General features: G+C 53.1%; 45 protein-coding genes. 22 read left to right on the forward strand and 23 right to left on the reverse strand.

What is annotated here, in order from left to right:
* The first annotated feature begins 16 nt into the window (after nt 1-16).
* Nucleotides 17-811, forward strand: coding sequence for a ParA family protein (locus GY33_RS0109070; RefSeq protein ID WP_031387030.1), 795 nt, complete (start codon nt 17-19; stop codon nt 809-811).
* Nucleotides 812-953: 142 nt separating this feature from the next.
* On the opposite strand, the gene GY33_RS0109075 is transcribed toward GY33_RS0109070, so the two are convergent.
* Nucleotides 954-1,352 (reverse strand): hypothetical protein, encoded by a 399-nt coding sequence (locus GY33_RS0109075; RefSeq protein ID WP_031387031.1) that lies wholly within the window; start codon nt 1,350-1,352, stop codon nt 954-956.
* Between the two features lie 121 nt (nt 1,353-1,473).
* Here GY33_RS0109075 and GY33_RS0109080 point away from each other — a divergent pair, with 121 nt between their 5' ends.
* Both GY33_RS0109080 and GY33_RS0109085 read left to right on the forward strand, forming a co-directional pair.
* Nucleotides 1,474-2,364, forward strand: coding sequence for a ParB/RepB/Spo0J family partition protein (locus GY33_RS0109080; protein ID WP_031387032.1), 891 nt, complete (start codon nt 1,474-1,476; stop codon nt 2,362-2,364).
* A gap of 123 nt (nt 2,365-2,487) precedes the next feature.
* Nucleotides 2,488-3,507: a bifunctional heptose 7-phosphate kinase/heptose 1-phosphate adenyltransferase gene (locus GY33_RS0109085; RefSeq protein WP_031387033.1), complete on the forward strand. Its 1,020-nt coding sequence runs from the start codon at nt 2,488-2,490 to the stop codon at nt 3,505-3,507.
* 29 nt (nt 3,508-3,536) lie between these two features.
* Here the strand turns inward: GY33_RS0109085 and GY33_RS0109090 are convergent, their stop codons facing one another.
* Both GY33_RS0109090 and GY33_RS0109095 read right to left on the reverse strand, forming a co-directional pair.
* Nucleotides 3,537-3,965 carry a GtrA family protein gene (locus GY33_RS0109090; protein ID WP_084185000.1) on the reverse strand — a complete coding sequence of 143 codons (429 nt, stop codon included), beginning with the start codon at nt 3,963-3,965 and terminating at the stop codon, nt 3,537-3,539.
* A gap of 113 nt (nt 3,966-4,078) precedes the next feature.
* Entirely contained in the window at nt 4,079-4,879 is an 801-nt protein-coding gene (locus GY33_RS0109095) for an ABC transporter permease (protein ID WP_031387035.1), read from the reverse strand.
* 592 nt (nt 4,880-5,471) lie between these two features.
* On the opposite strand from GY33_RS0109095, the gene GY33_RS0109105 reads away from it, so the two are divergent.
* Nucleotides 5,472-6,632, forward strand: coding sequence for a glycosyltransferase family 4 protein (locus GY33_RS0109105; RefSeq protein WP_031387036.1), 1,161 nt, complete (start codon nt 5,472-5,474; stop codon nt 6,630-6,632).
* Nucleotides 6,622-7,506, forward strand: coding sequence for a polysaccharide deacetylase family protein (locus GY33_RS0109110; RefSeq protein ID WP_031387037.1), 885 nt, complete (start codon nt 6,622-6,624; stop codon nt 7,504-7,506). The genes GY33_RS0109105 and GY33_RS0109110 overlap by 11 nt, the downstream gene beginning before the upstream one ends.
* On the opposite strand, the gene GY33_RS0109115 is transcribed toward GY33_RS0109110, so the two are convergent.
* From GY33_RS0109115 to GY33_RS19775, 5 genes are all read right to left on the reverse strand, one after another.
* Nucleotides 7,507-8,487: a lysylphosphatidylglycerol synthase transmembrane domain-containing protein gene (locus tag GY33_RS0109115; protein WP_031387038.1), complete on the reverse strand. Its 981-nt coding sequence runs from the start codon at nt 8,485-8,487 to the stop codon at nt 7,507-7,509.
* Between the two features lie 45 nt (nt 8,488-8,532).
* Nucleotides 8,533-10,698 carry a LamG domain-containing protein gene (locus GY33_RS0109120; protein ID WP_031387039.1) on the reverse strand — a complete coding sequence of 722 codons (2,166 nt, stop codon included), beginning with the start codon at nt 10,696-10,698 and terminating at the stop codon, nt 8,533-8,535.
* Nucleotides 10,699-10,765: 67 nt separating this feature from the next.
* Entirely contained in the window at nt 10,766-11,785 is a 1,020-nt protein-coding gene (locus GY33_RS0109125; protein ID WP_031387040.1) for an NAD-dependent epimerase/dehydratase family protein, read from the reverse strand.
* 139 nt (nt 11,786-11,924) lie between these two features.
* On the reverse strand, nt 11,925-12,761 hold the full coding sequence (locus tag GY33_RS0109130) for a class I SAM-dependent methyltransferase (RefSeq protein ID WP_031387041.1): 837 nt from the start codon (nt 12,759-12,761) through the stop codon (nt 11,925-11,927).
* A 230-nt stretch (nt 12,762-12,991) separates the two neighbouring features.
* Entirely contained in the window at nt 12,992-13,552 is a 561-nt protein-coding gene (locus tag GY33_RS19775; protein WP_051822462.1) for a metal-dependent hydrolase, read from the reverse strand.
* Between the two features lie 332 nt (nt 13,553-13,884).
* On the opposite strand from GY33_RS19775, the gene GY33_RS0109140 reads away from it, so the two are divergent.
* From GY33_RS0109140 to GY33_RS0109150, 3 genes are read left to right on the forward strand one after another with little or no spacing between them, the layout of a single operon-like run.
* A complete protein-coding gene (locus GY33_RS0109140; RefSeq protein ID WP_051822463.1) occupies nt 13,885-14,682 on the forward strand; it encodes an acyltransferase in 798 nt (265 codons plus the stop codon).
* Nucleotides 14,679-16,349 (forward strand): glycerol-3-phosphate dehydrogenase/oxidase, encoded by a 1,671-nt coding sequence (locus GY33_RS0109145; protein ID WP_035271703.1) that lies wholly within the window; start codon nt 14,679-14,681, stop codon nt 16,347-16,349. Before GY33_RS0109140 ends, GY33_RS0109145 begins: the two co-directional genes overlap by 4 nt.
* A gap of 21 nt (nt 16,350-16,370) precedes the next feature.
* A complete protein-coding gene (locus GY33_RS0109150; protein ID WP_031387045.1) occupies nt 16,371-17,546 on the forward strand; it encodes a glycosyltransferase family 4 protein in 1,176 nt (391 codons plus the stop codon).
* A 38-nt stretch (nt 17,547-17,584) separates the two neighbouring features.
* Here GY33_RS0109150 and GY33_RS0109155 read toward each other — a convergent pair whose 3' ends face one another.
* Nucleotides 17,585-20,146 carry a glycosyltransferase family protein gene (locus GY33_RS0109155; RefSeq protein ID WP_152555152.1) on the reverse strand — a complete coding sequence of 854 codons (2,562 nt, stop codon included), beginning with the start codon at nt 20,144-20,146 and terminating at the stop codon, nt 17,585-17,587.
* A 503-nt stretch (nt 20,147-20,649) separates the two neighbouring features.
* Here GY33_RS0109155 and GY33_RS0109160 point away from each other — a divergent pair.
* A complete protein-coding gene (locus tag GY33_RS0109160) occupies nt 20,650-21,399 on the forward strand; it encodes a TylF/MycF/NovP-related O-methyltransferase (RefSeq protein ID WP_200874854.1) in 750 nt (249 codons plus the stop codon).
* 95 nt (nt 21,400-21,494) lie between these two features.
* On the forward strand, nt 21,495-23,363 hold the full coding sequence (locus tag GY33_RS0109165) for a hypothetical protein (RefSeq protein WP_031387048.1): 1,869 nt from the start codon (nt 21,495-21,497) through the stop codon (nt 23,361-23,363).
* A 38-nt stretch (nt 23,364-23,401) separates the two neighbouring features.
* Here GY33_RS0109165 and GY33_RS0109170 read toward each other — a convergent pair whose 3' ends face one another.
* The 13 genes from GY33_RS0109170 to GY33_RS0109230 form a co-directional block, all read right to left on the reverse strand.
* Complete coding sequence (locus GY33_RS0109170) at nt 23,402-24,355, reverse strand: UbiA prenyltransferase family protein (protein WP_031387049.1); 954 nt, start codon at nt 24,353-24,355, stop codon at nt 23,402-23,404.
* Nucleotides 24,356-24,366: 11 nt separating this feature from the next.
* A complete protein-coding gene (locus GY33_RS0109175) occupies nt 24,367-25,068 on the reverse strand; it encodes an HAD family hydrolase (protein ID WP_051822464.1) in 702 nt (233 codons plus the stop codon).
* A gap of 4 nt (nt 25,069-25,072) precedes the next feature.
* Entirely contained in the window at nt 25,073-27,253 is a 2,181-nt protein-coding gene (locus GY33_RS0109180) for a LamG-like jellyroll fold domain-containing protein (RefSeq protein WP_031387051.1), read from the reverse strand.
* Between the two features lie 119 nt (nt 27,254-27,372).
* Complete coding sequence (locus GY33_RS0109185) at nt 27,373-30,351, reverse strand: CotH kinase family protein (protein WP_031387052.1); 2,979 nt, start codon at nt 30,349-30,351, stop codon at nt 27,373-27,375.
* A 1-nt stretch (nt 30,352) separates the two neighbouring features.
* Nucleotides 30,353-31,048 (reverse strand): DUF4956 domain-containing protein, encoded by a 696-nt coding sequence (locus tag GY33_RS20475; RefSeq protein WP_084185009.1) that lies wholly within the window; start codon nt 31,046-31,048, stop codon nt 30,353-30,355.
* Nucleotides 31,048-31,740, reverse strand: coding sequence for a VTC domain-containing protein (locus tag GY33_RS20480; RefSeq protein ID WP_084185011.1), 693 nt, complete (start codon nt 31,738-31,740; stop codon nt 31,048-31,050). Before GY33_RS20480 ends, GY33_RS20475 begins: the two co-directional genes overlap by 1 nt.
* Before the next feature lie 100 nt (nt 31,741-31,840).
* Nucleotides 31,841-34,843, reverse strand: a complete 3,003-nt coding sequence (locus GY33_RS20485) for a CotH kinase family protein (protein ID WP_084185012.1) — start codon at nt 34,841-34,843, stop codon at nt 31,841-31,843.
* A 209-nt stretch (nt 34,844-35,052) separates the two neighbouring features.
* A complete protein-coding gene (locus tag GY33_RS20490) occupies nt 35,053-35,874 on the reverse strand; it encodes an SGNH/GDSL hydrolase family protein (RefSeq protein ID WP_084185014.1) in 822 nt (273 codons plus the stop codon).
* Nucleotides 35,875-36,385: 511 nt separating this feature from the next.
* On the reverse strand, nt 36,386-38,038 hold the full coding sequence (locus tag GY33_RS21015) for a hypothetical protein (RefSeq protein ID WP_152555153.1): 1,653 nt from the start codon (nt 38,036-38,038) through the stop codon (nt 36,386-36,388).
* A gap of 327 nt (nt 38,039-38,365) precedes the next feature.
* The gene (locus GY33_RS0109215) at nt 38,366-39,481 is read right to left on the reverse strand and encodes a glycosyltransferase (protein WP_031387057.1); all 1,116 of its coding nucleotides are present in this window, start codon (nt 39,479-39,481) and stop codon (nt 38,366-38,368) included.
* A gap of 52 nt (nt 39,482-39,533) precedes the next feature.
* Nucleotides 39,534-40,586, reverse strand: a complete 1,053-nt coding sequence (locus tag GY33_RS0109220) for an alginate O-acetyltransferase AlgX-related protein (RefSeq protein WP_031387058.1) — start codon at nt 40,584-40,586, stop codon at nt 39,534-39,536.
* Between the two features lie 116 nt (nt 40,587-40,702).
* The gene (locus GY33_RS0109225) at nt 40,703-42,427 is read right to left on the reverse strand and encodes an alginate O-acetyltransferase AlgX-related protein (protein WP_031387059.1); all 1,725 of its coding nucleotides are present in this window, start codon (nt 42,425-42,427) and stop codon (nt 40,703-40,705) included.
* Nucleotides 42,428-42,429: 2 nt separating this feature from the next.
* A complete protein-coding gene (locus tag GY33_RS0109230) occupies nt 42,430-43,899 on the reverse strand; it encodes an MBOAT family O-acyltransferase (protein ID WP_031387060.1) in 1,470 nt (489 codons plus the stop codon).
* Between the two features lie 259 nt (nt 43,900-44,158).
* On the opposite strand from GY33_RS0109230, the gene GY33_RS19780 reads away from it, so the two are divergent.
* The 5 genes from GY33_RS19780 (at nt 44,159) to GY33_RS0109255 (ending at nt 48,462) form a co-directional block, all read left to right on the forward strand.
* Nucleotides 44,159-45,262: a GGDEF domain-containing protein gene (locus tag GY33_RS19780; protein ID WP_051822465.1), complete on the forward strand. Its 1,104-nt coding sequence runs from the start codon at nt 44,159-44,161 to the stop codon at nt 45,260-45,262.
* 98 nt (nt 45,263-45,360) lie between these two features.
* Complete coding sequence (locus tag GY33_RS0109240; RefSeq protein WP_031387062.1) at nt 45,361-45,921, forward strand: hypothetical protein; 561 nt, start codon at nt 45,361-45,363, stop codon at nt 45,919-45,921.
* A 278-nt stretch (nt 45,922-46,199) separates the two neighbouring features.
* Nucleotides 46,200-46,637 (forward strand): FlxA-like family protein, encoded by a 438-nt coding sequence (locus tag GY33_RS0109245; protein WP_031387063.1) that lies wholly within the window; start codon nt 46,200-46,202, stop codon nt 46,635-46,637.
* A gap of 184 nt (nt 46,638-46,821) precedes the next feature.
* The gene (locus GY33_RS0109250; RefSeq protein WP_031387064.1) at nt 46,822-47,367 is read left to right on the forward strand and encodes a hypothetical protein; all 546 of its coding nucleotides are present in this window, start codon (nt 46,822-46,824) and stop codon (nt 47,365-47,367) included.
* Nucleotides 47,368-47,442: 75 nt separating this feature from the next.
* A complete protein-coding gene (locus tag GY33_RS0109255; protein WP_051822466.1) occupies nt 47,443-48,462 on the forward strand; it encodes an OmpA family protein in 1,020 nt (339 codons plus the stop codon).
* A gap of 107 nt (nt 48,463-48,569) precedes the next feature.
* Here GY33_RS0109255 and GY33_RS0109260 read toward each other — a convergent pair whose 3' ends face one another.
* Nucleotides 48,570-49,004, reverse strand: a complete 435-nt coding sequence (locus GY33_RS0109260; RefSeq protein ID WP_035271707.1) for a hypothetical protein — start codon at nt 49,002-49,004, stop codon at nt 48,570-48,572.
* 222 nt (nt 49,005-49,226) lie between these two features.
* Between GY33_RS0109260 and GY33_RS0109265 the strand changes: the two genes are divergently transcribed.
* The 7 genes from GY33_RS0109265 (at nt 49,227) to GY33_RS0109295 (ending at nt 57,502) form a co-directional block, all read left to right on the forward strand.
* On the forward strand, nt 49,227-49,616 hold the full coding sequence (locus GY33_RS0109265; protein WP_031387067.1) for a hypothetical protein: 390 nt from the start codon (nt 49,227-49,229) through the stop codon (nt 49,614-49,616).
* A 93-nt stretch (nt 49,617-49,709) separates the two neighbouring features.
* A complete protein-coding gene (locus GY33_RS0109270; protein WP_161788459.1) occupies nt 49,710-50,933 on the forward strand; it encodes an MFS transporter in 1,224 nt (407 codons plus the stop codon).
* Nucleotides 50,934-51,218: 285 nt separating this feature from the next.
* Entirely contained in the window at nt 51,219-53,687 is a 2,469-nt protein-coding gene (locus GY33_RS0109275; RefSeq protein ID WP_035271709.1) for a radical SAM protein, read from the forward strand.
* 298 nt (nt 53,688-53,985) lie between these two features.
* A complete protein-coding gene (locus tag GY33_RS0109280; protein ID WP_031387070.1) occupies nt 53,986-54,237 on the forward strand; it encodes a UPF0175 family protein in 252 nt (83 codons plus the stop codon).
* A complete protein-coding gene (locus GY33_RS0109285) occupies nt 54,230-54,715 on the forward strand; it encodes a DUF3368 domain-containing protein (RefSeq protein ID WP_031387071.1) in 486 nt (161 codons plus the stop codon). Before GY33_RS0109280 ends, GY33_RS0109285 begins: the two co-directional genes overlap by 8 nt.
* A 60-nt stretch (nt 54,716-54,775) precedes the next feature.
* Entirely contained in the window at nt 54,776-56,665 is a 1,890-nt protein-coding gene (gene cooS / locus GY33_RS0109290) for an anaerobic carbon-monoxide dehydrogenase catalytic subunit (RefSeq protein ID WP_031387072.1), read from the forward strand.
* 60 nt (nt 56,666-56,725) lie between these two features.
* Nucleotides 56,726-57,502: an ATP-binding protein gene (locus GY33_RS0109295; protein WP_031387073.1), complete on the forward strand. Its 777-nt coding sequence runs from the start codon at nt 56,726-56,728 to the stop codon at nt 57,500-57,502.
* The last annotated feature ends 169 nt before the right edge of the window (nt 57,503-57,671 follow it).

Consider the following 57,671-nt stretch of genomic DNA (forward strand, 5'->3'; position numbering starts at 1 on the left):
TTTTGGTGGGTATGATGTGGCTGAAGTTATAGTGCTTGCGAATCAGAAAGGTGGAGTGGGGAAAACGACTACCGCCGTGAACTTGGCGGCATGTTTGGCGGTGATGGAGAAAGCGGTCCTGCTGGTTGATTGCGATCCTCAGGGGAACGCCACCAGTGGAGTGGGATGGGACAAACAGTCAGATCGCGACGATCTTTACTCCGTCTATTTCACAGCACAAGATTTTCACAAGGCCGTTCACACGACGAACTTTCCATATCTTTCCCTGCTCCCTGCCACATCAGATCTCGTGGGCGCGGAGTTGGAAATGGTTGAAAAAAGGAATCGAGAATTTTATTTGCGTGATGGGATTAATTCTCTGAAGCAAAATTATGATTTCATCATCATTGACTGTCCCCCGTCGCTGGGGCTGCTGACGGTGAATGCGCTCTGCGCGAGCCGTCACCTGGTCGTGCCGATGCAATGCGAATTCTATGCTCTGGAGGGGATGGCCCAGTTGATGCGGACCTATACGCTGGTCCGCCAGCGACTGAACGCTGAGCTGGAGTTGCTGGGGGTGGTGCTGACCATGCACGATCCTCGCAGCAATCTGACCAAGGATGTGGAAAGCGAGGTGTGCACCCATTTTCCCGGCTTGGTTTTTTCAACGACGATCCCTCGGAACGTCCGACTCTCCGAAGCCCCCAGCCATGGCCTCCCAGTGATCAATTATGATATCAAGTCCAAAGGATCCCAGGCATATCTTAAGTTTGCGGAAGAATGCTTCGGCCGACTTGAAGAGAAAAGAAAGCGGGGCACGGGGCGCGGTTGAGGTATTGCCTCTGTTTTTCAGCTAGGCAAGACTCGCTTTCGAGGAAACGAATAACAAACGGCCCGACACCTTGGTCGCCATCTTGATGGCCAGGGCGTCGGGCCGTTGACATTGTCGTACGGATTGAATTCGTCCAGAAGGGCTATTTCATGCCCGGAGGGGTACAGCTTACGTCGATGGCGTCCTTGAAGTGATTTTTACGTACCCGAGCTTGGCATTGGCAACATTCGAACGAAACCAAGCCGCCGAGGTTGGCCGCCTTGAGCAGAAATTTTCGTGGATCATCCAGTTTCCAATCCTGCGTTTGATTGCCACAGAGTCGGCAATGGACGTCCATATCTACGGGATAGGGGAAGTCCCAGCATGAAACGAGCATTTCCCAGTCGCTAATGGGCTCTTTAATTCCCTGAAATTTTGAGGCGGGGCGATCCAATGTGTTTCGTATTTTCTCGTCCAGTTGCTCCCAAAGGGCAAACGGGATAAAGACTCCTAGCGGCTTGCCTTGAGCGTCAAAGGTGTGGATGATGTTGTTTAAGGGCATGTTCTCTCCTGTTTTAGGTAAAGATTCGTAAATTATTCCAGTCGGTTCGTGGATGCGCGTCGATCCCGCGCATTAGAGATGATACTTGAATGCGCAGTGTCAAGGTGGAAGGAGATAGTTCATGGCTGTACGAGGGTTGGGCAAAGGACTCGGCGCGCTGCTGGGCGACGCGGGGAGGAGTGATAGCCAGAACGGGCGCGACGTCACGTTGATCAACGTGGATAGCCTGAGGGCTAATCGATATCAACCGCGTAAATACTTTTCAACCGAATCTCTGGAAGAACTGGCCGCATCGATCAAGGCCCAGGGCGTCTTGCAACCGATCCTTGTTCGCCCTGGAGTTAACCCGGACGAATATGAGCTGGTGGCCGGGGAGCGACGATGGAGAGCGAGCAAGCTCGCCGGGCAGCGACAGATTCCGGCCATCATCAGGGAGCTTGGGGACAAGGAAAGCCTGGCTCTGGCTCTGATCGAGAACGTCCAGCGAGAAGATCTCAATGCGCTGGAACAAGCCCAAGCCCTCCAGCAGCTTCAAGTCGAATTTCAAGCCACGCAAAACGAACTCGCTGAACGAACCGGACTCAGCCGACCCCATATCGCGAACTTACTCCGCCTGTTGCAACTCCCGGAACATCTCCAGAAAGACATTCAAGAGAAGCTCTACACGGCAGGACACGGCCGAGTACTTGCGGGGATCACGAATCCGGAGAGTCAAATGATGCTGCGAGACAAGATCATCGCCGCAGACCTCAGTGTTCGTGAGTGTGAACGTCACGCCGCCTACTGGAAACAGCATGGGCGCTTCGGTTTCCAGGTTGTGCAGGAAAAAGAAAGAACAGTGAGCGCAAAGAGCGAGCGGATGGCTAGGTTAGAGAAGATGATCGTTCGAGAGGTTGGTCTTCGAGGAGTCAGACTTCGCGGTACGGAAGATAAGGGCAGCATGACCATGCGCTACGCATCAAAGGGCGAACTAGCTGGGTTGCTGGAAAAACTTGGGATCGACGCGACATGAATTTTCATAAAAAACGATGATTGAATTCTCATAAATACGGTAGAGAACATTTAACATGTTGACCATTACTTTCATCTCGCCATGAACGCCTCCTTCGTAAACGCATCCTACAAACCAGAAGACTTGCTCGCGAGCATAGATAGATTGGCCGGGAACACGGTGGTCATCGTCGGCGACGTCATGCTGGACGAGTACATATTCGGAGCCGTGGAGCGGATCTCGCCGGAGGCCCCGGTACCCGTCGTCCGGATTGAAAGCGAGGAATATCGGCTTGGCGGAGCTGGAAACGTCGCGAAGAACATTACCGCCTTGGGGGGGCAAGCCCAGCTGTTTGGTTTTTTGGGAAGCGACGGCTCCGGTGAGCGGATGCGCGAGATGTTTCGGGAACACGGAATCCAAGACAAGTGCATTCAAGAGTGGCAACGTCCCACGACCCGCAAGACCCGGATTATCGCGCAACAGCAGCAGATCGTCCGGGTTGATCGCGAATCCGTTTGCCTGCCCTCGACGGAGAGCTTGGACAACCTCCTGCACGGCGTCGACGAGGCGCTCGGGAAGAGCAGGGTGCTGATCGTTTCCGATTATGGAAAAGGCTTGGTTTCCGGGCCGGTCATGGACAGGTTGCGAACGTTTCGTGAGTCGATGGCCCACGAGCCCCTGATTATCGTCGATCCGAAACCGAAGAATTATCCGGTGTACCGCGGTGTCGACCTGCTCACGCCGAACACCAGGGAAGCCGGGGTCGAAAGCCTTGTGCGTCAAGATGGCGCGGGGGACGACAGCTTGGGCGACGACGTTTTCGAGGCGGGGAAACGTCTGATGCGCGAGCTTGGAAGTCGAGAGCTTTTGATCACGTTGGGAGCCAGGGGGATGCTGCTGTTTCGCTCCCCCTCCCAAGCCGTCCACATCCCCACGGCCGCCAGAAAGGTCTACGACGTGACGGGCGCCGGAGATACGGTCATCGCCGTGCTGGGATTGGCTTTGGCAACGGGGCTGGAAACCCTGACGGCTTGCCTCCTGGCCAACTACGCGGCCGGAATCGTGGTCGGACAGATCGGGGCCACGGCGGTTCTACCGGAACAGCTCCAAGAAGCCGTGAAATCGTGGCCGCTTTCTACTGTTCGTGAAATATCAATGAGCTAAATTCGGGAGCAAAAAGGAGAGAATGGATTCTACGGGCAAGCGGTCTTGAAAACGAAATGTTTTCGAGCCAGATAGTTCCAGCCGAAGACAAGCCCGATGGCGGCGATTTTGGCCAGCATCATGTCCTGGTGCAGGACGGCTACGCCGATGTAAAGGATGATTTGGTTGAGCAGCAGGCCGCATATGCTGACCAGGTAAACCCAGGCGAACTCCTTTCTCCCGCAAAAGCGAGCGCCACTCACAAAAACATAACGAATGGATAAAAGATAGTTGAAAATAGCGGCCACGGTGAACGCGCCGACCCCCACGAGCAGGTAGTGAAATCCCAGAAGCCACGCGAAGATGAAGAACAAGGAAAGGTCGACGACGGCCGCAGCGCCGCCGACGAAAAAATAGCGGACAACCTTGAGTTCGAGACAGCCTGCGAACAACTTGGGAAAATTAGAGGTTCTATGCATTCCAGGTTCTCACATGACGAGAAATTAACGCTAGCCACGACACTTCCGAATTACTATTGGCAATTGAGCGAGGCTGCGGCAAAAGCGCTTAGTAGTGCGGTAAGGTGTTGAAATTAGACGTAGTCAGCAAAATTACGTTGTGTGGATTGAAAAATCCGGTACGAGAAATAGAGAAAAATGAGTGGCCAAACTAAGCCCAAGACGACCCCCCAAGACCAAAAGAAAGCACTTTCAGGCAGAAGCAGAGCCCGATACATCGTAATAATTGATGCCATTGGGTTTAAAAAATAGAGATTGCCCAAAAAGGGAAAACGATCAAGAAGAGGCTGAATAAAGGTAAGGTTATAAATTGCCGGTGTCATGAAGAACCAAGCCGTCAAGAGTAAATTAACGAGGTGTTGGATATCTCTGAAATAGACATTGGCCGATGAAACAAGCAAAACCATGCCCAAGATGAATACGGTTTGATATAAGACAACTATGGGCATTGCAAACAAGCCGACTCCGAGCATGCTTCCTTTCCAAGAGAGTATTAAAAGTAATAGAAATAATTGGACAAATATTGTCAGTATGTAATTAATCAAATTGCCGGCAACAACAGAAAGAGGTAGGATGACACGAGGGAAGTAAACTTTTTTTATTAGCGTTGCATTCCCAGTGATGCTTGACATGCCTCCAGATATGCTTTGTGCGGTAAATTGCCAAGCAAACACTCCAATAATTACATCTTCCGTTGCAACTCCACGACCTACTAGTAGCCTTAAAAAAAACATATAAATGATTGCCAGAAAAAAAGGATTGAGGATACTCCACAAAAAACCTAATACGGAATCCTTGTATTTACCCTTAAGCTCTCTTTTTACAAGATTCAAAAGAATTTCTCGATGCTTTACGATATTTTCTGAAAATTTCATGATTTTTTCTTTGCTGAGTGCTAGGTTGGAAGACGTTTATAAAGAATACCAACAGGAAAATATTTATTCTCAATTTTATTTTGCGAAGTATTCGCGACCAGATTCGTCATTAAATCGAGCACGGTCACGCCGTCAATCAGTGTCGCTCCTCGAAAAAGAGCGTGATCTTTTACGGTCGCGCTAAAGGCAGAAGAATGGACATGGTTTTGAGTCTGAATTGAAAGCTGAGAGTGGTTTTGATTTAATCAGAATCCAATTAAGTGTCTACCGAAGGTTTGCTTGTAAGGAATCCAATAATGTTGAGTTTTTTTGCATCTGAAGTTTCACGGCTTTCGAAAAATCATGGCCGACAGGCAGGACGTTTTAACGCTTTTTTTACCGTTTGCCCTGGCCGAATAAAATAAGGCAAATGGTTTGAAATATCATGGATGAAAGCTTTCCTTGAATAATTGTCAATACTTCGAGAATATCAATCAGCCTCGATCAGATGAAAAATCTTGGAATTTAAGTTTTCTAGGTGCAGATGGTTAGTTTTTGGTGTCGTACAGTCGCCCTATCTCAACCCTGTATGCGGCTTGGTTGTCTCTTCCCGATGAAAAATAAAGAAAAAGTAATTCGTCTTCTCTTTCTCAGCGATCACCTGGGGTATTCCAAGGGGGTGACCCACGGTGCCACCACGTACTTCCTGAACGTCCTCCATTTGCTACCGACAGCGGGTATTGACCTGCGTGTTTGCTTTCTAAGAAATCGGCACACAGTGGCTGAGAAGTTGGAGGAACGGGGAATTTTTCCAATGTTCTTGGACCGGGGCAAATGGGATCCTCGAGCATTGTCTGATCTGGTCAAATTGATTAAAAAGCACGATATAAACATGGTCCACGCTGCAGGCATGAAAGGGATTTTGCTAGGACGAACGGCTTGCCGTATCTGTGGATGCAAGTTCATCATGCATCTGCACGACACCAGCGTTCCCGGGCCGCTCTTTCGCTTCCTGCACCGCAGCATGGCTGGCTGGACGGATCGCTGCCTAGCCATTTCCAAAGCAGTGGGAGAGCTGGCCCGCAGTGAATTCGGTCTGCATTCCGAGCAGGTGATTGTACTTTACAACGGAATTGATCTGGGCAAGGCCGCCAACCCTTCCTTACAAGCACGGGAAAAAATCCGTCGGAAATTCGCCATTCCCGAAGACTCGCCGGTAGTGGGCGTCGTCGGTCGACTCTCTCCGGAAAAAGGCCAGGAGGTTTTGATTAGCGAGATCCCACGCTTGTTGACGACACATCCCAAGGCCATCCTCCTGCTGGTCGGCGACGGGCCGACGCGTCTGAAGTGCGAAAGTCTCGCAGCCGAGCTTGGCATTATCCATGCCATTAGATTCTGTGGACATCGCACCGACATTCCGGACATCCTCGCAGCCATCGATGTGCTGGCGATCCCGTCGTTGAAAGAAGGGCTTTCCTTCAGCGCCATCGAAGCCATGGCGTCCGGACGACCCGTGGCAGCCTTTCGCGTTGGGGGCCTGCCGGAACTTATTGATCAGGAGCAGACCGGGTTGTTGGCCCCGGAACACGATGCGCCGGGCCTTGTGGACCAAATCCGTCGGCTCCTGGATGATGAGATATTGGCGGCAAGAATAGTCGTCAGCGCCAGGGCTTTTGCTTGTAAATTTTCAGTGACCAGCCATGTTGAAAGTCTACTCGACATATACCAAGCAGTTCTCTCAGAATCTCAGGTAGGGGAGCGCAATGCTCGGTAAACTCCAAAACAGTTGGGAGAAGAACTGGCCGGAAATCCGCTGTGGCTTGACAGGCTCCCTGCCGGACTTCATCTTGGCCCGCGCCCCGAAACCTCCCGGAAGCTCGGTGCCGGTATTTTGCTACCATGTGGTGGAAAGCGCGGATTTCGAAAAGGATCTCGTCTATTTAGCGGAAAACGGCTACGACACCATCACCGCCGATGCCCTGCTTACACATCTGACCGGGCAAGCTTGCGTGGACAAGCCCTCAGTCGTGCTCACATTTGACGACTGCTCGCGCAACCTGTTTACGACGGCCTTTCCCCTACTTGAAAAATACGGCCGCCACGCCGTGGCCTTCGTGGCCCCGCACTTCCATGATTTTGCCGAACTGACCGTAAGTTCAGACCTGCGCCCCTGCACATGGGACGAGATAAAGGTCATGAGCCAGTCAGGGCTCGTGGACTTCCAGTCCCATTCCCTAGAGCATCGCTACTTCCCGCGGTGGCCCGAGCCCGTGCCGCTGTGCGGCGCGGAGGCGGCACTCAACGCCACGGTTAATCCTCATTCCTTTCGGACAATGGAACAGGATCTGCGTGAATCGAAAAGGGTCCTGAGTCAGCGCCTGGAGGTCGACGTAAAGCATCTGGCCTTTCCCCGTTATGACGGGACAGATGAGGCCGTCAGGATCGGACAGGCTTTAGGGTATGAAGGGTTCTGGTGGGGAGTGCTGCCCGAGCGTCCGACTAACCGTCCGGGCGACTCGTCGGATCGTATCGTGCGGATCAGCGGAGAATTTCTGCGCCGGTTGCCTGGCGAGGGGCGAAGGCCACTGGCTGAAATACTGCGTGCCAGGTATGGGTTCGCGTTGCGCCGGATGCGCGGGTGGTGGTAATCAGACGGTTTTTTGAGAGGTGACTTCTCCGCCTACCAGGCCGCCGCGCAGGTAGAAATAGAATCCCGGCAGGCTGGCTAGGCGCACGATCACGTGCTCTAAAATGGAAATGGCAACTGCTGCGGACCCGGCCACGCCGATGGCCCCCAGAAAAGCGAAATACGCACCCTCCTGCAGTCCCAGTCCGCCGATGGACACGGGCAACATCAAGGCCACAAAGATCAAAGGCAGTACCATCGCCAAAAGCCATGGATTTACGTCAATGTTCAGGGCCATGGCCTGGGTGTAAACTATGGAGATGCGCAGGATGATCATCAAGGCAAAGATGACGGTATTGGCTAACAGCGCTCGCTTGTGATCACGATAGGCCCGCAGGCCGGAGTAGAACTCCTTGAGCTTGTCGGTGATTTTGTCGCCAAATGTTCGACGCAGCAGTGGGGCGACCCACTTGTTTAGTATGGGGTGCGCGAGAACCAATATCACCCCGGATGCGCCGAAAAACAGGAGAGGAAAGACTATGGCCATGGGCCAGGGAAGGTACGAGCCTGCTGCCAAAAGAGCTGCGGCGGCCGCCAGGAAGAGATGAATAAATACGGATATGGCCCTGTCCGCCGCCGAAGCGGCCACGGCTTGGACAGGTTTGGTGCTGCATCTGGAGATGGCCACCATGCGCAATACGTCGACGCCCACTGATGATGGTAGAAACAGGCCGAAGCTGACTGAAGTCATCTGGATGCGGAACAGTTGCCACAGGCTGAGGTCGCTGCCGTGGATGTTCAGCAGAACACGCCATTTCCAGGTGCTCAGCAGCCGTTCGCCAAGCACCAGAAGAAGCAGCACCATAAAAAGTTCCCAGCGTAACCCGACCATCAACCAGGCCATTTCGGAAAGATCGATAGTGTAGGCCAGAGCCCCCAGGAGGCCCAGGCTCAATACGACGCGGAGCAGGAGTTTCAGGTGGTTGCGAAGTGGTCTGGTCAAACGGTTGTCCGCTGTGATTGAGCGAGGGAACGGAACATTCGGGCCTCAACTCTGTACATCGTAGTACAAGGGCAGCAGAAAGTCGTGCCCTTCCATGGAAATCTTCTCGCCCTCAAGTTCGGGCCGATCATCAAAGAATTCCAGGTGGAGTTGGTAGACTTCGCCTTCCCGCCGAGCAGCGGCATCCAGAACCCGTCCGTCCATGATCACCCAATGGGCGATGAGAATCTCCGGGGTGTTCGTCTCACCTTCCAAGACCTCTTCCACGGCGTAGCGGTTCACCAACAGGGCCCGCTGGTATGGGGCCACCGCCTCCACCGTGGGTACGGGCAGCGCTTCCAGAAGCCGCACCCGGGCAACCAGCGCCTGCGCGGGGGTGCGATCCGCGATGCGAGCTTGGGCCTCTGAGTAACGCCGGCCCGCTTCCTCGGGCGTCAAGGCCCGGTTGTAAATGGCCACGCCTTCCAGTTGCCCGGCCCAATGTCGCCCCCCGCCCCACTCGTCTCCGAATAACATATGTTGCGGCGACCAGGTGCTGAAGCCGCCCTGAACGGCGTCCGAGGAGAAGACCGGTTGGCCGTCGGCAAACGCCGTCACCCGGCCGTTCCAATAGGTCACGACGACGTGGGTCGTTTCTCCGGCCTTGAGAGGCAGTAAATCCAATTCCGGAGGAACGGCGTTGACTCCGGTCCTCTCCGTGCGCAGGCGCAGGACAAGCCGGTCGCCGGACTGACCCAGCGTGACGTTTCGGGCGCTGGGCCCGGAGGAAAAGGTGATGATCCGTGCCGGCCCGGACTGGTCGGGCAGGGAGGGCGTGATCATGGCTTCAATGGTCAGTTGATTGGCGTCCCGAAGGGCTGAGAGGAGGGCGTCGGCTTGGTCCAGGACAAAGTGCCCTCCCCGAGACGTGTCCATGGCAAAATGGCGGGTCAGTCGGGCCGTACCGCGAGGTTCAAGATGCGAGTCGCGGTATCGGTCGTTGCGTGGATCGAACAAGACGCTGGCTCGCGAAGCGGTTTCCCAGCGAAAAAGCAGGCCGTCCTCCGGAGCTCCAGAGGGTGACGGGGTCGACGGGGCCGACGGGCCGTCGTGAGGTTCCGCGTCATGGGACGGCGTCTTCATCTGGGATTCGGCCTCGGCATCCCGGGCCTGGATCAGTTCCAAACCCGAAGCCACCCAGACGTCGGGGTAGTAGTCCGTCAAGGTATCGTCCGTCAGGCGGTGCCAAGCCTCCACGGTAGAGAAATCCGCGCTGAAGCGGCCGATGTGCAGGGAGACCTCCGGGCCTCCGGTCCGAATCCGGTTGCCGCCCCCTCCCCTGATATAGGGCCCGGTGACCACCATAAACCGGGGATGGTTGGACCAGCGCGGATGATAGACCTCGTAGCCGTCGATGCCCGGCGCGGTGTTGATGGCCACCTGCCAGCGATGTTCCGTGCCGTATCGCTGCATGGTCAGGTTGCGGTGCGATCCGTCGAAGACCCAGAACAGGTATTGGTCGTCCGGGGAGATGGACGGCCAACAGCCTTGGGCCAGTCTGTCCCAGGCCCCTTCGGTCAGTCGCGCCACCCCGGCGTGGGGCCAGGGAAAGGTGCCTCCGGCCATCTTGCCGTCGATGGAAAGCTGAACCTGGTCCTCGGTGACCGGGGTTCGGTCCCAGACGAGTTCCCGGATTCCGGGATCATCCAGCCGCACCCGCTCCATCCGTTGCCTGGTGGGGGCCCTGTTCCCGTCCTGTCCGACTCCGACGTACAGCCATTCCAGGCCGGTGAACGGATCCATCCATACGGCCAGGCCCGTGCCGGAGGCTACTTCGCGCAGTCCGGAGCCGTCCCAATTGACGACCATCACGGCGTCCCGGGCGCGATCGGTATAGACCACTCGGTCGCCGCCCGGGGTGATGTACGGCTTGGCGAAATTAGCCGGTCCATCCAGGATGATCCGTTGGCCCAGGCCGTCCCGTGAATCGAAGCCCATCAGGCGCAGGTTGTCGCCCTGGGCCCCGGGATTCCCGCCCTGGCCGAGATCCTGAACCCAGACGACCCGTGTGTGGGCTCCGGTCAATTCCTCGATGCGGTCGATCTGCGCATCCGGGGTGTTGTTCGCATTGGCGGGCTGATCCTCTCGTGTGCAGCCGAAGGCCAGGACAATCGCCAGGATCAGTGTCCAGAAAAGGCATGATGAAGTTACGTAGTGAGCGTGCTTGGTCATGGTGCGTTATCCTCCTTATCCGCAACAGGAGTATGCCCCAGGAATGAAGAGTCAATGCCGAAGCAACTCAAGCCTTCAACCAGCCTTGCTCCGCGTACCAGCGGGCTGTTTCCAGAATGCCGTCCTTGTTGGCGTGTCGGGGCGTATAGCCGAGCACGGTTTTGATCTTGGCCACGTCGAAATGTCTGTCCTTGGAATAAAAGGCCACCCGGCGGCGATACAGCGGGGGGGCGATGCCCAGGGGGTGGCAGATACGTTCGCAAATGTCCGCGGCTAGGAAAAAGGGTCCAATGGGCAGACGGAGCACTCTCAGCTTTCCGCCGAAGTGCTTGGCCACGATCCCGGCGAGATCGGCAACGGCGATGGGCTCGTCGGCCCCGGCAATGAAAGCCTGGCCCAAGGCGTCCGGATGGGTGGCCGCGATCAGGGCCACGTTGGTCAGGTCGTCCACATGCACCAGATGGTACATGCACTTGCCCTTGCCCAGGAGGGGGAACACGGGTTTGAGGGCCATCCGAAACAACTTGAGCAGACGGCGGTCGCCGGGACCGTAAATAGCCGCCGGCCTGATGACCGTGTACGGCAGTCCGTGCTCCATGGCATGGGTCTGCAGCCACAGCTCGGCCTCCAACTTGGTCTGTTGGTACTCGTCGTCCGGGGCGAAAGGAGTGCCCTCGGTGGCTGGTGGATGGACGATATGCCCATGCACCCCGATGGTGGAAAAATGGACAAAGCGTTTGAAATCGGAATTTTTCATAGCCTCGCGGGCCAGGATTTGAGTGGATCCGACATGCACGTTCCAATAATCCTGGTATGAGCTACGGGGTTGTCGAAAAGCGGCTGCGACATGAAAGACATATTCCTGCCCGGCCATGGCCTGGGCAATGATCTGTTTATCGAACACCTCGCCCCTGTACCAGGTCACGTTCAGGTCCTTGAGCGGCTTAAGGTTGGAACTGCTTCTGGCCACCGCGCTGACCTTCGCGCCAGCCTCGACCAGCTTGCGGGTGAGCACGGTTCCGGTGAAACCCGTCGCGCCGGTGACGAGAACCGGGGTTCCAGGGGGGATCTGGCAAATGTTGTCCATGGATAATCTTCTAAGGCTTTCGTGGTGATGAGGGAACGTGAATATTTTTCCGGATGAAAAAGACGGGGATTAGAACAGTTATCAGTGACGCCGTGCTCCTATGGTATCAACGGAACCATCACAAGATACGTTATCCAAATCAGAGCTTCCGGGCCTCGATGAAAATATACCCGCTTTCCTCCGCTGGAAGCAGGGCCCGGCTCGCCTCGAATCGCTTGCGAAACAGATGCTCGTAGTAAGCCGCGACGCGATTGCGCCGGGATGGCAAGGTAATATACCGCAGCACGCCGTTGACGCGCAGCGGAGTCCAGGCCAGGAAGCTCCAGAACGGGGTGTCCGCCAGGGAGAGAAAGCCGTGGCACTGGCGAATGATAAACCCGCCCTGCACAAGTCGCGACTGCCACTCCTTGGGATTGAGCAGATGCGTTTGCATCATCCGGGCGTTCATGGCGTCCGCGTAGCGGCGGGCCAGACAGTCCGATCCGGCGCGTCGCAGGAGGCGGGTCAGCCAATAGTGCTGGTCGTAACGATCCGTGCAGACCGAAGCGTAAAAGATTCCCCCAGGGCGCAGAACGCGATGAAATTCGGCAATGGCCGTGTCCAGGCCAGGATGAATGGCGAACAGGCTGGCGTTGGCCGTCACGGTCTGGAAGGATTCATCTGGAAACGGTAAATCCGTGGCGCTTCCGTGGATCATTTCCTTGTACAAGGATCGGGCTTCGGGGCTGGCCGCATCCAGCGCGCTTTTGAGCAGCTCGATGCCCGAAAGATGATCGGGCTTGCCGAAGGCATCGGCCAACAAGACGCCGAATCCGCCGTCGCTGCACCCCACATCCAGCACTGGCGAGGCAAGTTCGGCACTCGCCAACTGATAGGCGCGCAGTTGTAAAGCGTTAAAAAACGCCGCCATCGGCTTGAACCAGTAGCGGCGGCAGGACAGCGTCAGCATATCCTTTTTATCGGCGGTGTTGGACATGGCAAAAGCTCGATGGTTTGGTTGCACTTAAAGCGGCGGACGCCTCGGGCGGTTTGAAGCTGCCCTGATGAGAACATTACCGCTAAGTGCGATGTTCAGCAGGATTTATGTCGCCATAACCGCGATTTTGAAGGTTGGCCCGATATTTCTCGGGCAAATATTCCGGCTCGGTTGAAACATTCACTATTTCCAGCTTTGGGATGGCTATCGGCTGGAGAGTCTGGGGGGCATTACTCGACGAAAGCCGTATCGGGAACATGTCGATGCGGACGAAATACAATGCGCGCCAAAAGCAGGAAGCCTACGATCATCGCCAGCTCACTGCCGATGGTTATCAGGTGATGCGCGGAGAAGAGGCCTTCAGAGTGTCGCACTCCGTAAAAAATCATTATGGGCGTGGAAAAGCGTTCGTCCATGAACGGCCAAAGCAACTTCACGCCGGGACCAAGGGTCGCCGCGTCCATGACCAGATGCAGGCCGTAGGAAATCAAAGCCACGGCGGATATCCGCGAATAACTCCACCAGTCAAGAAACCGACTGAATAATAATCCAAAAACGCCCGTGACAAACAAACAGGCTGCAATGCCGAAAAAAAGGCTGTGTGATATCTGATTATGGTAGAGGGCCATGTCTCCGGTAATGAACCCGGGAATGGCGTCCAGGTCTGGAGCAACGGAAAAAATGAGGGCTGCTCCCCAGACTACGCGACGTTGGGCCGGATCGTCGATGTCGCGGGTGAAGCCGACCGCGACGGCCGCACCGGCGGCAAGATGGGCTATGGGTGAGGGCATGGTCCAGCGGTTCCGGGAAAACGATCGCCGTGAATCTTGTATTGCAGCTCGTTATTTGGCATGTTGCACTTCTTTGCGAGACGCAAACTGCGTTCGTCTGTACGCGTCGCCAAGGCGGAAAGCAACGAAACGGGGCTTTCGCGGCGGTCTGAGTCCCCTGCTTATTACTTGAAGCGGACGGTCCAGGCAACCCGACCGAGGCGATTCGAAACAGCCCCTTCAGGTTCAACTTTTGTGCACCATTTTCGCGCCATATCCGCCATCCACCGCCGTGCTCCGGGCGCAATACAGATCAGAGACGCGGCCTTCGAGACGTACCAACCAGAGAAAACATGACCAACTCCCCCCCGCAGACTCCCCCCGCCCGTCGCACCCTCGCGGCCCAGCTCAACGACGAATCGTCCTCTCCTTTGCGCTGTTATGCCAGAAAAGTCCTCGGCGACGCGGGCGCGTTGTCCCTGGCCTACTACGAGGTCGTCAATTTGTTGTTTTGCAACCTGCCTTCCAGCTTGGGCTTTTTCCTGCGCCGGACGTTTTACCGCCGCTTGTTTCGATCCGTCGGTTCCGGGCTGATCCTCGGGCGCGGCTTGAGCATCCGTCATCCCGGCAAAATAACCCTGGGCCACAGGGTCGCGGTGGACGACAACACCCTGCTGGACGCATCCGGTTTGAAAGGTGAAGGAATCTTCATCCATGACGACGTGATCGTCGCCCGTAACTGCGTTGTGCAGGCCAAGATAGGTTCCACCATCATTGGTGCGCGTACGGAAATCGGCGCCAACACGATCATTTCGTCCATCTCCAGGGTTGAAATCGGAAAATTTGGACTGGTCGGTCCGCTCTGTCTCATCGGGGGAGGGAACTACAAAACGGACAGAACGGATATCCCGATGATGGATATGGGCTGGACGTCACGTGGACCAGTGGTGGTGGGAGACGACGTTTGGATTGGAGCGGGGGTGTCCATTCTGGATGGAGTACGCATCGGCAAGGGATGCATCATCGGTGCCGGTGCTGTGGTTGCCAAGGATCTACCCGACTACGCCGTGGCTATGGGCGTGCCGGCGAAAATCATGAGATATCGCCTTGTTCCCGGAAATGGCCAATCTTCGGAGTACACCGGGGCATGATGCTGGACTTACGGGAAATCGCCTCAAAACACTTCGACATCCTGGTCGTCGGCGGGGGCGTCAACGGTGCCTGCGTCGCCTGGGACGCGGCCATGCGCGGGCTGTCCGTGGCCCTGGTGGACAAGAACGATTTCGGGGCGGCGACGTCCGCGGCCACGGGGAGGATGATCCACGGCGGAATCCGTTATCTCCAACACCTCGCTCTGGGCAGGGTCAGGACCTCCCTGCATGAACGCATTTTTTTCCTGCGTTCGGCACCGCACCTGGTCCATCCGGTGCCGTTCCTGATTCCCACATACGGACACGGCCTCAAAGGCAAGGAAGTTTTAAGTCTGGCCATGACCGTCTACGACCTGCTTGCCCGGACCGAGGGGGCCAGGAGTTCCCGCCGGACAATGCCGGGTCACAAGCGGCTTTCCCGTCAGGAGACCTTGGCCTCGGAACCGCATTTGCTCGCCGAGGGGCTCACCGGCGCCATCCGTTTTTACGACTGTCAGATGCCCTTTCCTGAACGGCTGACCCTGGCCATCGTTCTTGCCGCGCGGCGAGAAGGGGCCGAGGTCCTGAATTACGCGCAGGTCAAGGATCTGCTTGTAGACGACGGCCGGGTCACCGGAGCGAACGTCATGGATGTCTTTACTGGAAGCCAATTGACCATCAAGGCTGATCTCACGGTCAACGCCGCCGGTCCATGGGTCAACTCCGTGCTCAAGTCCGGGGGGCTGGCCGATACCGTAAAGGGGGCCTCGAGGCTCCTTTCAAAAGGCATCCACATCATCACCCGTTCCCTGACCAGCGGACACGCCCTGGCCCTGGCCACCCGCCATAAGCATTCCGGAGCATGGCTGGACCGGGGCGGACGGCATTTCTTCATCGTCCCCTGGCAGGGCCTCTCCCTTATCGGAACCACCAACAGTCCATTCAACGGCGCACCCGATGACGACATCGTCACCGAGGAGGACATCCGCGGCTTGATCGATGACGTAAACTCCGTCTATCCGGCGGCCGGACTGTGCCGCGCCGATATCCGGCACTTCTACGGCGGACTCTATCCCGACGACCCGTCCCGTCCCCCGGGGACGGGCTACCAAGGCTCACGGGAGGACAACATCATCGACCACGGCGTCTCCCAGAACATCCAGGGCCTGATCTCGGTCATCGGGGTGAAGTACACCACGGCCCGCCTGCTGGCCCAAAAGATCGTGGACTTAACATGCCGCAAGCTGGCGCGACAAGCCAAGCCCTGCCGTACGGAAAGCGCGCCCTTGTTCGGCGGCGGGATAACGAACCTCAAGGACTTCGTCGCTGACGAATGCAGGCATCGCCCCGACATTCTCTCCGAGTCCAGGATCGTGGACCTGATTCACGCTTATGGCACGAACTATACGGAAATCCTTGAGTTGTGCGTCCAAGACCCGGATCTTGCTGAGGAAATCCGTCCGGGAACCGCCATCCTCAAAGCCCAAGTCGTGCATGCGGTACGCCGGGAGATGGCCCGGAACCTTCAGGACGTGGTCTTTCGGCGCACGCCGCTGGGCTGCCTGGGCCGCCCCGCTCCCGAGACCCTGCGCTGCCTGGCCCGAATCATGGCCGAGGAATCGGGGTGGGACGATACCAGAAGGGAAGAGGAAGTTCTCGCCGTGGATGCACGGTATCTGGCCAAATAAGTTCAGGTTCCTGGACGTGCCATGAAAATCCTGCACATAGCGCCCACGCCTTTTTTCTCTGATCGCGGCTGCCACATCCGGATCCACGATCAGATCGCCGCGTTGCAGCGCCAAGGTCACGACGTGCTCCTGACGACCTATCACCACGGACGGGACGTTCCGGGCATCCCAACCCGGCGCAGCTTGCGCGTGCCCTGGTATTCCAAGGTTGATGCCGGTTTTTCCTGGCACAAACTGTATCTGGACGTCCTTTTGTTCTTCACGGTCTGGCGCGCCTGCCTGAACTTCAAGCCCGACATCATTCACGGACATCTGCATGAAGGCGCCGCCCTCGGCTGGGCAACGAGCCTGCTGGCCTCGGCCCGCAAAATCCCCGTGGTTTTCGACGTTCAGGGCAGCCTGAGCGGTGAAATAAAGGCCTACGGCTCGTTGGGACCGCTCAAGAAACTGCTGTTCCTCTTCACCTTTCTGGAAAAACTGGTCTGCAAGCTGCCGGATTTTTTCGTCTGCAGTTCAGAGGCTGCGGCCCATCTCATGAAAGCCGAGTTCGGCGTGCCGGAGGATAAGATTCGAGTGATCCGCGAAGGCGTCGACGAATCGAGCTGTTCGGTGGACGACGCAAGCTGTCTGAGGGAGAGTTTGGGTATTCCTCAAGAAAAAATGGTCGTGGGATATATTGGTTCGCTTGTGCGGGCCAAGGGGATTGACCTTCTGATCCAAGCCATGCCTGCAATTCGACAACGCGTGGAAAATGTCCACTTTCTGCTGGCAGGATATCCACTTGAAGAGTGCCAAGGACGTGTGGACGCGATCGGCACCGCCGACGTGACCACGCTCTGCGGCAAGGTGGACTATTTCCAGTTGTTTTCCCACCTGTCCGTGATCGACGTGGCCGTCGACCCGAAACAGGAAGGCTCAGGAGAAGGCAGCGGCAAAATCCTCAACTACATGTCCGCAGGCTTGCCCGTGGTCTGCTTCGACACCCCGGCCAACCGCGCCTTGTTGGGCGCTGACGGCAGATACGCGGCTCCTGGAGACGCCATGGATCTCGCGGAAAAAATCGTCGCGCTTCTCCTGGATTCGGATCAAGCTCGTATTATCGGTGGAAATAACCAATCGTGCGTGTTCACGAAATATTCAGCAACAACGCAAGCAAGGGCTCTTGAGGACATATACCGTCGGCTGGTCACGAACTGAAGGCAACGTGTACTGGACGTCGGATCTGGGTAGCAGGGTTATTGAAGGCGCCGGAAGATAACCTCATCCAGTACCAGGTCGGCCTGCCCCGCGAAAAAAAGATCCATATTGAATGGAAGATTGTTGTCCACCCGGATCTCGAACCGCCAAGGTTGCCCCTGGTGGAGAGCCATGGACTGTTTGCCCGCGTCGTTTGTATCCGACGTGATACGCAGTTCGCCGATTTCAATCCCTGGCTCGGCATCTGTCGAATAATCCAAACTCACTTCATAAAGGCCTGGCTCCAAGGGCATTCTCGGTCCATAAAAAACCACCCTTTCAGCATAGTTCTTTTTGAGAAAAGTCACCCGGTCCTGGTTGATGTCCGTGAAGCCCGCGCGAAAGAAATTGGCGGCCGGGACTGAAATTATCTCTCCTGGTTGGAGAAAGGGCCACCTTCCGGCAGCCAAAAGGGCGGAATCCAGGTCAATGTTTCCGGCCTCAAGTGCCAAGCGCACGGATACATTGGAGAACGTTTCAATTGATACCGGCAACTCCAGCCACTGCCAATGCTGATGTTCCACGACCAAAAGCTCTTCCCTGAGCAGGTCTTGGCCGACAAATATCTCCGCCCGAAGCAGGCCCTGCCCTCGGCATCTGATCATCCACCGCAACCCCGGGGCGGGAGGCGACCCTGTCTGAGCAATATGGACAACGGCGCCGTCATCGGACAGCGCAATGTAATTCCTGTCGCTGGCAGAGGTATCTTCAACCAAATCCACATTTTCATAAAGGGACCGTTCCATTTCCCAATGTCTCGCCGGAAAGAGCGGGCCGCTTGCCTGCCTCGCCATCTTGTGCGGCTCCCGAGTCTGTTCGTCAGGGGAGTCCAGGATTCTGAACGCCCAGACGCTATCGCCATGTGCCAGGAATTGCAGGGAAGGATGCTTGAGAAATTTTTTAAGGGCATAGCTAACCGGAAATGGTGCTACTTTTTCAGGGTAAAGGTTTTCATGGATCACAATATGCCCTATCCCCATGGCTCGAAGGAACGATATCTGTTCAGAGGAAAGATAACCCTGGTTAATGCTGTGTAACGGCAAAAATATCTCGTCAAAATACGTTTTGGAGACAGCAGGGCTGTAACCGTTGAGCATGCGAACCCGGTACATTAACGCAAAATGCTGGTAAATGGCCGCGTAATGGCTATCACCGGGCCACAGGGTGACGACAACGATATGAGGATTCTCCCCGCGACTCAATGCATCCTCTGCCACGGCCTGATACGCCGGTTGCTCTTTTGACAGGTAGATCAGGTCAGGTTTGCTCAGTGTTGAATAATCCCAAAAAATTGGAACCGCCACTAGCATTACACAAAACCCGCGCCACATGGGTATGGCAGAACCGGCCTTGACGAGGACGGTCAAGGCTGTCACTCCGGCTACTGCCAACAAGGTCGGCATGAGGCAGAATATTTTCCCAGCTTGACGAATCATGGTGTACGGCGGAATCAATTCACGAACCAGCGTGAAAAAACCTCCTGTACGGAGCCCATGCGGTCCCAGAGCCAATATCGCCATGCCCAGAATCCCCAGGCAAAGAAAGGTCATGAAAAGCAAAGGCTTGAGTTGTTGACGAGGTTCGCGTAGAAAATTCCAAGAAAGCAAAACAAACCCGACAATGATCAAAACAACGATGGCCCAACCCAAATACACTTGGCTGGAAACGTCTCCAGATTGCCACGTGAAAAAGCCGGAAGCCTGTGGTGAAAAGACGGCGACCTCACCGAGGTCCCTTCCTTGCCCCATGGCGGTTTCACTCAAGGATTTCGCGAGACTCCTCACAGCAAAAAACATGCTGCCCCCCACCAAGGCAGCCGGGGTCAGCGCAAGCGCAATACGACCGTACCTGCTGCCTGCTTTGCCTGAAAGACCTGAATCGGCCAGCAAAGCAAGCATACACCAAGCGGGAATGAGCAGCATGCCGAAGAAGAAAATATGCGCATCTCCTAAATACATGAAAAGTATTGCCAGTCCGGCCACAAAACCACCGCGAAGTTTTCCATCACGCACGGCGAGGTCGAGCCCAAGGATCAACACCGGCACCCACATCATGGCAAAGCCGGTGGGACTGGCATCAAAAAGCGCTTTCCAGCGATATGGAAAGATCAGCACGAAAATGCTGAACAGGGCAATGATCCATTCGTCCTTAGTGTAGCGACGCAAGAGCATCCAGGTTGCCAAGAGGGTCAGCCATAGAGAGATGATCCCCGCAATATTCATACCCAAAGCCTGGGTTGAGACTAGTCGAACCGCGCTATAAAATAACGTAAATGGAACATAGTAAGTATCAGGAGAAAAGCGCTCGGCATCGTCACCAGTATGAAATTCGTAAAGATTGTAAAACCAAGGTGTCTTGCCTGTAACCCATTGATGAAATAATTCAAAATAATAAAGCAATTGCAGAGAATCCCCGGGTGTCATATAGGCAATGCTGTCTGAACTTTTGTGGGCTGAAAGTGTTATCGCATTTGCCATGTGTAAGGGTAAAGGCCAGGACAATACAATCCAAACCAGAAAAGTCAAAACAAGTGTTGTTGGTAAAAATATTAATTTTTTCATAGTTGGTTAAGTCTATAGGGTATTAGTTTGGAAGTTTTAAGTTGCGTGTAAGGAATTAAATCTAATCAGTGTAATATTCTTTATTTAGCTAAAAAATACTGAAATGTGACATGAATTTCTCTTTGGTCCTTCGACGTTGTATCTTTGAAAACGTAAAAAAACGTCGCAACGCCCCCTTGCGTGGTATTTTCACTGATGACATACTGATTTTTTTTCAAAGGAACAGGGCACTAGGCAAACGACGCCAATACTGTTGATTTTCAATGGGGGGCCGTGTTGGTACCCACTTTTTGAGGTTGAAATTAAGGCTTGGATGTGATTTTTCACCGTCCTTTGTCTTTGGCTAGTACCATCCTGCCAATTAAGGCACAAGCTTGACATTTTTGCTTAAAGGGCTTTAGAATTAATTGTTCAGTCGAATACTAGCTGAAAAATTTGCATATTATATTAAAGAATGAGTATTGTAATTTACAATTGTATAACTTTTCAAGGAGGCCAATCTGGTGATTAAAAAAGCAATTTCTTCATTCGTGCAGAGGTGTGGCTATGATATTGTCAGGCATGCAGACTATCCAGCTGACTTTGAAGATTTGCATATAGACATTATGAATAGAGTCCGCCCATACACGCTTACTAGTCATGAAAGGTTATATTCTCTCATAGAATCTGTAAAATATATCCTCAACAATAATATTAATGGCGCTTTTTTAGAATGCGGTGTCTATAAAGGAGGTTCTATGATGGCTGTTGCCTTGACACTTATGGCGGAAGGGCGCGCTGATAGAGATCTTTATCTTTATGACACTTATGAGGGTATGCCAGCTCCAGACGAGAGAGACGTCGATGTATGGGGTAAATCGGTTATGGAAGACTTCTCTAAAAAGAAAATTTCAGATACGAGCTCAACATGGACAAATGCTTCCTTGCAGGATGTTAAGAAAGCTATGGCCTTGACAGGTTATCCAATGGATAAGGTGTTTTTCGTCAAAGGCTTGGTGGAGGATACTCTTCCGGGCAATGCGCCAGAGTCCGTAGCACTGCTAAGGCTTGACACTGATTGGTACAAATCCACAAAGCACGAGTTAGAGCATCTATATCCACGTTTGTCACCAAGGGGCGTCATGATTCTCGATGACTACGGGCATTTTAAAGGAGCAAAGCAGGCTGTTGATGAATATTTTTATAATAGCAGCATGAAACCTCTATTGCACAGAATAGACTATACAGGAAGGCTAGTTGTCAAAGGTGTTTGATATCCGTTCCTCTATATAAGGATTAATTGTAGCTGTTTGCATTTTTTGCATAATTAAAAATTCCATTAATATAATACATCAGGTACTATTGCCTTATGGATATCAAACAAGTCAACAAATGGGATATCTTTGCTATCACTCTTTCTTTTCTTGCTTTCAGTTTTGCATATTGCATTGCAACGTTTGTTTTTCAGCACGCAACCTTGAATGCTGACGAGAATAGCTACCTTTTTCAGGCTCAGAATTTTCTCGAAGGAATTGTAGCCAGGCCTTCTCCTCCATTCCCGGCATCATTCCACCATGAAATGATCATCATCGCCCCGGATGTCGGTTGGCTGTCCAGGTATGCGCCTGGACACTCTCTTTTTCTGGCCCCCGGGGTTCTCGTTGGGAATCCGTATATGTGGGTTGCCTTGGCAGCAGGATTAAGTCTCTTTCTTGTGTATCTTTCCGGGAAACTGCTTGGGGGTCATGTTGCTGGAGTTTCAGCTGCTATCTTATTGCTTTTTTCACCCTATTTTTTGTTATATTATGGAACATTGGTGAGCCATACTAGTGGATTGCTCGCAGCTGCAGCAATGTTGGCCTCCTACATCTATTGGCGGCAAACTGGAGATGCCCGTTTCGCCATCATTGCCGGTTTGGCATGGGCATTTCTTTTCAATAATCGTACTTATACAGCATTACTCATAGCGATCCCATTTTCTATTGACTCCATGTGGCGTCTTTACAGAGAGCGAACTCTGCGTATGCTCAAGTCAACGTGCTATTTTGCCCTTGCATCTGCTTCAGGTGTGTTGGCGATATTGATTTATAACACATTGTCGACCGGTGATCCGTTGATGATGACTTACCTCAAGTATACTGAGACCCAAAAGCTCGGCTTCGGAAGTCGTCATTTTGGAAGAATCGATCACTCCTTGAGTCGTGGCCTTGGAATTCTTGTCTCAAATGTTTCCTTGCTCAACACATGGCTATGGGGCTTCTTTGGATCGCTCATTCTTTGCTTGGCCTTAGCATTCATTGGCTGGAAAAAGCATTGGACAAAGCTTCTTATCGGGGCAATACTGAGTGTATGGATTGGATATGTATATTTTTGGTATCAAGGTTCTCGTGATTTTGGACCTCTGTATTATTATGAAACACTACCTTTCATTATTATTGTCGCATCACTTGGCATCAGCAGAATCCTGAATTATGTAAAATTGAGGTATCTTTTGATTTTCATGGCAATATGGCTTGGCATCAATATCCCTTTCATCGTCTCCGCCAGCTTGGATATGCGGGAGAGAAACTTACCAAGACGGCTTGTCCTGGACGCCCTTGATGGAGCGCCAAGGGGGAGTTTGGTTTTTATCAACCCGAGGGAACATAGAGATGCTTTCAAGGATGGCAACGACATGATCTTCAACCCCCGTGGGCTGAACGGGGATATTATCGTTGTTAGGTGGCTGGAAAGCTCTAATAACGCCGTCATGCGCTACTTTAATGAATATGAACCGTTATGGCTCACCAAGGAAAACGGTGCAAACGTTTTCGTACCCATGCCCGTGGACCGGATGCATATTGAGATACCAGTTCAGATAATGCATCGGTTAACCGGGGAGAACAGCGAAGACGAAAATCGTCCTGGGAACGTCATCCGTCTTGCTCATGAAAATAAGCATCCTAGCGGATTGATAGCCTTTGGAAGATATTACGAGTTATATCAGGGGCGTTTTGCTGTAGAGTTTGACGTCAGAGCAACACCTGGGCAAGACGGCACACCTTCAATGCAGATTGAAGTAGCCTATGATCTTGGCCAAAAGATAATCGACTCAAGAACTGTCGGCCTTCGCGAAACATGGGAGACAGAGCGTATTGAATTTTTGTTGGACGATTTTATCTCGGCGGAACCGCGAGTGTTTTTCCTGGGTGCCGGCAAGGCGGAAATCGCTGCTATACGTGTAATGGAAATGGAGTGATCGGGATCAATCGCCTCTATCCGCAATGATGGGGCCGGTCAGTACGGCAGAACCCACGGCTCGAACAGTTCCCGAAGCCATTGCAGATCTAAAAAGAGGAGTAAAGTACATAAAATGAATGTTGCGGTGATAATCAACACTATCGAGCGCTCACGAAATAATTTTTCCGGTTTCAGAACTGGGCTGTTTGGCTTAAAAGACAAACGCATGTAGAATGCCATGGAGTACGCCACGAACGGAGCCGCGAGTATCAATTCGAAACGATAGCTGGCAATGAAATACCCACCCATCAATGCAAAAAAAGTAGCATAATAAAAAATACTCACAATGAGCCGCTGTTCATTGTAGTAGCCCAGCGATTTTCTGTAGTTAGCGGCGCGATCCGGGTCGTTGATCATCCTGTATTCGGCAAACCGTTTTGCCGCCATCAAAAATGCCCCAAACATCCAATATGCAATGAACATGGACAATGGCGGTGCATAGCCCATACCCGTACAATACCATCCCAAAGCAAGCCTAATTGGATTGTTAATGGACTCGCAAAGTACGTCCAGATAGGGAACGTCCTTGAAACGCAACGGTGGCATGTTGTAAACGATACCCATGATCCAGAGCATTAGCCCGGATATCCCGAACGGCAGATTGATGGAGAATGCCATGAACACGCTGGCAATGCTCAGCACCACCCACATCGCCCAAGCGATATCCATTCGAGCACGGCCACTGGGCAAGGGACGGTTTCGCTTTTCCGGATGGTATTGATCCGTTGGCGTATCCAGTATTTCATTGAGGACGTAATTACTAGAAGCTATCAGGCAGGTGCACAACACGCCGAAAATAATTGGCGGAATGACGCTAATTGAGATTAAATCTGGCTTGAAAAAAAAAGCCAACAGAATGCCCGGAGCCAAAAAAATATTCTTGAACCAATGATCGGGTCTGGCAATGTCAATATATGGTGCAATGGATGACTTGAAAAAAGGCTGCGTCATATTAAGCTGTCTCAATTTGGTTGGTTATGGGCTGTGGAAAACGCCCCCGGCAACTGCTGATAAGAATTAAAAGTATTCAGCGTGCTACAAGAACTACGGGCATATAGCAGGAAAGGCATGCCCGCGCGTCTGGCGCATTCGCCATCGCGGTCGTCCCGATCACCAATGAACAAACAGGCGGACGGCTCCAGGCCCAACACTCCCGCGCAAACCATAAGCCCCTTAGGATCTGGCTTCAGTAGGTCCACCCGGCGATCTTCTGCGTCCAGGACTAGGAAAAAGTTCAAGCCCAAGGATTCGATTTTTTGCGCTGCTGGATAGTCTGAAAACACTGCTGTGGTGATGCCGTTGCTCCGTAAAAACTTCAAAAAATCATCCAAATATTCAAGTTTGCACGCTCGAAGATGGTGAAGCGGGCGCTTAAACATCCATTCGTCCACGATGGCGTGAACCTCCCCGGCAGTACAACGTAGCAAGTCTGCGGCCAGATGATATTGAACCTTGGCAAGGTTATCGACCTTCATATCAGGCATCTGCTCTCGTAACCGACGAAACACAGCAAGGGTCTTGATGGTGCGTATCCCCGTAAATGGGGATCGCATCAGGTGGAAAACCAAGTCCCCAAGCATTTTCCGTCGCAGGCTGGATTGATCATACAGGGTGCCGTCCACGTCGAAAATCACAGCCTTAGGTAGTTGTCGAAGTTGGATCATCGGGCTATTGGTTTAAATCAAAAAAGAGTGTCAGCCAAAAGTTATCCGGATCCTGAGCCAGTCGCTCGCCTTCCAACTCCCTGCGATCTTCAAAGCGCTCCAAAAGCAAAACATGTTCCGAACCAGGCAAGCGAAAAGCTGAATCAAGCAGCGTTCCGTCCAGGATGGCCCAATGCGCGGCTAGAAACCGATCGTCATCCAACTCGCCATCAAAGACTTCGATCACCTCATACTCGTTGACCACCAGTCCCCGTCGATATGGAGCTATATCCGCAGGGTTCGGAACGGCTGATGCCTGCACGACTCTTGCCCTGACAAGGGCCAGATCCGGGACACTCCGCTGTGACAAGCTGTCTTTGATTTGCTCGTAATTCGTTCCAACTTCATCCAAGCCCAACGCCCTGTCGTAGAAAGCAAAATTTTCCAGGCTGCCCCGCCAGTCATGATCGTCGTTGATGCCCCCACCGAACAGGAAAGCGGCCTCGCCCCATCTTTGGGGATCTATGTTGATTACCTCGGAAACCGCTTGTTCACCGTCCATAAATGCATGCAACCTGCCCGCGGTGTACGACAACGCAAGGTGTACCGGTATTTCAGGAACAACAGGCCCGATGACGATTTCCGCATCTAGGGTTGTCACCATCCACTTTCCATGACTGGAGGCAACAACCAATTCATGTCCAGTTTCGGTGGACACGGAAAAAACCCTGCCTTGAGTCCAAGCATGTGATGCTGACGGCGTAGCGACCAATTCTAATGCGAAAGACTCCATGGGGAAATGCCTGGCCAAATGGTTCCCAGCGGTGTCATCGACAAAATAGCCTCCTTCAAGGAGCATAGCGTGATTCCGGTCATGTCGGGCAAGGCGACGAGGTTCGGGGCGAAAAATAAGCTGCGATCGGGTTTCGGGGTCGATAATTTCATGCGTTCCAGCGGCGTTCTCCCAAATATATGTCAAGCCATTGGTATTCGTCGGCCATCTCGATTCAAAGGCATCGGTGGCTTTCTTCTGCTCAACATCTTGCACAGTCTTCTCTTCAATAGGTCCACCTTGGACCCATACGTCCGGGTAAAAATCCGCATGGGTGTTATCAGTAACCATGACCCATGCTTCGACACTGGTTCGGTCATTATTTATTCGCCCTAGGTAGATCTTAACTTCGTTTCCGCCTCCGTGGATCTTGTTTGAGCCATCACCGACCTTATAAGGGCCGGTCACGGAAATGACCTGTGGATGGTTGGACCACCGCGGGTGATAAACCTCATATCCGTCCATGCCCGGAGCATTGTTTATGTTTATTGTCCAGCGTTCCCTCGTGTCCGCTTTGAAGACGTGAACATTGCGGTGTGGGCCGTCAAAGATCCAGAACAGATAGTCATTGTCCGGCGACATGGCCCCCCAGCATCCTCGGCCAAGTCGATTCCAAAGCCCAGTCTCTCTATCCAAAACCCCCATATAAGGCCAGGGAAATGCCGTACTTGCATAGCGCCCATCCACGGAAATTTGAAAGCTATCCTCACTGACTTTTGTCTGGTTCCAGACCAGTTCCTCACGCGACCTTGCCTTCCTGGAGTACCTCTGGGGTCTTTCAGTCTTTCCTGGTAAAAAAAGCGGATAGCGCCACATCGACTCATACGATGCCAAAGTGCGATGCTTGTCCACTTGCCCCCTGGCAACATACAGCCATTCGATTCCGGTGTCCGGATCTATCCACGTGGTCAAGCCAAAACCTGGACCCAAGTCCAAAAGATTAGTCCCGTCCCAGCGAATCATGTGGACGCGATGGGTTTCACGGTCGGAAAAAATCACCCACTCTCCGCTAACAGTGAACATGGGCTTGGCCATGCTGCGCGGACCGTCCAGCAGGACGCGCTCACCTTTCCCATCCTCGGTATCCAGGGACATCATTCGTAGATCCATGCCTTCAGCAAAAACATCCGTGCCTTGTCCGGTATCTTGAAGCCAGACTATTCGCGTCGGCGCTCCCGTCAGTTCTTCGATGGCCGCATCAATCGAAGAATCAGCCTCTTTCTGTTTCGGGGTGCGCAAATCTCCCTCTTGTGCGCATCCCATGATTAAGAGTAAAAGGAGTAATAAGACGACAAGGGGAGCTAATTTGCAATATTGATAAATCTGTAAGCGGTTCAAAAAAGTTACTTTCGAGAAAAAAAAACGAAATGGCATTTTCATTACTCCAGAAAACTACGGTTCACAGCTAGACGATCTTCAGATGGTAGTCGAATATTTATATAGGGCTAATCCTTTAGACAGCTTAGCAGCGCTCATAAGGAGGAGCCTTGGCCTTAGGGGCCATTTACGGGTTCAATTAGCTTGTCAAGCCACTTTAACTGACTCCTTACATTGTTTCGTAAATTCTCAAACCCCCTTTGAGGGTCGTTAATCCCGCGAGGCCAGCGTTCAAAATCCCACTCAATGTATCCTGTAAGGGAATGCTCCATGCGGGAGATGGCTGCCTGAAGAAACTCATCACTCAATTGGTGACGACGAAGTTCTGTCCATCGATCGCGGAGAAGTTGAGGGTACCCAGGGTATTCATCGATTAGGCGGTTAAATAGAAAATTGGATAGCCTGCGGTTACGGCCATGAAAGGTATTATCGTAGTCCCATGGTATAAAGAAGAATCTGCTTCCAAGGGTGTTATTTCGGGCGACATAAAGATTAACGACTTTTCCATCAGTATTGTCAGTGACGTTGAGCAAAATATGAAAGTCAATAACATTGTTTAAATTCATCCACTTTTCAAACTCATTAACAAAGTCTTCCTGAGAAGCGGAACTTGTAAACCGCATCAAGTCATCATAATGTTCAGCATATGGACCTGAATGTCTGACTTGGGGTAGTTTTTGATGATAACCGGCAGCTGGAAATTCACCGAATAGATTAGTAGGGGCCACATGTTTGTAAAGGGCGGCGTGGCGTTCATCGTCCTCGTTATACCTGGAAAAGCCAAGCATGCGTCGGTGCACGCGGGCCCCCATCTCATAGAGACCGTGGTAGCGACCGTTGACAAAGACTTCGGCCCATTTCACTTCGGGCGCATATCTAGGATCGTCATTGCTGCCAAAGCTTCTGAACATGTCATAAGAAAGTTTGTTGCGCATGAAGGTTGAGTCAAATAATCCATTCCCAAAAAAAAGATGTTTTGTTTTTGTCTCGTCCAAAAGGTAGTGGGGTTCATCCAGACGAAGATTGAATGGTTTCTTCGGTCGCCTCCAGAAACTGCTGTTGCCTCGAAACTTAATACCACCGCGTGTTTCCTGGGTGGCATAGAACACTCGAGGAGTTTCGCTTCCATGTTCCTCATAGTAATGGACAGAACAGTCTACGCGACGCAATTTATTAAGCCGTTCGGCAACGTGGACCATAACTGCCGGTACTTTTGCATTCTCGGGCATCACCCGAAAATTAAGAGTTTTAATGAAGGTCTGGGTGCTATCAGAAATGGTTGCGATCAAGTCAACACCTGCTGGCCGGTCTGCCAGCGGACGGAAAACCTTGCCCTCATCTGACAGAACACTTGGGTCAGAACTGAGCCATTGGATCTTTGCGCCTGACACATTGAAGACATCAAGGTCTAAGTTTGAAAGAAGATAAAATGGAGAAGGATTATCATTCAATAACATGAACTCGTTGAGTATGTTGGCTAACTTTCTCGCTTGCCCCCATTCCTCAGGTGCACGAGAAACATTATTAACAAGCCTGTAGCGATCAATAAGAAGTCGGTAAGAAACAGCTCGACTGCTAAGGGGGCTATTCATATCATTGATTAACGCAGTCCGGTAAACATCATGAAGCAGATCATACACTCCGAGCAATTCCTTGAGGGTTAATGGGATGTCTTTGTAAACAGGTGTTCTGAGATGATATTTTAGATCTATGCCATCAAAAAGCGAGCCCGCGTCGAGTACATTGCTGGGTCTTTCAAGAAAATCCCATAGATTTCCAGGAAACACGCCCATTCTCTCAAAATCTTCAAAATAGTACACGCCGATAAATTCGCCATTGATCATCAATCGGCACAATCCATTTTGGACATGTGGCAAATTAAGTTTGTGGGCTATCTGTGTCTCGAACAAAGGTGCAAGAAAACCAGAAATTTCAGGAGGGGTAAGTTTGATTATACGTATTCCCATTAAACTCGTGTCGCCTTTTGCCTCCAGTATGAATGATTGGCGCTTTCCCTCTGTATAGTTGATATTACTGCCGTCCAGTCGTAGAAAACCATTCCCAGCAGTTCCATTGATTACATACGAGATGGAACGCCTTTCAGCGGCCTTTTCCACTCGACGGCCACTAGCTTGGCTTATGTTGTGGTACTGATTGAAATGTCGCCTATCGTTCTTTGCCAGGACTAAATTAATTTCCGGTAAATCAGCATCGTGAGTACGTCCTTCGTGCAGGCCTGGATGAAAATAATCAACAGTTTTCAAAGCAGACTGGAAAAAGCGGTTAAGAGCGGAAACCGCTTTTAATTTCCAATAATACTCGGGAGATAGCATTTTGGAAATGGGAGAAGGAGAGCTGTGAACATCATTGATTTCATTGGATGTCAAGGCGCGACTGAATATTATAGATTCACCAATATCGCCCAAAATTGGGTAATTAGGGGCATACCAACGCATCTTACCTAGTTCGACATAATGAGAAGGCTGATCAACAGAAGCTATGTCTCCGGAAGCACGTAAAATGCCGTTTTCATATAATTGAGCTATTCCATTCTGTGGATCTACAGTGCCTGCGATGTGTGTGTATTGATCAAATGATTCAAACTTGTAGGATAGTGACTTAGACCCTTCGGGGTTTGGGATATGAAGGGTCATATGTCCATTTTCAAGCCGGAGGCCTGTATGACGGCCTTGTACGGAAGAGAAAAGAATATCCTGGGTAGGGAATAAGTCGTCAAGGTTCACCCATGTAGAAATAGTGTAGGTGCTCCCTAACTGGTTCCAGTTAAGAGATGTTTCAATAAAACTATATTTTGATCCATTGAAAAAACGAGTTCTACCACGAGGGCCGCTACTTGCCTCCACACCTGATTGATTGACTTGGATTTCTGAAGGCCACGCGACGCCCCGTGTATCCTCAAATGTCAGCAATAACAAAACATCATGCTTTTCTGCTATCTCGCGGCCAAGCTTCTCGGAGTAATGATCAACCTGATCTTGAAGCCAGTAGGAGATGTGGCTGTCGAATTTGTAGGCAAAAGCCAACGCCCCGAAGAAAGCGAAAACAATCGCCAGGGAGGAAAGCTTGCGAAACATATTATCTTATGCCTCCGGGGCGATCCAGAAATACATTCATGGATTGGACCGGAGCAACCTTGCGCAATCCAGCCTGAAAATCCGCGACATCAGATTTCAAGCCTGAAAATGTCCATTGCATGCTTGTAACTCCGTCTCTGCTAGACGAGCTCTCCAGAGAATTACGCCGCATGTTTTCCTGAAGATATTTAGAAATACCTTCTTTTGAATTTAAGGCATCTGAGTCAGCCAAGGTCATAACAAGGACGCCATCACGTTTCAGAAACTTGAATGTGCGTACGCCACGGATCAGGAAAAGGCTCATCAATGCTAATGCGTAAAGAATAACTATATAACGAAAATTAAATGTCGCTGCCGATATTGAGGCGGCAACAACGAGCATAATAAATCCAATTTCTTCAGGTTCTTTGATAGGCGTTCTAAAACGGATAATTGACAATGCTCCTAAAAGTCCCAAAGAAAGAGGAATAGAAGTTTGTATACCGATAAAAAGAGTTGTTATCGAGATTCCAAGAAGTGGGAATGCCCTATGAACCTGACTTCCTGTGCCTCTGCTTTCATAGAAAAAACGATACATTGCTGACGCAGCAAAAGATGCGACTAGCGCAGCGAGAATCGCTGTCATGAATAACGAAGGATCCATCCGTGTTTGAATACTCTGAAAATCTTCCAATACTCGAAACAATCCAATGTCCATTAGTGTACCCCTCCCATAAGAATAAAGTTCATACAGTCACCATATTTTGAAAAACTTCTTAGCCGAAAGCCTGCATCGTAAAGATCTTTAACCCAAGGCAATTCAATCAGTCCCTGGCTTTTGAACTCACATACAACTATAGGTATATTTGCTAACACATAGCTAAATCCAGGTAAAAAATCTCTGTTTGTTCTGCTGGCGACAATGTCTATATCAACGCAAACCCGCATAAGCGTAACTGGACAAATAAAGCGCCACCGATGATATGAAATCTGGATAACTGGAAATAAATCCGGTGGGATGGGCAGGTTTGCACTGCGAGCCTCATCATAAAGTAGTTGAACATAGCGTGGATCATGAAGCGGCGCAGCAGGAAACCAGTCATAGTCAATGTCTAGCGAGTGACGAACTTTGTCTCTCGCGCTTCCGATTCGGTATTTAATTTCAATATAGGCTTTGCGGGAAATTTGATCGCTTGCCGTATTTCCATACCACCTAAGACGCACTTTCCTCTTGATGTGGTCGCCCTCAATTTTTTCCCAGTATGAACTGAGACGGGGAGTGTCGTAGTAAATGCTGTGGATCGTATCTAACGGATAAGTCGGGTCAAGAAGGCAATGCTGATGAAAAATTGCCAGCGCGTAATCAAGTTTATGGTTCAAGGCGACGAACTTGCGTTCATTTGTTAGCATAATTGGTACACCTATTAATTCAAAAAAGTAGTGAAGTGCAAAATAAAAAATCTTCGGGTTAGTGGTTTTTGCTGCAAAAAATTAGAATATATCACGATTATTAATTTAAGCGAGACGGAATTTCGTTATCTAAAAATATTAGACGATTATGAATGTTGTGGCGAAGCGCTTCGGCATGCTCTTGATGCGACTTTCCGTGCCCTCTCCGCCACTTATCAAGATCCCACACGGCGTATCCAGACAAGGATTCAAACATTTCGTCAATACGAGCATCGATTACGTCATTGCGTAATGGTCCGTTTCGAAGCTCCTGCCAACGACTGTGCAACTGCTCATAGTAGTTAGGGTAATCATCCTGCAACCGTCGAATCAAGTTGTTGGCGTACCAAAGACGATCAGGGCGCGAGACATAACCGGCATCAAAGTCCCAAGGTATAAAGAAGAATCGTCCTTCAGGTCCTGCTTCACGGGCAAGTACGTCATGAAGATAATAATTAAATGGCCATCCGTTTCCATTTTCTGTAAGGTTCAGGAGAATATGAAAATCGATTACATTGTGCAAATCCATCCAGTCAGTGAATTCACTGACAAATTGCTCTCTAGGAGATGTCGATATAAAGTGAACAAGATCAAAAAAAGAATCGCGGAAAAACCCATGACGAGGTGGTGGAAACATTTGTCGCCAGAAAGGAACTCTTTCTCCACCGGGTACATTCTGATGCTTAAGGAGCAAAGCAGGAAATTCTTCTGAAACTTCATAGCTCTCCCATTCCAGCATCCGACGGCCAATTCGTGTAGTCATTTCATATAATCCGTGATATTCTCCATTTATAAAAAGTTCAGTCAATTGAAGCTTGGGTGCGTATCTTGGCATAATGTCGGACGAAAAACTCCTGAAAAGGTCATACGAAAGTTTATTCTTCATGAAAGTCAAGTCACGTGGAGCATTAATCAAAAAAAGATGCCTTGTTGAGGTCTCATCCAAAAGGTGATGTGCTTTGTTCAGGCGGAGCGAAAATCCCTTTCTGACTTGCCAATAGCCAGTGTGCCCACGATGACTGATTCCCCCCCGCCGGCCTTGAGATGCTTCATAGATGGTAGGTTTATCGGTATGCCCTGATTCATAGTAAGCGACAATCGCATCAACTCTTCGGGTTTTTCGTATATCCTCACGTAGATAGACCATTAAAGCGGGTAATTTGACATGCTTAGGCATCAGTCGAAATTTAAGAGATTTTGAAAATTCTTCATTGTTGTCAGAAATAATTGCAGTTAGCTCTACAGAGACTGGTTGATCGACATCAGGCCTTGTAACCTTCCCTGTAGAAGATATTAATTGAGGATTTGATGAGGTCCACTTGATCATAACTCCTGTAGTATTTAAAATATCAAGGTTAATATCCTCCAGAATATAATATGGGGAAGGATTTTTGCCAAGAAGCATATGCTCGTTAAGTATGTTTTGTACCTTCCTTGCTTGGCCTAATTCATCCGAAGACAAAGGCCAAAATTTCTCCAGAATTTTTCTATTTTGCATTAAAGAGCTATAAATCTCTTGGCTACTCAAGGGGCTAGTAAAATCATTAATAAGAGCTTGTATATATTTGTTTTCTAGTGAATCATAAAGAGATAGAAGTGTATCATGAGATAATGGAAAATCACTGTCTAGCGGTATTCGAAGGTATGGAAAAGGAGAGTCGATATTCCAAAAAAGTGATGTCCAATCACTTCTCCTTATCGGACCATAGGGAAATTCAGATGCCGCGCTTCCTGAAAAGACCCCCATAGTAGAGTAGTCCTCAAAATAATAGATCCCAGCAAAATCGCCATTGACAATCAATCTGCAAAAGCCGTTGTGAACGCTTGGAATGTTTAGTGAATTAGCAACACTTGTTTCCAATAAAGGAGATAGAAAATTAATACTTTCAGGAGGGCTCAACCTGATTCGTTTTGCTCCCAGGACATTGTTGCCTTCACTTGCTTGTAATACGTAAGATGGCCTTAATGAGGATGGATAATACGTATTGCTCCCAAACAATTGCAAATATCCAGGTTGTGCCTTTCCATCAAAAATGACCTCGATCGATCTTGTCTCATCTGCGAGATTAATCCGCCGCCCAGAAAGCAGGCTGGAGTGGTGCGCTTTATTAAAATGCCTTAAATCAGACTTTGTCAAAAAAATATGGACATCTGGCAGATCAATCTTTTGCGCTTTTCCTGGAAAAAGCCAGGGATTAAAATAGTCTATGGTTTTGAGTGTCCGTTTGGCAATATTTTGAAGAGCAATAAAGCCTTTTAGTTTTAAGTAGTGCTCCCTATTCAATTTTTTAAGGATGTTTGCATTTGATTCATACACGTTAAGAATATCATCGCAAGACAATGATTTATTCCATATAATTGTTTCATCTAAATCTCCATTGAGAGGTTTTCGTATAGCATGCCAGGTGCGTTTCCCAAACTCTATATTATGGTCAGGAAGTAGAATATCTGTAATACTTTTGGTATCGATTAAAGCTCCATTTTCATAAAGACGAGCTTGACCTTCAATGCTGTTAATGACGGCAGCAATGTGGGTGTATTGATCATAGCCTTCGAATTTATATGATATTGTACGTGTATAATCAGTCGTCGGCACATGCAAAGTCATATGCCCCTTGTCCAACATCAAACCTACTTTTGGAGAGCTTGCTGATCTTGAAGTGAAGATAATTTCCTGGGTGTCGGATGTTGGGTCGAGTCTCACCCAGGTAGAAATGGTAAATTCTGGTCCCAACTGCTGCCAGTTAGTGGACGTTTCGATTGCGTTTCTTTGATGGCCATTAAAACGTCGAGCCATTCCCTTGCGACCAGGAACCGCTTCAACGCCGTATTGAACTACCTGAGAGCCGGTGATCCATTCCCTTGGTTCTGGCTCGTCAAAGGTAATGAGTAAAGCAACTTCATGTTTTTCAGCAATCCGTTGGCCGATTTTAGATTCATAATAAGTGACGTTGTCCTCTATCATTTCAATAAAAAAGCCAGTTTTGTATACGTAGGCAAAAAACAACGGAAGAAACAGTAAAAAGGAAATCTTTATTGTCAAAAAAGTTTTACGAGTTGTCATAATTTTTACAAATATAGAAAAATAATCAAAATGGATGGCATGATGGCAGCGTTACTCCACGGCGAGGGGAAGTAGAGACTTTCAGAAGTATTTGATGTTGACGAAATTGACTGGGTTCGATCCACAGGAGCGGCTCAGGGGATAGTATGTCGAGATAAAAGCGAATTCTATCGGCTTTCCCACCAGCCACCAGTCCGTTATTTTCGCACTTAGGAAATGCCTCTGTTAGTCACTTTACGGTGAAGATAAAAAAGAGAAAAAAGAATAAAAATTATCGCCCAATCGAAGCTAAACTCGGAGTCAGAGCTTAACGAACAACCACCGCCACTACCACCGCCACTAGCATTGTCACTATCATCGACGCTCTGAATCAGATCGAAAAAAGTCCGAGCGATCAATTCATGCCCTGCGGAGTTAGGGTATTGACCATAGTGTATATATTGTTCATTCCAGGAAAAAACCTCTTCGAGGTCAGCGAGCAAGACCCCTTCCTCTGCTGCTATCGTTCTGATCATCGAATTCAGCGATATTATATCATCTCGTTTCCAACTGCGATTTTCAAATACCGGAGTTAATGTAGCAATAATTGGTATTGTTTTGTTTTGTTTTGCTAATCTGACCATTGCACGGAGGTTTATATTTGTAGTTCTCACACTAACTCTTCCGATGTCATTGAGGCCATACAAAATTGTTACTATGCCGGGGTTGTTTTTTTTCAAATCAGAAGGCATAAATGCAAGTCCTTCGCTGCTTTCCGCACGCGATCTCCCAGCGTTAACTACTGTCTTTCCTGTCAAGTCCTGGAGTCGAGTAGTGTATATATTTTCACTTGAAGTATAAGAGCCTGCTGTAATGCTATCTCCTAGACATAAAATTACACTTGGGTTGTTAGTGCCGTAATCATGAGCCTTGATTGTTTCAAGTAAAGTGCTATTTGATGCTAAAGCAAAATTGAGCGGGATACAAAAACTCAAACAAAATAGAATTAAAGAAGACAAGGGAAAAGAGAAAAGCTTATCTATCTTACCCATGGCTAAGCTCCTTGGATTTTTTTTAATTCATGTTAAAATTAAAAAAATACAATATCTAAATTGCTAGCAAAAAAAAGCCATCATAGATGAAATGATGTGCGTATTGTTTGCAATAATTAAAAATTATATAAAAATATTAAAAATTTTAATTTTTATATTTGATTATATCTGTATAAAATATTAGATACGATATATAGTGGAGGGGTGACTGTATTTCGATGCTAAAGAAGAGTAGGAAAAGTGATATTAATGCTTTGTAAAAAAAATATATAACTTGAAAAATAAAGACCCATGTCGCTTGAATATCCCATGCTAAACTGGCAATCCATTTTCTCCACAACAACAACAACGAAGAGGTGTGATTATGCTTTATCACAATCCATCTTAGACAGAACTTTCGGGAATGATTTTGCGAGGAATGCCCAATTAGTTTGTAATATTTTGAAATATATTTATTAAACCTGTAGGGCCTGTGCGTCCTGAAAAGATTTAGTGCCCGAAAATATAGCTGCTAAATCCTTTTTGAAAGGTTAAAATAAATGACCATTGGCCATATTTCAAACTTATCGTATTCATGAATATTGTTATTATGCATCTGTAACTCAAATCCTTTGCTCACACTATTCATAATAATGTATGCAAAATTGTCATTGCTGTCAACAAACATCGTGTAGTCTGGGTTCCTGTCAGTGCTTCCCTTTGGATAAACAGTAGATATGATGTTTTCTGAACTTTCAAAAGTTATCCTATATGCAATCCAATAATCAGAATATACAGCATTAATATTTTTATCTTCAGCAAATTCGTAAAATTCATTAAGTGAAAGAGGGACTTTTCTTGACTTAACCCAGGGCTGCATAGCCTGAAAATCGATTTCCTTGTATTGAGAAAAAGAACTTCCTATTAAAATAAATATTATAAAAAAACTTAAAAATGGTATGATTTTATATATTCTAGCAATAAAAAAACAAATTGCTAGTTGAAAAACAAAAATAAAAGGTAGTAAATATCTTGGCTCAGTTACAAATCCGCCAAACGATGTGACACTAAATAGAAAAGGGTAAAAAAATAGAAATATAAAAATAAATTCATTTATAGATACATTGAAATTGTTAAATTTTGAAATAATTTTTTTAACAACACGAAATGAAACGTAAGAAAAAGATGCTAGATATATTACTGCAACAGAATAATCTAGTATTAATGTAAAAATATCTTGATTTTTTTCAGAAAAAATACCAATTAACCTCGGTAGTCCTATGGAAAAAAAATTTGTGAATTGACTGATCCAAAGCTCAGAAGGCGCGATAGCTTCAGAAGTTATAGAAGCGTGATCAGTAAAAAATGAATAATACCACATTGGCAATCCACCTAAAAAGGAAAACAAACCAAAAAAAATTATAAATAATATTTGGTAGTTAGGTGAAAAGAAAAGTTTATGTATTGATAAGGAGATAATAATAAGTGCTGGAAAGAGAAAAAAAATTACAAGTTGGTTTGTCCACCATGCTAATCCACAAAGAAAGGCCAAAAGCGATACGTATATCCAATGAACGTTAACAACATATGATTTTACAAAAGGTTCTTTTCGGAGAAAAAATTGAGCAGAAAGCAAAAGAAAGAAAAAAAATATCGGCTTAATAAAGCTCGAGCTGCTAAATTTTGCGCTATAAAAATTAATATACACACCACCATAAACAACTTGGCAAAAAATAATTAATGCAGAAATTAACTGTAAAACTAATAATAAATAAAACAAGCAATTGTTATTAACAGAAAATTTGATATTAATTTTAGAATTATATAAGTTTTTAGAAGATTGGATTGTTTTTGTAGCAAAATAAAATATTAAAATTCCAAATAAAATGGTTTCAATATACCCTCCACGTGCTTTTAAAGACCATACTAAAAAAAATAATGGAGGAAAAGACATTAATGCTAAAAAAAATAGTGCCTCAAGTTTTCTGTTTTCTGAGCAAAGATAATAGTACGAAAATATTATAAGAAGAACACAATAAAAGAGTGGAACCATTTTTAAAACAAAAGAATCAGAAGTGTTTAATATTTTGAAAAAAAATGCAGCAGTATATGCTTCAAGGCTGCCCATATAATTTTGACCCCAATAGTACACAAAATTTTCACCATTGAGAATGTGGCGGGCCATCAAGCCGATAATTGCCTCATCAGAATCAATAATTACTCCTCCTGAAAATAAGTAGACTATCCTTACAATAAAGAATATGAAAAAAAATAAAAGTAACATTATTAAAACCCGAATATTTGTTGTCGCATTTGTCGGTCTACTCTAGCGTTGAAAGTTGGAGCGCATTTATGCTTAAAAGACCACGACGCGGTGGGGCAATCAGCAAATATAACGGTGTGGAGAATCCTGGCCGTGAATGCGTGAAAAATCACACCAGAAATCCGAGGCGACAGCGCGATATCCCGGTAAAGTCTATCGGTCTTATGGTCAATGGTCACCCTGCCCCAACTACCTCCAATCCTCCGGCCTGCTCTCAGGGAACACCAAAAAGCGCCGTGCCGCAAAGTTGAGTATTAGCCCGATGCATGAGGCCAGCAGCTTTGCACTGACGGCACCGAGGCCGAACGCAAGGAGTGCAGTGGTCGTAGCCAAGTCCACCAGAGCTATCCCGGTCACGGATGCATAGTAAACAAACTGCTCGGTCCCAGTTTTCCAGCGGATATTTTTTTTGAACAGCAAGTGGGTGCATAGCCAGTAGTTCAATCCCGCCGCGGCATAGAAGGCGATGAGCGCCGACGGTCCAATGGACAGGGTCGGAAAGAGCAACAGAAACAGCAGCAGATTGAACAGCGCGGCCGTGCCGCCGATGAACAGATAGACCAACATCTGCATGGGCAACGGAGACCGATGCGCCCCGTAATGCAGGATGCAGTAGAGGGCACGCAATCCGTCCTTCCAGTTGATTTTCTTCCCTTCAGCGTAGGTCCGTCCTTGATAAGAAATAGGCGCTTCGTAGATTCGACAGCGCATTTCCGCGACCTTGGCCACGATTTCCGGCTCAAAACCGAAGCGGTTTTCCTGGATCTCGATGGATTGGATGATCTCCCGACGAAAGAGCTTGTAACAGGTCTCCATGTCCGTCAGGCCGAGGTCGCTGAACATGTTGGAGAGAAAGGTCAGGGCGCGGTTCATCTGGCTGTGCCAGAAATAGAGAACTCGCCGTTCTCCAGAGTAGAGGAAGCGAGAGCCGAAGACTACGTCCGCCCTGCCTTCAGCCAGGGGAACGATCAGCTTTCGCAGGTCTTGTGGGTCGTACTCCAGATCCGCGTCTTGGACGCCCACGAAATCTCCCGTGGCCTGGGCGAAGCCCGTGCGCAAGGCGGCCCCTTTGCCCTGGTTGCGCTCGTGTCGGAACAGTCGGATGTTCGGGTGGCGTTGGATAAGTTTTTGGGCCACGGAGACGCTGTCGTCCTTGGATGCATCATCGACGATAATCAGTTCCAATACGAGTCGATCATCGGCAATGGCCAGAACCCGTTCCACACAGCGTTCCAGGGTTTTTTCTTCATTGTAGCAGGGAATGACCAGGGTCAAGGTCGTAGGACGTGAGGAAGTTTCCGTCATCGAGGTGTTGGTTGAAGGTTTGAAGGGGAACGAGTTGATGCTCGCGGGCTTGCTAAGGCGCGATGGGCACGAGCCGCCAGCCGTCGGCGTGGGTGAACTCCCGAGCCGTGAACACCCAAATCACCAGCTTCTTATCCTGCCAGTATTCCGAATTGCGTTGCGCCCGGCGAAAGAGATTGATCCGGGCCGGGGTGGCGCCGGAGCCGCGTACGGCGATCAGGTCCACGGGCAAGCCGAGTTCCAGGGTCAGTTGATCGGCCAGCCCCGCGCCTCGAGCGTGCATGTCGCCGCCGGCCTGAAAGACCAGATTATGGCTGTCGCCGAGCAGGATCACCGGGCTGCCCTGATCCGACTCCACAGGTTCCAGGCCAGTGGATGCTTCCCGTCCCACCTGACGCAGGCCGACTGTTTCCCGTTCCAGGGCCGACGCATCCAATGCTCGCCAGAGGTCTCCGCTGATTTGCACGTCTTGCCAGCGCGAGTCGAACTCACGAGCCGTGATTTCGGCGTACCACGGCATTTCGCGGACCAGATCACCGATTTTCCGGGCCGCGACCACGCATCCGACTCCGGACCAGTGGGTATCCTGGCGGCAGTATAGTGGGCCCTGATCGGCAAACCGTTCTTCGAGAAAAACATCTGTCAAGTCAAGCACCGTTAGACCATGATCAAGCAAAAGTTCGTAAAATTCTTGATGCGCCGGGTCCAGTCGCGCTGGGGGGACTTGCGTCACCAAGCGTTCCGCCAGGGCCTGAGAAATGAAATCCGGATAGATCACGGCCTTGGGAGGGACCGGAACCAAAAGCAGCTCCACCCCCGCAGCCTGGAGCTGGTCATGAAAATCCAGAATGGCCGGCAGAGGGTCGGCGAATTCCGGATTGGTCGCCCGGCTGACTTCGGCGGCTCGCTCGCCCCAGAACCTGCCCGAGGCAACATGGTCCAGTTCCTGGTCGAAGAACAGCCAGCCGTCCAGCCCCTGGACAGCCATGTTGCCTTGTTCGCGAGCCTCTCCAACCAGTCTGGTCGATTCGGAAAAAAGGATCGCTGACGAATCATCCGCCCGGACCGGCGGCGCGGCAGCGAGCAAAACAAAAATGCCAACCACGGCTGCTAGAAGTCGCCAGGAGCATCGAGTCTTAAAATTATGCTGCGTTGTGGTTGTATTCTTCCCGACCCGTTGTCGTTCCGCCCATCGTTCAATTTTCGTATTCCATAGTTGCGTCATTTCAAAAACTCCCCCCATGTCGGTTCCTCCAATTGCAAGGCGAAATCGTCCAGTTCGCTGCGATTGATCCCGTCGTAGGCGTCGGCCACGTCCGCCCAGGCCCTGAGCCGGATGGTCACTTCGTCTCCGGGCCGCAGGCGGGCCGCGGGGGTCCAGACATTGTCCCGCATGCCCCAAGTATAGACCACGGCCTGGGGATCGGCAAGCAAGGCCCCGTCGTGCTCCAGGTCCACCAGGTGCAGGCTGAGGACGTGGTCGGCGTAGGGCACGCTGCCGGGCCGGGGGACCGGCGACGCGGCGGCGACCACGGCCCGGACCTCCAGGGGCTGGTCGGGTTCTGGCTGGAAAAAAAGCGAGGGCAGGGGCTCGCCCAGCTTCAGATCGATCAGCTTCCAGTCCCCCACGGCCAATTCCCGGGCCGCGAACTGAAGGATCACCACCCGCTTGCCCTCCAGGCGGTCCCGACCCCGGGCCAGTTCCCGGCCCAGAATCTCCCGCGTGGCAAAGGCCCCGTGGTCGTTGCGGGCGATACGATCCACGGGAAGTTGCAGGACCAGGCTGAGATGTTCGGCCAGCCCAGCCGCTTCTCCCCAACCCATGGGCTCCAGGGAGAAAATATTGGTGAAGCTGTCGCCCAGCAGCAGAACATCGGCGGTGGGATCAGGCCGCCAGAAATCGTCCCGGGCGTCCAGGACCTGCTCCAGCGGGACGGTTTCCGGAGGAAACAGCGAACTGCCCTGGGGCAGCTCCAGCATGTTGGCGATGTCGCCGGTATGGGCGACCTCCGTGGCTCTGGTCCGGAAACCGGTCAGAGCCCCCGAGGGCATCAGATCGTGGCGCAACAGATCGTGTTGCAGCAGAAAATCGCCCAGTTCCCGGGCCACGTGGTGCATGGCCTCGGGCCGCCAGTGGGTGTCCGTGGCCAGGTACTGGGGCCGCCCGGTCTCGGCCTTGGCCCGCATCAGGCCTGGGAGCGGATCAAAAACCAGGATTCCGGCCCGGTCCAGGTCACGGATAAAATCGGAATAAGATGGATTGTTCAGGGACTCGGAACCGTCCAGCCCCCTGGCGAACATCTCCGGATGGACCGTGGGCTTCACCGGGGTGGGCATGACCACCAGCTCGATGTTCCGTGCCTGCAACTGCCGGTGCAGGTCCACCAGGGCCTTGCGCGGATCCGGTTGCGGCGCGGGCTGCCATTCGTTGCCCGAGGCCGCTCGCCGGGCCAGTTGCCGGGGCTCCAGAAAGCCGGGGCCGGTGAGATAGTCCAGGCCGGGCCGGTAGAAGAGCCATCCGTCTCGGCCCACGTAGGCCTGCTCGTTGCCCACGCCCAGGCGGGTCAGCACGGTCTGCATGCCGGGGCGGACCAGTTGCCCCAGAATGGACGCGTCCTCCAGGTCGTCCTCGAACGCGCCCATCTCGCGCAGTAGCAGCCGGTTGGCGGCCAGAACCCGTGAGAAAAAGGGCTGGTCGGACGTGCGGAAGACATCCAGGGCCTCGGGCACGGCCCGGAAAATCTCCAGGGACTGGGGCATCCAGGTGGATCGGTCCCCGCGCAGAGCGGCCCGCAGGTCATGGACATGCTGGCTCACGGTGACCAGGCCGATGAGCAGAAGCAGGGCCAGGGTCAGCAGCCAGGCCGTGGCCCGGGATATCCGGGTCACGCCCGCCTGTTCCTGGGCGGTCTGTTCGCGCGAGCGTTGCAGGTCAAAGTCGGCCATGGCTAGAAAATGAAATAGATGAACGGGTTATAGGCCTGGGTCGCCAGCACGGCCACGGAGAGCAGCAATAGGGCCACGATGGCCAACGCCTTGGCCGGAGTGATGGTTCTGGTCCAATCCCAGGTTTGGGGACAGGACCAGGTGACCACCGCGGCCAGCAGGAACGTGCCCAGGTAGTAGGGCTGGTAGATCAGGCCGTTGAGCAGTCCGGCGCCCGCGACTGCTTCGGGGCCGGCCTGAACCAGGCCGAACATGGTTCCCAGATAGGTCAGGGCCGAGGGCAGGTCCGCGGATCGGAAAAAGACCCAGGTGATCAAGACCAGCACAAAGGTGAACGCGATTTGCACCCCGCCGGGAAGGCGATGGTAGAAGCTGGTCTTGCCTCGGATCCGTTCCAGACCCAGGAGCAGGCCGTGCAGCGCGCCCCAGATCACGAAGGTCCAGGCCGCGCCGTGCCACAACCCGCCCAGGAGCATGACCAGGGCCAGGTTGATGGCCGTGCGCCTGGGACCTTTGCGGTTGCCGCCCAGGGGGATGTACAGATAGTCCCGCAGCCAGGTGGACAGGGAAATGTGCCAGCGTCGCCAGAATTCCGTGATGGACTTGGACAGGTACGGGGAATCGAAGTTTTTGGGAAAAACAAAGCCCAGCATCAGCCCCAGGCCGATGGCCATGTCCGAGTAGGCGCTGAAGTCGAAGTAGATCTGAAAGGCGTAGGCCGCGGCCCCGTACCAGGCCTGGACCGTGGTTATGGTCGCGGCGTCGAAAATAGTGTCCGCCACCTTGCCGCAGGGGTTGGCCAAAAGGATCTTCTTGGCCAGCCCCAGGCTGATGAAGGCCACCCCCCTGGCGAACTTCTCCAGGGTGTGGGCGCGGTGCAGAAGCTGATCCGCCACCTCCCGGAAGCGGATGATCGGCCCGGCCACCAACTGCGGAAACATGGACACGTAGCAGGCGAAGTCGATGAAGTTGCGCAGGGCTTTGGCCTGGCCGCGATACACGTCGATGGAATAGCTCATGGACTGGAAGGTGTAGAAGCTGATCCCCAGCGGCAGGGTGATCCGCAGGGCCGTGTCCAGTTGCAGCCCGTGCAGGCCGAGCCAGCCCAGGAGCAGGTCGTAGTTCTCCACGGCGAAGTTGAAATATTTGAAAAAACCGAGCAGGGAGAGATTGGTCACGATGGACACGGCCAGGGCGATCTTCTGGCCTCGAGAACGTGTGCCTTTCGGGTCCAACTCCTGGATGGGACGCGGATCGAAAATGGGCCGCCGCCGGGCCATGACCAACCCGCAGAAATAGTCCACCACCGTGGAGGCCAGCAGGATCAGGACGAACAGCGGATTGGACCAGCCGTAGAAGGCGTAGCTGAGAACCGTCAGCCCCAGATGCTTGCCCCTCCGGGGCAGCAGATAATAGGCGAACAGGGCCAGCGGCAGAAAATAGAAGAGGAAAATATGAGAACTGAAGACCATGGATGCCGGGAGAAAGCGTGTTGTGATTTCGTTGCGCGAGAGGCGCGGTGAGACAAGGTTTTCAGGCTATCAGGAGTGCCCAGGGTGATCAAGATCGCCGAGAGACGAGAGGTTTTGGGCGGATGCTGTTGCGGTCTTCAGCCATGCGGACTAAAATCATCGGAACAATGTCACTTTTAGAGGCTCATCAGCCACTTCCCTCCTTAAGTTCTGGCCTCGTTTGCACGAGTCCGGCGACTCCTGACCCCGCGGTAGTTTCATGAGCCGTCACGATCCTCAAAATCCGGCCGACGCGCACTGCCTGCGGGAAAGGCTGGAACAAACCCTGGAGTTGTACAGGCAAAATCTTGCCGTCTTTCATAAGTTCAAGCTTTGCGCCTCTCAAATCCAGGCCATAACCTCCCTGGATCAGCTTCCCGAGCTTCTGGCCACGTTGCGCGACAGTCTCAAATTACAGGATATCCATCTCGTCTTGGACCGGGAACGGTACGCCGATTTCCTTCCCGATTCCATCCCCACCCGACCTCAGCTTTCTCTTCGACGCATGCTCGGGGAGATGGGGCTGACCGAGTCTTTCCGGCATCCGCTGCTCGGCTCTTTCGCGGACATCGCGATCCAGGCTCCGGCTGCCCGGGAACTGTTCCAAACACGCGGCCAGCGAGACTGTCTCGGCTCGGTATGCGTCTTTCCACTCTGGGACAAGTATCATCCGGACAACCTGATTGGCTTTTTGACCCTGAAAGACGGCGACCCTCGGCGCTACAACGAAGGAATGGCCACCGACTTCATCGAATTCTTTGCCGATCTATTCTCCTGGTCCCTAGTCACGCTCCGGGAACACGAAAAACTCCAACGTGAATCCACTCAAGACCATCTTACCGGTTGCCACAATCGATCCTACCTGATGAAGCACGCGCCGCGAATCCTGGAGTTCGCGCATCGCAAAAGAATGCCGGTCGCGCTGCTGTTCATCGATCTGGATGGATTCAAAAAAGTCAACGACACCTTAGGCCATGCATGCGGAGACCAGCTCCTGGTCGCCGTGGCGTATGCGATCCAGAGCATCGTTCGCGACTACGACATTTTCATCCGTCTGGGAGGCGATGAGTTTTTGCTGTTGCTTCCGGACGTGAACAGGGAAGCGGCTCAAAGAACCTCAAGCCGCATCCAGGACGCGCTGCGCGCCCTTCCCGTCGCCCAAACCTGTGCTGTCGCCACGCAACTCCGAATCACGGCCTCCATCGGTTTAGCCATGCACCGCCCAGGCGAGACCCTCCAGCAATTCATCCAACGGGCCGATACGAGCATGTACAGCGCCAAGCCTTCAGCCGGCGAGCGGGCGCGAACCTCCGAATCAACATGACGTGACTGGTTGCCGCGTCGTTTCCTGGTCTCAAGCTTGCATACGAGCATGAAAGGGCGTCACCCGATATCCGTCCATGACCAATCAGGAGGAGGAACATGCTTACAGGAAGTCTGCAATCTATCGGCAACCCTTCCGTCACGCCTTACGTAAATGCGATGACCCCCGTTCCCTCCGGGGCAAATTCCCTTGGCGGCAATTCCTTGAACAGCGCGGATACCGTGACGATATCCAGCGAAGGCAGACGGGCCGCGGATGCCTTGCACAGCGGCGACGTTTCCGCTGCGGGAGATGTCCGACAAACCTCCTCCTCCGACTACCCCTTGGAAATGTATCAGATTCCCGGCTGGTTCGCTGATTATGGTTTTCAAGTGTCCACCCAGCTTGGGGCCAAAGGAGATTGGTTCGCTGAAAGACATCCCCAAGCCGCTGCCGCATCCGCCGCTGAACGTACGGAATACGCTGAGCTCGTGCGCGGGCATTATCAGGCCATGCTTGCTGAGAACGACATTACCGGCTTGGAGTCTCACTACAACTCCCTGATCCTTGACCAGTCGCGCAGCGAATCTCTCCGTCAGGAAATGGTGGAGCGAGTCCGGGGAGACGCCCGGCTGACTGAGTTGATACACATCATGGGCAAGTCTTCCGTGATCATGTAGACGCCGCGCATCTCTTCGTCATGACGACCATTGTGCCCGACTTGCGGCCCGTTGTCGTCGCCTGGAAAAATATTCCCATCAAGGGCAGACAGTCCACCCTTTTCAACTCCTCTTCCTCTCCAGTCGAGAAACCAGTTCATCACTGGACAGGGCGGGCAAAGCCGGTCCATGTCGGCAGATCCGTCCGGCCAGAGATGCGCCCGGCCAAGTGAGCCGTCACAGAGGCATGCCTCTTGCTTCGATACTGCGTACGGCAACTATTTCCCATGGAGAGAGTCATGCGCATAGACGGTTATCAGAATTTCTTGCGGGCAGTGGAATTTGCGGGACAGCCGGTTGTCCGGGAAAGTCAGGAAACAGGCTGGTTTCAGGGCGTTTCATCTTCCACCAGGGGCGACACCGTGAGCATTTCGCCAGCGGCCAGGGAAGCCCAGCAAGCCGTGCAGTCCGAAGACCACGACGATAATAACGCCGTGGAAGCCTTTAGGAAGTACATGCACAAAGCCAGGGGCGGGGTCGATTCTTCATCCAACAACCCCCTTGAGGCGCTGAGAGAGCGGCTGAAGGATCTGGAGAACAAACTGTCCTCGCTCGCCACCAGCCAGAGCATACCCGAGGAAACGAAAAGCAGCATGATTCAGGCAATCCAGGCTGAAATCAGCCAGATTGCCTCTCAAATCGCCGAGCTTGAGGCACAAACCTCAGAGACGCCATGATTGTCACCTTGTTTTGATGAGCGACGCTTCCGCGTCGATTTGACTTAATTGAGGTATGAAATTAGGGGGTTCAGGATTTGTTGTAGAATCCAGATCCGAAATGAGCGTTGGACATGGAACTTCTTGTGTTTCCTGTTGCGGCACGCCGCCCCCTTTCAACCTCAAACAAATCAAGGTGGTTCTCATGGTTAGAAAAGTAATGCTGTTCGCATTTGTCTCGTTGTTCGTCTCCAGTGGCGCTTATGCGATGAACCTTTCTTCATCGGATATGGAGCGGTTCATCAAGACGACCAAGGTGCTTGCTCCATACTTTGACGCGCTTGATGACGACGATGACGGTGACGACGACATGGCCGTTTTGAATGTCGAAAAAATCAAACAATTGGTGACGGAGGCCATGTCCGACAACGTCGAGATGCGGAACATCGTCCGGGGAAACGGATACGCTTCCGTGGATGCCTATGCTGAGCAGTACGCGCACATCATGAGAGCATACATGGCCTCTTCCGGCATGGGGCAATTTCGCGAATTTGAGATGGCGATGGCCTCCATGAGCCCGGAACAGCGGCAGGCATTCGAAAGCTCTCCCTTTTTCCAAATGGCTTCAGAGACGCAAAAACAGCTTGCATCCGTCCCTGAGTCGCATATTCAAGCCATAACCCCGTATATGTCGCAATTGCACGAGGTTTTTGGGTATGATGAGGACGACGATGAGGATGATTTCTTCTAGACCTCGGCATGAAACCCGCGGGCACGATACCCGCGTTGTTTGGACATAATGGATGCATCTTGCAGAGGAAACAGCATGCGATATTTTTTTTCGAAGTGCGTCATTTGTGTTGCCGCGCTCATTCTGATGGCAGCCGCGGCCCATGGTCAGGCCGAGTTTGAACGTGGTTCCACGATTATTTTCGAAGACAACCTGAGACACGAAAAGATCGGAGAGTTCCCCTCGCAGTGGCGACTGGTCAGAGGAAGCGCGGAAGTGGCCCGGTACGAAGGGGAAAACGTCCTTTCGCTCCTGGTAACCCGGACGGAAGTCGCGCCGCTGATGCGGGAAAAGAGCTACCTGCCTCAGGCGTTCACCATTGAGTTCGATTATTTGATGAACGACCTCAGGCAACATGCCTACGAAATTACGTTCTTCAACGACAACGGCCGAAAATCCGGCTCACTGCGTATTACCGGGGAGCGGTTCATACTGAATGCATCCCGAGGCGGGACCGTCTCCGAAGGAAATACTTCCGAAACCAGAGCCGGGTTTCAACCGGGATGGAGACGGCTGGCCCTCTCGTTCAATCAGCATGAACTGCGCGTCTTTTCCGATGGCGTTCGGGTATTGAATGTCCCCCGCTTCGAAGAGGAACTGCGAAGCTTCCTGATCCACGGAGGGCGTCCCAATAATGCCAGACCCAATTCGGATGCGTTCATCAGAAACGTGGTCGTGGCCGAAGGCGGGATGCCGCTTTACGAGCGCGTCATGTCGGAAGGGAGCTTTTCAACAACGGAAATCCAGTTCGACGTGAACAGGGCCGACATCAAGCCGGAATCAGAAGGAATCATCGACCAAGTCTTCCAGCTCATGCGGGATCACCAGGACCTCCGTTTCTCTGTGGAAGGCCATACGGATTCCGACGGAGACGCCGAACTTAACCAGCGTCTTTCGCAACAGCGAGCTGAAAGCGTCGTTCGCGCATTGATTGAGAAGGGGATCAGCCCAGATCGCCTGACGGCAAAAGGATGGGGCGCTTCCAAGCCCGTGGCCGACAACGCGACCGATGAAGGAAAAGCCCAGAACAGGCGGGTTGAGTTCGTTCGGCTGTAGGCGACAAACGCACGCATTGTTAACCCGGCAACGGCTTAGGTCGCTTCGCGGCTCGTCCTACGGGACGGTCGCGAAGCGACCTAAGACAAATTGCCGCTGAGCACCTTTCAAGACCGCCGCCTTCCGGCCTGTACACGCTCCCGGGCCTCGCCAATTCTTTCCAAAACATAACCCTCGAGAACCGGGTCCGGCTCTTCCACGTCGAAACAATAGCCGTCCTCGCCAAGCAGCCCCAGGGGCACGAGGTTGCCGTGTTCTTCCGGGTCGCTGACCGTGTCCGCGTAAAAGCAGACCGACAGCCACCGCCCGTTCGCGTCTTCGACCACGTCCACCAGACAGAACAGTTCCCCAAAGGCCGAACCGGATGCCGAACCAGAACCCGCGACCTTCGCCCGCAGACTGGCGCTCACTCCCTCCCGCTCCACAAATTCCAGCGCATTTTCAGGAGTGCGCAACACTTCCAGCAGGCGCGTGAAGAAGGGGCGGACGAGCTTCGGATCGGTCTGCCATCTCGTCAGATACGTCTGGATATTTTCCAACATGCGTTCTCCTTGTTGGTTGAGATGTATAACGATGGGCGTTTGCCGCGAAAGACGGGCCGGATACTGACTCAATTCGGGACACCGTTCAAGACCGCCCGTGTCGCCTTTTGACATTTCTAGCCAAGCCCCATACATCCCAAAAAGTTCCTGAATACATCCCAACAACCGTGCGCTGGTAACGGATGCACGCCCAGCGCTTTCCCAGCCATCCGGGGTTGATCCATGAGAATCTACTTCTTCCTGCTGGCAATACTTTTCCTGGCCACAACGGTCACTCGGCTGTTGCTGCTCGTCATCTCCGCCGAACCTGCGCTTACCGTGAAAATCCTGGCCGACATCGCCTTTTTCGCCCTTTGCCTGTTGGCCTGCCACGGGCTGGCCTTCGGGCGACGCTACTTTTCCCCGTCATTCTGGGTTTGGCCCGGGCGACTGACGTTGATTCTGGGCGGGCTCCACGTTCTCTTGGCGCTGTCGACCCTGGACGAATCCGCCTCACCGTTCTGGCCCATCGACCTGGGCATGGCGGTGGTCATCTACGGCCTCTTCGCCACTCCCGCGATCCTCTACGCCAATGAGCTGAAAACCGGCGCAACCTCGGCATCGAGCCCATAGCGACACGGGCCTCCGCTCGTCCTCGGCCCGGGCGGCGTGTTTCGTCCATTCCCTCGGCGTATTCCCCTTTCACTTTTTCCTCTGGTCATGCCCATGCCTCTTGTCTCTCCCGGCACGGATACCGCGGGCTATCCGGCCTTTCGATCCGTGGTTCCCGGCCTGCTCAGCCTGATGGGCATTTTTTTCGCCAACTTCATGACCCGGGTCGTCCTCGCGCCGTTTTTGCTGCATATCCGCGACGATTTCGACCTGACCAAGGCCCAGGCCGGGGAGCTGTTCTTCATCGTCTCCCTGGGCTACAGCGTGGCCCTGCTCTGCTCCGGCTTCTTCTCCTCCCGCCTGGAGCACCGTCAGGTGATCATGGTTTCCGCGGTGGGCATCGCCCTGGCCCTGGTCCTGGCCGCGTTCAGCCCGAACCTGCTCTGGCTGCGGTCGAGCCTGCTCTTGGTCGGCCTGTTCGGCGGGCTGTACTTCCCGTCCGGTTTCGCCGTGCTCACGTCCATGGTCCCGCACACCAACTGGGGCAAGGCCCTGGCCATCCATGAGCTGGCTCCGAACCTCAGCTTCGTCCTGGCCCCTCTGCTGGCCGAAATGATGACCGGCCTGGGCCTGGGCTGGAGGGCGGCCCTGGGCGGAAACGCCCTGTTGGCCCTGGGCGCCTTGGTCCTGTTCCTCCGGTACTGCTCCGCGGGTCGGGAGAAAAGCATTCCTCCCCGGCCCAAAGCCTACCTGACCACTTTGGGCCAGGGCCGCTTCTGGATTCTGGCCGTCTTTTTCGCCATGGCCATCGGAGCCACCCAGGGCGTCTACTCCCAAACGCCGCTGTACCTGGTCAGCGTGCGCGACCTGCCGGCGGACTGGGTCAACTACCTCCTGGCCGCGTCCCGGGTTTCCGGCCTGTTTCTGGTCTTCTGGGCCGGGATGATCGTGGATCGCCTCGGTCCCATCCGGGCCTTGCGCATTTTTGTCGCCCTCACCGGCATCGCGACCATCACCTTCGGCCTGCTGCCCGGAAGCTGGGTCATGCTGGCGGTGCTGGTCCAGCCGACCATGGGCGGGTGCTTCTTTCCCGCCGGGTTCGCCGTGCTCTCCCTGGTCTACCCCGCGGCCGTCCGCCCCCTGGCCATCTCCCTGGTCGTACCCATGGCCGTGCTGGCCGGAGGCGGACTGATCCCGGCCGGACTCGGCATCTTCGGCGACCACGATCTCTTCGCCCTGGGCTTCATCCTCCTGGGCGCGGCGATCCTGCTCAGCACGGTCCTGACCACGGCCCTCAAGCCGTCACAGTCGCCGTCGCAAGATCAATCCACGCCCTGATTCGCGGGCATCCGCCACATTGGCCGGCCGTGAATGGATCGCATTCGCGTTTTAACGTGTCTGCCCAGGGCTGAGTTCGATTTCGATCACGATTTCGATTTCGATTCAGATGGCGGGTGAGGGTCACGAACAAATCCGCTCTGCCCGACCGCCCAAAACCATTGACGAAAAAGCTTGCGTCCGGCACCTCTCTCCGGGGCGAACGCGCGGCACGACCGGGATCGGCCCGGCCCGAACATCCGCCGCAGTTGGGGTGATCGACGACAACATTTTGGAGCAGTGGGCATGAAGACCTATTCCGTACGATTCAGTCATTCAGGAAACGAAGCGAACATTTCCCACGACGCGCTGCGGGCGGCGGTGGTGGATTTTCTGGAGCGCTGGGGCACGCGGTTCTATCTGGGGCCGGACTTCGGAACGCTTTTGGGCCATGGCGACCGGTTCGCGAACCTGCTTCGAGCCTGTGGAAAGGACGAGGCGGCGTTTTTCCAGGAGGTCTTGCATCAACTGGCCCAAGCTCATCACCAGATGGACGACCGGGAAGGTCCGGAGGTGCGCGTCTCCGGGATCGTCCTGCCCAAGCGGCTGCTGCTGGTCTTCCTGGAGCAGATGCTTCCCGGCGACGGGTTCGTGGCGGTGCGTTCCGTGGAACAATACGCGGAGTTGACCAACACCGTGGTTCCGGAGGAGCAACGCGAGGATCTGCAACAGGTCATCGACACCTACCCGGTGCGGCTGTCCCGGCATGTCCTGCGTCAGTCCCGCCTGTCCCGGCATGTGGCCTATCAATTCATGCCCTTTGTCCAGGAGCTGGACCAGACCGGCCTGAAAAACACCTGGATCGGCCAGTTTCACCAGGGGCTCTTGGAACAGATGTATCAGAACCGGCCGATCTTCGTCCTGCACATGAGCTGCCCGGTTTACTGCCGGTTCTGTTTCCGCAAGCACAAGGACTGCCGCAACCTGCCCGCTCCCACGGTGGAGGACGTCCAAAAGGCGGTGGAGCACATCGCCGCTTCGCCCCAGATCAAGGAGATCGTGCTCACCGGCGGGGAGCCGCTGATGAACAAGGCCACCCTGACCACGGCCGTGGCCGGCTTGGCCGGGATTCCCCACGTCCAGACCATCCGGATCGCCTCCCGATGCATCTCCTACTATCCGTCCCTGTTCTTCGCGGAGAACGAATTCTGGCTGAACTACCTGATCAACCAGAACCGGGAGCTGCAAAAGACCAACAAAAAAATCGAAATCGCCACCCACTTCATCCACCCGGACGAAATCTCCCACTACAGCCTGGAAATCATTTCCCGGCTGGTCAAGGGCGGGGTCGGCGTCTACACCCAGACACCGTTCCTGAAGGACTGCAACGACACCGGCGCGGAACTGGCCGAACTCTACGCCCAACTGCGCGCCGTGGGCTCCGAGCTGCACTATATCTACATCCCGTGCAGCCCGATCCAGGGCAACAACATCTACTGGACGCCCATTTCCGCGGGCCACGCGGCCCTGGCCCATCTGCGCGGCCACCTGCCCGACCGGGCCATGCCCATTTTGTGCACGGCCACCAAGATCGGCAAGATCGACTGGAACACCAGCGGCTGGGCCGTGGAGCAGAGCGGGGAGGAGCCGGACATGATCTGGATCCGCACGCCCTACACCGAGGGGTACTTCAAGTCCTTTGCTCCGCGATTTTCCCTGGAGAAGAGCCGCGTGAACCGCGAAGAAACTCTGGACTCCCGGTTCATGGCCCAGATCGGCGACGAGTCCCTGTTTTTCGGCCACCTTTCCCAAAGCGCACCCCCGGTCAGGGACTTTGACCCCGAGGAGCTGGGCCGGGTCCAGCAACTCATTTGCCGGGACCAGCGCATCCGCCAAAGCATCGTCCCCACGGGCATCGAGGCCCTGCAGCGCGTCCACCGCACCCAGGTGGAGGTGGACGTGTCCGCGAACCGGGACATGGACGACATTCTGGAGTACATCCGGGCCAATCCGGAGATTTCGGACGTGGTCCTGGCCGCGGAGGACAAGATTCTCAACCACCTGCCCGAGGTCCAGGCCTATGCCCGGGCCCTGCGCTCCCTGCCCCAGGTCACCGCCCTGCGGGTGCGCAGCCTGATGTTCGCTTATGAACCCGAAGCCTTCACCGACGACGTGATCGCGGAACTCATCGCCCTGAACCACCTCGATCCCGCCCGCCCGACCCGCCTGGAACTGGAAACCCAGTTCGTCCACTCCAGCGAGTTCCGCCTGGTCCACGGCGAAATCATCCGCCGCCTCCTGGCCAACGGCGTGACCGTGTACAACAACATCGCCCTGCTCTCCGGGATCAACGACTCCCCGGAGGAAATGAAACGGATCTGCTACAACTGCCGCCAGATCGGCATCGAACTCCAGAACCTGTATGTTGCCGGACTGCCGGTGCAGGAGGAATGGAACCGGGATAGGCCCGTGGAAGCCACCACGGTGATCGACCTGGCCACCCACCTGCGCCGCCACGAAAGCGGCCGGGAGGTCCCGCTGTACGTGGTCCGAACCCTGCTCGGCGACGCGGACTTCAACCTCAACGCCCGCATCGTCGTTGCCAACGCCGACCACGTCCTGATGCGCCTGCTCTGCGTAACCAAAAAAGCCATGCGCGATATTGATCCGGATTTTGACTGGCCCGAAGGAGTAACGGAGCAGGACGGCCACCCGGTGGTGCCGGTGCGCGGGCTGACGGCGCGGACGAATCGGGACTTTTTTATGCGTGGATAATCCTGAAATGAACAGCCGACTGGCATTCCGATTTCAGGTGAAGAGATAATCCTTCTTTTCCGCTGAAGGAATGGAATCCAGAGTGTGATTTGGCTTTCGAACGCGACGACTCCCCAACTCGGAATGTGCGACTGTGAACGGGCTGCTGGACACCTTTATCATTTGCCAGTTATCGTGAATCAGTCAGTGAACCGATCGGCGACAGACTGAAGACGGCCATTGAAAAAGCGAAATCAGGCAAATCCAGGCAAAGCTCATCCCGACAGGAATGGCCTAAATAAAGAAAAAAGGACAAGGCATGGCTCAGCTTACCCTAGAACTCCCGGACGAGGTTTTTTCTGCTCGTAAGCAGCCACCCCGTCTCTTTGTGCATGATTTGCGATTGGCCGCGGCGATTCACTGGTATGCGCGTGGCGAAATATCCATGGAAAAGGGGGCATTGATTGCCGGTCTGGATCGGAACGACTTTCTTGAAGCACTTGCCGCCCAGAAGGTTGATGTTTTCTCAGTGGATATGGACAGCTTAGCGAGTGAATTGCAACATGCCTGAAGTAGCGGTCGTCAACGCATCCCCTCTGATATTCCTCTCCAAGGCAGGGATGATCGATCTGCTTCAGCAAGCAGCGTCAAATGTTGTTGTTCCTTGGCCAGTGGCGGAGGAGGTTCAGCAAAGAGGACAAAACGACGTCACGGCCCAGGCATTGAGGAATGCAGAATGGCTGTCCGTTGTCCCTTCACCCTCCATCCCGGTCAGGATACAATTTTGGGATCTTGGACCGGGAGAATCTTCCGTCTTGGCCTCTGCCCTCGCAATCCCCGGCGGAATCGCGGTTATTGACGACGGGGCGGGACGCCGATGCGCCGAAACTCTCGGATTGCCCCTCCTGGGAACACTTGGTTTGGTGATGATCGGCAAAAAAAGAAGGCTCTTTCCAGCTGCCAGACCAATTATCGCGTTGCTGAAACAACATGGGATGTATCTGTCCGAGTCAGTTATTGACCGCGCTATGGCCATGATCGGAGAGTAAACATAGCTGAGTGTTGAAAAACTCCTCCCGTATCAGTCACACCCAACAAAGGAGATCGCCATGGCGGAGAAGCACCCAAAAAAAGCAGAGGACCTTTCCATTTGGCCGGACGCCCAACAAATGATCGAGAAGGCCAGACGCGACAACGTGGAAACCGTTTGGGACAGGCTTTCGGAGCAAAGGCCGGGCTGTACGTTCTGTGAGCAGGGTCTGAGCTGTTCCAAGTGCGTGATGGGGCCGTGCCGCATCACGCCGGGCAAGGGCAAGCGGGAGCGCGGCGTGTGCGGCGCGGACGCGGACCTGACCGTGGCCCGCAATTTCGGCCGGTTCGTGGCCGCGGGCGCGGCCTCGCATTCGGATCACGGACGGGACCTGGTGGAGACTCTGTTGGCCATCGGCCAGGGCAAAACATCGGACTACACCATCCGCGACCCGGAAAAACTGCGGCGCATCGCCGCCGAGGTGGGCGTCGCCGTCCAGGACAAAAGCGATATGGAGATCGCTCGGGCTCTGGCCGAAGCGTTCATCGAGGACTTCGGCTTTGCCACGCCCTCGGTTTCCTTTGTCGCCCGCGTCCCTGAAAAGCGTCGGGAATTGTGGAAAAAACTGGGCATCACCCCTCGGGGCATCGACCGGGACGTGGTGGAAATGATGCACCGCACGCACATGGGCGTGGACAGCGACGCGGTGAGCCTTTGCCTGCACGCGGCGAGGGTTTCGCTTACGGACGGCTGGGGCGGCTCCATGATCGCCACGGAGCTTTCGGACATCATCTTCGGTACGCCCACGCCAAGGATGGCCAAGGTCAACCTGGGCGTGCTCAAGGCGGATCAGGTCAACGTGGTGGTCCACGGCCACAGCCCCATCGTCTCGGAGATGATCCTGGCCGCGGCCCGGGATCCTGAGATGATCCGAAAGGCCCAGGATGTCGGCGCTTCCGGGATCAACGTGGCCGGCCTGTGCTGCACCGGCAACGAAGTGCTGATGCGCCAGGGCATTCCCATGGCCGGCAACCATCTGATGACCGAACTGGCCCTGGTCACGGGCGCGGTGGACTGCATCGTCGTGGACTACCAGTGCATCATGCCTTCCCTGGTGACCATCGCCGGCTGCTACCAGACCCGGTTCATCTCCACCTCGGACAAGGCCAAATTCACCGGGGCCGAGCATGTGGAGTTCAATTACGCCAACGCCCGGCAAAAGGCCGTGCAGGTGGTGGAAGCGGCCATTGACGCCTTCACCAAGCGCGACCCCGGCCGCGTGGAAATCCCCGGCGAGCCCGTGGAATTGATGACCGGCTTTTCCAACGAGGCCATCCTCGGCGCGCTGGGCGGTACGCCCGGCCCACTCTTGGAAGCGATCAAGGCCGGTCAGGTCCGGGGAGCCGTGGGCATCGTGGGCTGCAACAATCCCAGGCTGAAGCACGACCACGTGCACACGGAGCTGTGCAAGGAGCTGATCAAGCGCGACATCCTCGTGCTGGTCACCGGCTGCGCCACCGTGGCCATGGGCAAGGCCGGGCTGATGGTGCCCGAGGCCGCGGACAAGGCCGGGGAAGGACTGAAGGCCGTATGCCGGTCCTTGGGAATTCCTCCGGTGCTGCACGTGGGCAGCTGCGTGGACAACTCGCGGATCATCCATCTCTGCGCCGTGCTGGCCAATGCTCTGGGCGTGGACATCAGCGACTTGCCCGTGGCGGCCAGCGCCCCGGAATGGTATTCGGAAAAGGCCGCGGCCATCGGCCTGTACGCCGTGGCCAGCGGGATCTACACCCATCTGGGCCTGCCGCCCCATATCACCGGCAGCGAGGCCGTGACCAATCTGGCATTGAGCGGCCTGGAAGGCGTGGTCGGGGCCTGCTTCGGCGTGGAGGCCGACCCGTACAAGGCGGCGGAGGCCATTGACTCGCGGATTGCGGCCAAACGGCGGGCTTTGGGATTAACGCCGTAGGTTGAACGCCCTCGGGGGACGGACGCCCGTCCCCCTTTTCATTTCCATTGGGAGCGAAGCATGAAAATCGCGATCGCCGGAAAAGGAGGGGTGGGCAAGACCACCATCGCGGCCTGGCTGGGAGACTTTCTGGCCAGAAACGGCCACGACGTCTACCTGGTGGACGCGGACACCGCCCTGTCCCTGGGCCAGGCCTCGGGCCTGGAGCGGGAACAACTGCCCCAGCCGCTGGTGCTGCGTACCGATCTGGTCACGGAACGCATCGGCTCCGGCTTCATGCACCTGAACCCGGAGGTGGGAGACCTGCCCGGAGATCTGGCCGTGGACCTGCCGGTGGGTTTGGCCGACTCCGGTCGCGACGGCGCGGGCCGCAAGCGGCTGCTGGTCATGGGAACCGTAACCGGTGCGGGAGGCGGTTGCGCCTGCGGAGCCAATTCCCTGCTCAAGGCCCTGCTGGCCCACTTGGTGCTGGAAGCCCGGGAATGGGTGATCGTGGACCTGGAGGCCGGCGTGGAGCATCTGGGCCGGGGCACGGTGGCCGCCGTGGACGGACTGGTGGTGGTCAGCGAGCCGTCGCGCCGCGGGCTGGACACGGCCGCGGAAATCGCCCGGTTGGCCCTGGGTCTGGGGCTGAAGCGCCAGGCATTGGTGCTCAATCGTCATCAGGGACAGGCCGAACCGCCGGACATTGCCGGACTCCCGCCTCTGGCCGCGTCCATTCCCGTCCTGCCGAGCCTCACGGCCCGGCAACTGACCTCCGGAAGCGTTCTGGAACTGGAGGAGCGCTCATCCCTCATCGACCCTCTCTGCCGGGACATTCTCGCCGCATTGAAGTAAACGACAATGGTGGTTGTTGCGCAAGAGAGCAGGGTATCGAACCTCTCATTCGTTTTCACGCAGCCAAAACCAACACCCGCCAGCTCAAAACCATTGACCAAGCTTGCCAAGATGACTAGGCTGACCAGTCAGGGCATGGTCTTGTCGATCATCAGGTGACAGTGGAGAG

It is taken from the genome of Desulfonatronum thiodismutans (assembly GCF_000717475.1).
Taxonomy (GTDB): Bacteria; Desulfobacterota; Desulfovibrionia; order Desulfovibrionales; family Desulfonatronaceae; genus Desulfonatronum; species Desulfonatronum thiodismutans.

Bases quoted from the DNA above. Each gene is read 5' to 3' on its own strand.
- GY33_RS0109075 (WP_031387031.1), bottom strand. From the start codon at position 1,352: ATGCCCTTAAACAACATCATCCACACCTTTGACGCTCAAGGCAAGCCG.
- GY33_RS0109080 (WP_031387032.1), top strand. From the start codon at position 1,474: ATGGCTGTACGAGGGTTGGGCAAAGGACTCGGCGCGCTGCTGGGCGAC.
- GY33_RS0109090 (WP_084185000.1), bottom strand. From the start codon at position 3,965: ATGCATAGAACCTCTAATTTTCCCAAGTTGTTCGCAGGCTGTCTCGAA.
- GY33_RS0109095 (WP_031387035.1), bottom strand. From the start codon at position 4,879: ATGAAATTTTCAGAAAATATCGTAAAGCATCGAGAAATTCTTTTGAAT.
- GY33_RS0109105 (WP_031387036.1), top strand. From the start codon at position 5,472: ATGAAAAATAAAGAAAAAGTAATTCGTCTTCTCTTTCTCAGCGATCAC.
- GY33_RS0109110 (WP_031387037.1), top strand. From the start codon at position 6,622: ATGCTCGGTAAACTCCAAAACAGTTGGGAGAAGAACTGGCCGGAAATC.
- GY33_RS0109120 (WP_031387039.1), bottom strand. From the start codon at position 10,698: ATGACCAAGCACGCTCACTACGTAACTTCATCATGCCTTTTCTGGACA.
- GY33_RS0109125 (WP_031387040.1), bottom strand. From the start codon at position 11,785: ATGGACAACATTTGCCAGATCCCCCCTGGAACCCCGGTTCTCGTCACC.
- GY33_RS0109130 (WP_031387041.1), bottom strand. From the start codon at position 12,761: ATGTCCAACACCGCCGATAAAAAGGATATGCTGACGCTGTCCTGCCGC.
- GY33_RS19775 (WP_051822462.1), bottom strand. From the start codon at position 13,552: ATGCCCTCACCCATAGCCCATCTTGCCGCCGGTGCGGCCGTCGCGGTC.
- GY33_RS0109140 (WP_051822463.1), top strand. From the start codon at position 13,885: ATGACCAACTCCCCCCCGCAGACTCCCCCCGCCCGTCGCACCCTCGCG.
- GY33_RS0109145 (WP_035271703.1), top strand. From the start codon at position 14,679: ATGATGCTGGACTTACGGGAAATCGCCTCAAAACACTTCGACATCCTG.
- GY33_RS0109150 (WP_031387045.1), top strand. From the start codon at position 16,371: ATGAAAATCCTGCACATAGCGCCCACGCCTTTTTTCTCTGATCGCGGC.
- GY33_RS0109155 (WP_152555152.1), bottom strand. From the start codon at position 20,146: ATGAAAAAATTAATATTTTTACCAACAACACTTGTTTTGACTTTTCTG.
- GY33_RS0109165 (WP_031387048.1), top strand. From the start codon at position 21,495: ATGGATATCAAACAAGTCAACAAATGGGATATCTTTGCTATCACTCTT.
- GY33_RS0109170 (WP_031387049.1), bottom strand. From the start codon at position 24,355: ATGACGCAGCCTTTTTTCAAGTCATCCATTGCACCATATATTGACATT.
- GY33_RS0109175 (WP_051822464.1), bottom strand. From the start codon at position 25,068: ATGATCCAACTTCGACAACTACCTAAGGCTGTGATTTTCGACGTGGAC.
- GY33_RS0109180 (WP_031387051.1), bottom strand. From the start codon at position 27,253: ATGCCATTTCGTTTTTTTTTCTCGAAAGTAACTTTTTTGAACCGCTTA.
- GY33_RS0109185 (WP_031387052.1), bottom strand. From the start codon at position 30,351: ATGTTTCGCAAGCTTTCCTCCCTGGCGATTGTTTTCGCTTTCTTCGGG.
- GY33_RS20475 (WP_084185009.1), bottom strand. From the start codon at position 31,048: ATGGACATTGGATTGTTTCGAGTATTGGAAGATTTTCAGAGTATTCAA.
- GY33_RS20480 (WP_084185011.1), bottom strand. From the start codon at position 31,740: ATGCTAACAAATGAACGCAAGTTCGTCGCCTTGAACCATAAACTTGAT.
- GY33_RS20485 (WP_084185012.1), bottom strand. From the start codon at position 34,843: ATGACAACTCGTAAAACTTTTTTGACAATAAAGATTTCCTTTTTACTG.
- GY33_RS20490 (WP_084185014.1), bottom strand. From the start codon at position 35,874: ATGGGTAAGATAGATAAGCTTTTCTCTTTTCCCTTGTCTTCTTTAATT.
- GY33_RS21015 (WP_152555153.1), bottom strand. From the start codon at position 38,038: ATGGCCCGCCACATTCTCAATGGTGAAAATTTTGTGTACTATTGGGGT.
- GY33_RS0109215 (WP_031387057.1), bottom strand. From the start codon at position 39,481: ATGACGGAAACTTCCTCACGTCCTACGACCTTGACCCTGGTCATTCCC.
- GY33_RS0109225 (WP_031387059.1), bottom strand. From the start codon at position 42,427: ATGGCCGACTTTGACCTGCAACGCTCGCGCGAACAGACCGCCCAGGAA.
- GY33_RS0109230 (WP_031387060.1), bottom strand. From the start codon at position 43,899: ATGGTCTTCAGTTCTCATATTTTCCTCTTCTATTTTCTGCCGCTGGCC.
- GY33_RS19780 (WP_051822465.1), top strand. From the start codon at position 44,159: ATGAGCCGTCACGATCCTCAAAATCCGGCCGACGCGCACTGCCTGCGG.
- GY33_RS0109240 (WP_031387062.1), top strand. From the start codon at position 45,361: ATGCTTACAGGAAGTCTGCAATCTATCGGCAACCCTTCCGTCACGCCT.
- GY33_RS0109245 (WP_031387063.1), top strand. From the start codon at position 46,200: ATGCGCATAGACGGTTATCAGAATTTCTTGCGGGCAGTGGAATTTGCG.
- GY33_RS0109250 (WP_031387064.1), top strand. From the start codon at position 46,822: ATGGTTAGAAAAGTAATGCTGTTCGCATTTGTCTCGTTGTTCGTCTCC.
- GY33_RS0109255 (WP_051822466.1), top strand. From the start codon at position 47,443: ATGCGATATTTTTTTTCGAAGTGCGTCATTTGTGTTGCCGCGCTCATT.
- GY33_RS0109260 (WP_035271707.1), bottom strand. From the start codon at position 49,004: ATGTTGGAAAATATCCAGACGTATCTGACGAGATGGCAGACCGATCCG.
- GY33_RS0109265 (WP_031387067.1), top strand. From the start codon at position 49,227: ATGAGAATCTACTTCTTCCTGCTGGCAATACTTTTCCTGGCCACAACG.
- GY33_RS0109270 (WP_161788459.1), top strand. From the start codon at position 49,710: ATGCCTCTTGTCTCTCCCGGCACGGATACCGCGGGCTATCCGGCCTTT.
- GY33_RS0109275 (WP_035271709.1), top strand. From the start codon at position 51,219: ATGAAGACCTATTCCGTACGATTCAGTCATTCAGGAAACGAAGCGAAC.
- GY33_RS0109280 (WP_031387070.1), top strand. From the start codon at position 53,986: ATGGCTCAGCTTACCCTAGAACTCCCGGACGAGGTTTTTTCTGCTCGT.
- GY33_RS0109285 (WP_031387071.1), top strand. From the start codon at position 54,230: ATGCCTGAAGTAGCGGTCGTCAACGCATCCCCTCTGATATTCCTCTCC.
- cooS (WP_031387072.1), top strand. From the start codon at position 54,776: ATGGCGGAGAAGCACCCAAAAAAAGCAGAGGACCTTTCCATTTGGCCG.
- GY33_RS0109295 (WP_031387073.1), top strand. From the start codon at position 56,726: ATGAAAATCGCGATCGCCGGAAAAGGAGGGGTGGGCAAGACCACCATC.